Source organism: Rhodococcus opacus (genome assembly GCF_012396235.1).
Taxonomy (GTDB): domain Bacteria; phylum Actinomycetota; class Actinomycetes; order Mycobacteriales; family Mycobacteriaceae; genus Rhodococcus_F; species Rhodococcus_F opacus.
In genome coordinates, this window is sequence record NZ_JAAXPA010000003.1 from 55,283 (window position 1) to 112,388 (window position 57,106).

A 57,106-nucleotide genomic window follows, 5' to 3' on the forward strand; every position below is an offset into this window, starting at 1 on the left:
GGTGTTCCAACCCCAGGTGGGGGAGACCGGGGAGCAGGACGCAGCCCGACGCGGCGCCCGCGCACTCCGGCAGCGACGGGGTCGTCTCGGACGGCGGGTGCAGCATCATCAGCGCCGGCGGCTGATGATCCGCGAAGCGACCGGGAGCGAGCGCGAACTCCCCGAGAACTGTGCCCTCGGCCACCACGAGGCCGACGGTCTCGGGCTCGGGCTCCTCGGGCAGGTCCTCGTGCGCGCCGAAGACGGTCGTGGTGTGGAGCAGCCCCGGAACGCACGCCACCCGCACGGCGAGCGCGAGCAACTGGGCCCATTCCTTGGTGGTGTCGGGCCAGCGCCCGGAAATGACGAATCCCCGCAAGGTACCCGCGGCCTGGAAGGGCGAGATGCCGATGTAGCCGTCCCTGTTCATCTCTGCCTCCTCGGTGTGATGACACGCTGCGAACACGACTGGTTCTGCACACCTCGTTGGGTACTTGAAGAATGCGCCCGACAGTGCCTGGCACACAAGAGCAGGGGAGTGCTAACTGCCGCAGGTGAACACAGGTGTCGGTGCGGATGAACGGCATCTGACGGTCCGCCGTACAGAAAACTGCCAGCTTTACTGCAGGTTTACTCGAGGTGCGGCGGCTGAGGTGGGAGAGCCCACCGACGAAAGGCTGAAAAGTATGGGATCGTCCGCGCCCGAACCGGAAGCGTCCGGATACCTGAAGACCGCCAGCGCGCTGCACGCGTTCAACAGATACGAGATCAAGTACCTCGCCCACGAGTCGGACGTTCCACGCCTTCGCGAAGCGCTCTCGGGGCACATGGCGTCCGACGAATTCTCGCCGGTGGGCGGATACCCTGTGACCAGCCTGTACTACGACACCCAGAATCTGCGCTTCTACTGGGAGAAGATCGAGGGCCTGAAGTTTCGCCGCAAACTGCGGGTGCGGCTGTACGGGCCTCCCGCGGAGGCCACCGGGGTGACCCCCGTCTACGTGGAGATCAAGCAGCGCGTCAATCGGGTCACCCAGAAACGCCGGATCCAGCTGCCGTACTCGCATGCCATGCGGTTGTGCGACGCACGACAGCCGATCGACCACGACGTCTCGGCCGGGCCGTTCGTGAACGAGGTGACGACGCTCGTCGGCAACCTCGACCTGTGCCCGACCGTCACCACCGGGTACCTGCGTGAAGCGTTCGTCGGTACGGGGGCCGATCTGGGCCTGCGCGTCACGATCGACCATCGGGTGCACGGTCGCGACCGCGACTTCGACTTCGCGGCGCCGGCGGAGAACCGCTTCATCATTCCGCCGCACCTGTGCATCGTCGAGATCAAGGCCAACGAGCGGGTGCCCTACTGGGTCACTGATCTCACCGCGCGACTGGACATGTCGGTGGTCCGGGTTTCGAAGTACTGCCAGAGCGTGGAGGCCTTCGGGCTTGCGCCCCGATCCCGCATGCACATCCCCGACGAGCTCTTCCCGGCCCCGGCCGACCGTGGCCGCACCCTCGCGAAAACAGGAACCCTGTCATGAATTTCGATCTCCAGGATCTCAGTGGAACGTTCTCGACGTTCGACATCGTCGTCTCGCTCGCGTTGTCGTTCGTGTTGTCGGCGATCATCGGATACGTCTATCGCCTGACGCACAAGAACGTCTCCTACAGCCAGTCCTACGTGCAGACCCTCGTGATGGTCGGCATGGTGATCACCCTGATCATGCTGGTGGTGGGTTCCAACATCGCCCGCGCGTTCGCGCTCGTGGGCGCGCTGTCGGTGGTGCGATTCCGCAACGCGATCAAGGAAACTCGCGACGTCGGGTTCATCTTCCTGGTGATGGCCATCGGCATGACGACGGGCACCCGGTTCTACGTGCTGGCCGTCGCCGCCACCGTCGCGATCTGCCTCGTGCTCGTCCTGATGAGCCGGTTCAACATGTTCAAGCTGGACGTGCAGCGGCAGGTGGTGAAGGTGCAGGTTCCGCCCGAGTCGGGCTACACCGCCCTCGTGGAGGACGTGCTGATCGACTACACGAAGGAGTTCGAGTTGGTGAGCACGGAGTCGGTGCGGTCGGGTGCGCTCACCGAGCTGTACTACACGGCGCAGCTGAAGTCGGGCCGGAAACCGGCGGAACTCATCTCGGCGCTCAGTGGGGTCAACACCGGCCAGCGGGTCACCGTTCTCACCGGTTACGACCAAACCGACATCTGATGCGCCGCAGACTCGTTCACCGGCTGCCGATCCCGGTCCGCCGGCACTGGAAGATCCTCGCCGCCTTCCTCGCGTTGGTGGCGGTGACGGTCGGCGTGTTCGGTCAGGCCCGGGTGCGTCCGTACATCACCGGTGACACGACGGTGATCGCCTCCCGCATCACCGAGAACGTTGCCGGGTCGGTCGATTTCTTCGACGCGGGGACGGCACACGACGTGAGTATCGAGTTCTCGCAGTCCGATTACGACGACATGATCGCCGCCTACCGGGACGAGGGCGAGAAGAAGTGGATCACCGCCGACATCACGATCGACGGCACCCTCGTCACGGACGTCGGGGTGCGGCTGAAGGGCAACTCGACCCTGATGGGGCTCCGCGGCACCGGCGGTCCCGGCGGCGGGAAACGCGGTATCCCGGAAGGGATGGAACCTCCGGTGGGAACGGCGATGCCGGAGGGCAGGGGCGAAGGCGGGCCGGGCGGCATGGTCACGCTGTCGGCCGAGGACCCGGCGTCGCTGCCGCTGCTGATCAACTTCGACAAGTACGTGGCGGGGCGGGCGTACCAGGGGATGACACAGCTGTCGGTCCGGCCGGGTTCGCCCGTGCTGAACGAGGCGGTGTCACTGTCGTCGACCGCCGAATCCGGCCAGCCCACCCAGCGATACGCCTACACCACGTACTCCGTGAACGGGTCGCCGACGCAGACCCGGCTCGTTCTCGAGCACCCGGACGAGGGGTATGCGAACTCGTTGTTCGACAGCGACGGCGTCCTCTACAAGGCCGACGCCAACTCGAGTTTCACGTATCAGGGCGACGATCAGACCACCTACGCGGAGCAGTTCGACCAGATCAACGCGGAAGGCTCGCAGGATCTGCAGCCGATCATCTCGTTACTGAAATGGCTGGACGGTGCGTCCGACGAGCAGTTCGACGCCGAACTCGCCGACCGGGTGGACGTCGAATCCTTCGCCCGGTACGTCGCGACCCAGAATCTGCTGGTCAACAGCGACGACATGGCGGGCCCGGGCAAGAACTACTACCTCTGGTACGACCTCGAGACGAAGAAGATCTCCGTCGTGTCCTGGGATCTCAACCTCGCGCTGAGCGGCAACAGTGATGCGGGCCCGCACGACTCGATCGGGATGGGCGGCGGAGCAAGGCCGGGCGGTGCAGATCCAGGCGCCGCCGGGCCCGGTGGTGGCATGCCCGGCGGAGGTGGCGGGAACGCGCTGAAGGAGCGGTTCCTGGCCTCGGAGGCGTTCACGAGCGTCTACGAGGACGCGTACCGCGATCTCTACCGGCAACTGTTCGGCAGTGGCCGGGCGGTCGAGATCCTCGACGAGATCGCGCGGGCCGTACCGCTGTCCGACGGGCTCGGCGCCGAGAAACTCACATCGGAAGTCGAGATCCTGCGTGCGCGGTTGCAGGCCCGCGCGGACGCGCTGGCCGCGAACGAGGTGATCGTCGCCGGGTAGAGGTCTCAGAGAATCCTCAGAATCGTCACAATCTGCCGCTACGAATGCCACCTATCCTCACCGGAATGACCTCTGAGCGCGCACGGAACTCCGCGAATCACGCCCGAACCGAGTCGACGCGAAAGGTCCTCACTTCGCGGCGCGTCGCCGCGGCCGCCCTTGCCGGCTCGGTTTTGGCGTCCGCGGGGGGACTCGGTTACCTGTTCCTCGGTGACAGCGCGGCAGGCAGCCGGACCGTGGCGATCGTCAACACCGACGCCGGCGCGACCGTGGACGGAAAACCGGTGCGTGCGAGCGACACCCTGATCGACAAGCTCGAGGCGAACGAGGCCTTCGACTGGCAGGTGGTCGACGCGGACGCGGCGGCGGGCGGCGACTGGTTCGCCACGGTGACCGTGCCCGAGGACTTCAGCGAGGCGGTGTCCTCGGTGTGGGGCGCGAAGCCGCGGCAGGCGACCCTCGACCTCGACGTCGCAGGTTCCGACACCGGTGCGTCCGAGGAACTCTCCGGAGTGGTGTCCTCCCAGATCGGCGCGGACGGCATCACGGATCTGCTGGCGGACATGTCCTCGTCGCGGTCGCGGTTCCAGCAGGCGGGAATGACGGCCGGGTTCCTCGCGGCCGGGACGGCCGCGGCGGACGATGCGGCGCAACAGCTCACGGAGGGCGCCGACACTCTGCTCCCGTATCTCGAGACGGCGCGTTCCGGCTCGGTGCAACTGCTGGGCGTCGCCGACCAGGTGGCGGGCGTGGTCGACCAGACGTCGGGGACGGCCAACGATCTCGCGGACCGGTTGAGCGCGCTGGGACTGACGCTGGGCGAGGCGAACGACAGCGCCACCCGGATGCGTACCAGAATCGACGAGGCGATCCGCGTTCTCGACGCCACTCCCGTTGCATCGGACGTGGTCCCGTCGCTCCGTCAGGTCAGTGCCGACCTCGGTCTGTTCTCCTCGCAGCTGGGTTCGGTGCCCGGTCTGCTGGGCGGAGGCGTCGGCCCCGACACGGATCTGGGCGAACTCGTCCGTGTCGCGATGGGTCAGCTGACCGACGCCAGCAATCAGCTGAGCAGCGGGGCGCAGCAACTGAACGACGGCATCGTCCCGATCGCCGATCAGGCACCGGAGATGCTCGAAGGCGCCACCTCGCAGATCGTCGACGGGTTCGCAAAGCTGAAGATGTTATCCGGACAGCTGTCCACCGACCTCAACAACGGTGTCGCGGCGATGCCGGTGCGCACGGCGGCTCAGCAGAACCAGTTGGCGACGGTGCTCGCCGAACCGGTCGCGGTGACCCGCACACTGTCCGCGCCGTCGCCGATCCTCACCGCCGAGCACCTCGCCGTCGGGTTCGGGATCACGACCGTGCTGCTGGCGGGCGCCATCGTGTGGATGGGTTTGCGGCGCAGGGCCTGACCGTCAGCGGGCGTCCTGGATACGACGCCACGGCGTGGCCTGCTCGAGCTCGAACGCCAGCTCGAGCAGAGTCCGCTCGTCGCCGTGGTCGGCGGAGAAGTGCGACGCCAGCGGCAGGCCGCGGGACGTCTCGTGCATCGGCAGCGAGATGGCCGGTCCGCCCGACGCGTTGTTCAACGGCGTGAACGCCGTGTAGGCGATCAACTTGTCGAACAACTCCTCGAAACTCTGTGTCGGCGAAAGATATCCGAGCTCCGGCGTCGTGTGGGCCAGGGTGGGCGACAGGATCACGTCGTACTTCTGGAAGATCTGCGCGTACTCACGGTACGTGCGCCGCAACCGGTAGAGCACCCGGGGAGTCTTCGCGATGTTCTTGCGGTACATCGCGGCGAGTCCGCGCGTCAGATTGTCCGTGGCGTCGCGGTCGAAGTCCGGTCCGAGCATCCGCTTGCCGTTGCTGGAGATGACGAACGACAGGAACCCCCAGTAGATGCAGAAGTCCTCGACGAACGAGGAGTTCACCGGCATCGGGCACTCCTCGACGTGATGCCCGAGGTCCGCCAGCAGATCGGCGGTCGCGTGGACCGACTTGCGGGTCTCGTCGCCCGTGCGGGACACGGTGACCGAGTCGACCACCACCCCGACCTTCAGCCGGGTGCTGCTCGGCCCCTCGACCAACCGGATGGGTGGCAGTGCCGGATTGCGGTAGTAGCGTTCGGCGGCCGCCATCCACCGTGCGGTGTCCCGCACCGAGCGGGTGACGGCGCCCTGCGCGATGATCCGGATCGGCAGCGTCTTGTCCATGGCGTCGGGGACCGTCCGCCCGCGGGACGGTTTCAGGCCGACGAGCCCACACGCGGCCGCGGGTATGCGGATGGATCCGCCACCGTCGTTGGCGTGCGCGATCGGCACGACACCCGAAGCGACGAGTGCGGCCGAACCACCCGAGGACGCGCCCGGCGAGAACGCGAGATTCCACGGATTGTGCACGGCCGCGGCGTCCATGAACTCGGTGGACGCGCTGAACCCGAACTCGGGGAGCCGGCTCTTCCCCAGCGAGAGAACACCTGTGGACAGGTACTGCGTGACGAAGTCGCTGTCGACCCGGGCGGGCTGCGCGGCGAAGGCGACGCTGCCGTGCTGCGTGGGCAGGCCGGCGACGTCGACGTTGTCCTTGACGACGGTCGGCACTCCCGCGAAGACACCCTCGTGCGGGCGGTCCGCCTCCGTCAGCGCACGGTCGAAGTCGGCGAACGCCAGGGCGTTCAGTGCGGGCCCGACCGACTCGGCGCGTGCGATCGCCGCCTCTGTTACCTCGCGGACCGACACCTCCCCGGCAGCGATCCGTGCCGCGAGGCCGGTGGCGTCGAGGTCGCCGAGCGCGTCGTCACGGAAGGCGTGGACGACGGTGTCGTCCCGGGCGGGATTGCTGAACTCGGTCACTTCCGAAGCCTATTGGACGCTCGGCCTGCTCGGAAGGAATTCCGGACCCGAAACGAGCACGAGCGCACAGAAGCGCCGATGACGGCGTTCTGTGCGCTCGGGAACGAGGAGTGTGACTAGCCGATGAGGCCGGCACCCTGGGTGCGGGCACGGTCGAAGCGCTCCTGTGCGTCCGCCCAGTTCACGATGTTCCACCAAGCCTTGACGTAGTCCGGCTTCACGTTCTGGTAGTCGAGGTAGAAGGCGTGCTCCCACATGTCGAGCATGACGACGGGAATGATCGCGGCGGTGATGTTGCCGTGCTGGTCCGTCATCTGCTCGATCACCAGGCGCTGGCCGATGGTGTCGTAGCCGAGCAGAGCCCATCCGGAGCCCTGGATGGTGGTAGCGACACCGGTGAAGTGGGCCTGGAACTTGTCGAAGGACCCGAACTGGTCGTCGATGGCGGCAGCCAGGTCGCCGGTGGGCTTGTCGCCGCCGTTCGGGGACAGGTTCTTCCAGAAGATGGAGTGGTTGGTGTGGCCACCGAGGTTGAAGGCGAGGTTGCGGGAGAGAAGGAGCGCCTTGTCGGCGATCGTGCCGTCCTCACGGGCCTCGGCCATCTTCTCGAGGGCGGTGTTGGCGGCCTTCACGTAGGTCGCGTGGTGCTTGTCGTGGTGCAGTTCCATGATCTTGCCGGAGATGTGCGGCTCGAGAGCTGCGTAGTCGTAGGGGAGTTCCGGCAGCGTGTATTCAGACACGAGGGTCCCTTCTTTGTGGGCGTGCGAGCCCTGATTCTTCCGGGTGCAGACTTCGTGTGATCACGCGTCACACACCCGCCTTCTCTAAACCGTTCTCGGGTATATACCCAATCTCATTGGTACACCCTCCGCAACACCGGGTCTCCCGGGGGCAATTCCCGCACAGGAAAGTTCGGGCACCCGAAAAAAGGCTGTCGCGGTGACACTGGATGTCGTGAGAATTCGTCCGAGCGGTGAACGGAACCTTAAGCTGACGCGATGCCTTCGCTGATACCTGTTGCAGATTCGCACGCGGCCGCGCCGCGTGTGGAGCTCACGGGCGCGAACCTGCTCCGCTTTTTCGCAGTTCTGGCCGTGATCTACTCGCACATTTCGTTCTATCTGATCGACGACCTCGGAACCGGATGGTGGTTCATCGACGTCGTCTACCAAATCCTCGTCGAGCGGGGCGGTCTCAACCAGCATCTGTCCTTTCTCGGGGTCGCCGTCTTCATGATGCTGACCGGGGTGTTGATCACCCGTTCGGCCATTCGTCACGAGCCCGGACAATTTCTGGTCAACCGGCTCGGACGAATCCTGCCCGCATTCTGGGTGGCCGTTCTCGCCGCGATCGTGCTGGTCCGCCTCGGCATCAACGGCATGTTCAGCGGCCAGGACGGGGTGTCGAATGTCGACGCCGCCCTGAGTTTCGTGCTCGGCGGTTTCTTCCTCAAACCCGAGGTGGCGGTTCTCGGGGTCACGTGGACCCTCGCCGTGCAGATCTTCTTCTACTTCGCCTGCGTGGCCGCGCGCCCCGTTCTGCGCACCCTGCCCATCGCGATGCCGATGGCCGGTGCCGCGCTCTGCGCGCTGATCCTGCTCTACAACCTGTACGCGCCGCAGCCGTACACGGTCCCGATGCTCTCCAAGATCGCCGCGACGCTGCCCGCCGTGTTCCTCGGGCAGATCATCTACCTCGGCTGGGCGCGGCTCGCGGACTGCCGGTGGGTCGTCGTCGCCGGTCTGGCCCAGGTCGAGGTCATCCGCCTCGCCACCGACTTCCGCGTGTACTGGGCGGGCGATCACTACCTCTGGACGTTCGCCGTCGTCACCGCGTGCGTCGTGCTGGTGGGCCGATACGACGGTCCCGCGGCGCACTGGGCCGTCGTGCGCTGGACCGCGACGCGCAGTTACGCGATCTACCTCGTCCACACGCTGATCCTCTACCGCGTGTACGAGCACACGGTCGGCTCGTTCGGCGAGACCGGGGCGGTGATCGCATTCCTCGTGGTGACGGCGCTGGTGTCGGAGGCGCTGTACCGGTGGGTGGAGGTCCCCGCCACGGGGTGGGTGACCGCGCGCGTCGAGCGGATGCGGGCGCACTCGGCGCTCGCCCAGGAGACCACTCCGGCACCGCGCGTAGCATCGAATCATGTCTTGGTACGACGAGCTTCTGGGTCGAGCAGCCGCTAAATCCGTGATGGTCACCGCTGAGGATGCCCTCCCCGGTCGCAGTCAGCCGATTCCCGTTCCGGCGACGCACTTCGTCAACGGTCGCCCCCTGCAACCCCCGTTCCCCGAGGGCATGCAGACGGCGGTGCTGGGCATGGGATGTTTCTGGGGCGCGGAGAAGGAGTTCTGGCAACTCGACGGCGTCTACACCACCGCGGTGGGATACGCCGGCGGCTACACGCCCAACCCCACCTACGAGGAGACGTGCTCCGGTCGCACCGGACACACCGAGGTCGTGCTCGTGGTCTTCGATCCGAAGGTGATCTCGTACGCCGAGATCCTCAAGGAGTTCTGGGAGAACCACGACCCCACGCAGGGCATGCGGCAGGGCAACGACCAGGGAACGCAGTACCGTTCGGCCATCTACACGATCGACGAACAGCAGGTGGAGATCGCCGAGGCCACCGGTGAGGCGTTCGAGAAGAGGCTCGCCGAAGCCGGATACGGGGCGATCACCACGGAGATCGCCCCGCTCACGCAGTTCTACTACGCCGAGGACTACCACCAGCAGTACCTCGCGAAGAACCCCGGCGGTTACTGCCCCGTGCACGCCACCGGCGTCAGCTGCCCGGTCGGGCTGCTGAAGCAGGACGAGGTGCCGGCGCAGACCGACATCCTGCCGCCCTCGTAGCCCCCGGTCTCAACCGCGGGTCGCGGACCACGTGAGCACCGCGGACGCCGCGATGGCGCTGACGGTGCGCACGTGGTTCCACCCGGTCCATCCCGACACGTAGTCGCGCCAGTACGCCGCCGAATCGGCCGCGGTGGGATCGATCGCGTCCAGCGCGTTGTTGTGCGGCACGTGGTAGACGACGGTCAGGGCGATTCCCACGAGATACAGCACGCAGGCGATTACCGCGTAGACGGCCGAACCGTCGTGCCGCACCACGCTGACGACCGCGAGCACGATCGATGTCAGTGCGGTGCCGAACAACGCGGTCATGAACCAGAAGTTCGGCGCCTCGCGGTTGATCGCCTGCATCGCCGCGATGCCCTGGGCCGGCTCCAGCCGACCGAGTCCGGTCATGATGAACGTGGAGAACGCGAACATCACGCCGCCCACCACGCCGGCGCCCACCGCCGTGACGATCGTCAGATAGCGCTCCACGGTCAGACCCTCCAGACACCGGCCGCTGCTGCGGCGCGGACATAGTCGGCGAAGTCGCGGGGTGCGCGCCCCAGAGCGCGTTCCACCCCGTCGGTGAGTGATGCGTTGCGCCCGTCCAGCACTTCGTCGAACAGGTAGGTGAGCAGGCCGATCGCGTCGGACGGTACCCCCTGCCCAGCCAGGGCCGTCGAATACTCTTCCGAAGTGACTGGGGTGTACCGGATTTCGCGACCCGTTGCCTCCGCGATCTCGGCGACGGCGTCACCGAACGACAACAACCGCGGTCCGGTCAGTTCGTAGAGTTCGCCGGCGTGGCGGTCCCCGGTCAGTGCGGCGACGGCGATCTCGGCGAGATCGTCGGCGTCGACGAAGGGTTCGAGCACGTGCCCATCGACGGGCAGTGCGAGGTCGCCGGCGAGCAGTGAGTCGAGCATGAAGCTCTCGCTGAAATTCTGGCTGAACCAACTGGACCGCAGGATCGTCCACTCGGCTCCCGCCTTGCGGATCGCGAGTTCGCTGCGCTCGGCCTCGGTTTCGCCGCGACCGGAGAGCAGGACGAGTCGCCGGGCGCCGTTCGCGACGGCCAGGCCCGCGAACTCCTCGACGACCTCCGCCGCTCCCGGCACCGCGAGATCCGGGTAGTAGGCGATGTACACCGAGGTGATTCCGTCCAGTGCGGGCCGCCACGTGTCCCTGTTCTCCCAGTCGAACGGGGGACGGCCGGAGCGGGAGCCGCCCCGGGTAGGTACTTCCGCGGCGGCGAGCCGGGCGAGGACGCGGCTACCGACCTTGCCGGTGCCGGTGAGGACGAGTGTGTGCGGTGTCGTTGTCATGTCTTTCAGTCAAGTCGGCGACGTCGAGACTTTCCATGGTTGAAACGCGCCGATCCATACGCGAGCGTCTACGCTGGATGTGTGGATCCCCTCGCCGGTCTCATCAGTGGTCCCCGTGCCGCAGGCGCGTTCGTGCTCCGCTCGATCATGGAACCGCCGTGGTCGCTGCAGATCGACGACCACGCGCCGCTCAGCCTCGTCGCGATGGGCCGGGGCGAAGCGTGGATCCTCCCGCACACCGGCGAGCCGGTGCAGCTCACCGAGGGTGACGTCGCGATCGTCCGCGGACCCGAGCGCTACGTCGTCGCCGACCATCCGGACACCCCGCCGAACGTGATCATCAACCCCGACCAGAGCTGCACGACGCTCCGCGGGGAACCGCTCGCCGAGGCGATGGACCTCGGGGTGCGCACCTGGGGAAACAGTGCGGGCGGCCGCACGGTCTTGCTGACCGGGACGTACCAGACCCCGGGCGAGATCAGCATGCGACTGCTGGCCGCGCTCCCGGAACTCGTCGTGCAGCGCCGCGCCGACTGGGACTCGCGGCTGGTCACCCTCATGCACGACGAAGTGGTGCGGGACGAACCCGGACAGGAAGCGGTGCTCGACCGTTTGCTCGACCTGCTGCTGATCGCGGTGCTGCGCGCCTGGTTCGCGCGGCCGGCGGCCGAGGCACCGTCGTGGGTGCGGGCGCAGAGCGACCCGGTGGTCGGCAAGGCAATGCGCATCCTGCAGAACAACCCCTCCCGCCAGTGGACCGTGGAGTCGCTCGCCGCGGAAACCGGCCTGTCGCGGGCTGCCCTCGCGCGACGGTTCACGGACCTCGTCGGCGAACCGCCCATGACTTTCCTCGCCGGCTGGCGGCTGTCCCTGGCCGCGGATCTGCTCCGCGAACCCGATGCCACGGTCGCGTCCGTGGCCCAGCGCGTCGGGTACGGGAGCGGATTCGCGCTGAGTGCGGCGTTCAAACGCGTGCGCGGAGTGAGCCCCAAGGAGCATCGTGAGATGGCGGGGAGCAGATGAGTGTATTACGGCACAGTGCCCAAAGACACACCGGATCGACTTGATCTTGTTTGCCTTGCGTACGACCCTGGATGGTAGGGAATTGTCGGCGAGAGGACCGGATCCGGAATGTGGAACAACTCTCCAGCACGGGGGCTGCGTCAGCGGTCGGCCCGTCAGCGGCACAACCCGCTACTCCGGCGCTCGGACCGGATCGAGAACATGCTCACCCTCGCGGTCGTGGTGCTCGCGTTCGCGATGCTGCCCCTGGCCATCCTCGTGGGCGCCCGGACCATCGACAGTCAGCTGACGCTGGCGGAGAAGCAAGTCGCGGACTACCGCACCGTCTCCGCCACCACGCTCGCCGACTCCACCGGCGTGTCCGTCACCTCCGACGTCGCACCGTCGGGCGTCGACACCGCCCCCGCCAAGTGGACGTGGGGTAACGAAACCCGCCACGCCGACATCACCGTCGACCCCGCCACGCCTTCGGGAACGAAGGAAGACATCTGGGTCAACGCCGACGGCAACCTCACCACCGAACCGATGTCGCCGTCCGCGGCACGAGTGGCCGGCGTGATCGCCGGGATGTTCACCTGGTTCGCGGTGATGATGATCGCGCTGTCCGGCTTCCTCATCTGCCGCGCCTCCCTGAACCGCGGCCGCGACGCGCAGTGGGACCGCGACCTCCGCCAGTTCCTGGATTCGACCACCCGGCACTGAGCCCGCTCAGCTGATCGAGCCCCTGAACTCGACCGCCTGCTGCGCAGCCTGCGTCGTGACAGCGATGTCGGCGACAGGGTAGACGTGGAACTCGAAGAAAGGTCCGAATTTCGTCGGACCGTCCAAGATGTCGTTCGGGTCATCCGCCTCGACGAAGGCGAATCCCCCGGTTCCGTCCAGGCGACCGAGGAAATGATGGAAGGTCGCCCCTTCCGCCGGCGTCCATCTCGCGAACACTTCCAGGCTCCGCCGCGCAGCTGCCTCGTTCTCGGCGGCGGACCCACCGTCACGCAGCGTCCAGGTAATCACGTACTTCATTGCACCCTCCCGAGGGCGTGCCGGGATCAGCTCGCAGGGACCGCGCCGAGCTGCTGAAGGAATCCGAGTGTGTCCCACACCTGCCAGGTCTCGGCGATCTTGCCGTCGGCCAGACGATGGATCGAGATCGCATCCACTCGGATCTTGTTTCCGGTCGGCGGAATCCCGTTCATCTCACCGACGTGTGTTCCCGTTCCCGTCCAGCGCACGACGACGCGGTCGCCGGCCGAGAACATCTCCTCGACGGTCCAGTGCCCGTCCACCCCGTTCTGATAGGCCGAGATCGCCGCCGCCATTCCCGCGGGACCCGGCCCACCCGGGACCTGGGGATCGTGCATCTCGTGGTCGCTGCTGAACAGCTCCTCCGCTATCTCGTTCTTCCGATCGTTGTTCATCTCCTCGTAGAATCGACGCACTACCGCTTCTTCCGCAGAACCCATGACAACCTCCGGCGCACTCGAGTGACACGGCCGTTCCGGTCGTACTTCGAGCTTTCCACCGGTGGAAAGGGAACGGAATGTTGCTGAGCACGCCGAATGACCCGGGCAGTCGTCGAGCGGAGGGGTGATGGGCGCGGAGTCCCGACTACGTGATCTGGGGCTGGTGCTGCCCCGCGCCGTCCAGCTGCCGCCGGGGGTGGAGTTGCCGTTCAGCTGGGTACGCGTGCACGGCCGCAGAGTGCTGGTGTCCGGTCACGGGCCGCTCGCCGAGGACGGCACACCCGCCGGACCGTTCGGCTCCGTTCCCGCCGACGTGTCGGCCGCCGATGCCACGCACTCAGCCCGGCTCACCGCCCTCGCGGTGCTGGCAGGGGTTCGCCGCGCGGTGGGCGATCTCGACCGCATCGGTGCGTGGCTCACCGTCACGGGATTCGTCAACGCCGAACCGGGCTACGAGCAGACCACCGCGGTGCTCAACGGGTTCTCCGAGGTGGTGCTCGACGTGTTCGGCCCGGACATCGGCGGCCACGCCCGGACGGCGATCGGGGTGGCCGCGCTGCCCCTCGATCTTCCGGTCGTCGTGGCCGCCGAACTCGAGCTTGCCTAGCTCAGTTGCGGAACGACCTCACTGGCGACCAGTTCCAGGTGGTCGAGGTCGCTCAGATCGAGGGTCTGCAGGTAGATCCGCTGCGACCCCGCCTCGGCGTAGCGGCCGATCTTGTCGACGAGCTCGGCGGGCGACCCGGCGAGTCCGTTCTCCCGCAGCTCGCTCACCTCGCGTCCGATGCTGGTGGCGCGTTTCGCGATCTCCTCCTCGGTGCGCCCGCAGCACAGGACGAGCGCGTTGGAGTACACCAACTCGGTGGGGTCGCGATCGATCGCCTTGCACGCGAGCCGGACCCGTTCGATCACGTCCCGCGTCTCGTCGACGGACTGGAACGGGACGTTGAACTCGTCCGCGTACTTCGCGGCCAGCGCGGGAGTCTTCCTCTTGCCGGTGCCGCCGATCAGGACGGGCGGACCCTGCGGCTGCCGCGGCTTCGGAAGTGCGGGCGAATCCTTGACCGTCACGTGCGTCCCGTCGTAGGAGAACGTCTCACCGAGCGGAGTGCGCCACAGCCCCGTGATCACGGCGAGGGACTCCTCGAGCCGCTCGAACCGCTCCTTCAACGGCGGGAACGGAATGCCGTACGCCTGGTGCTCCTCCTCGTACCAGCCGGCGCCGATGCCGAGGTCGACGCGGCCACCGCTCATCTGATCGACCTGCGCCACCGAGATCGCCAGCGGTCCGGGATAGCGGAACGTCGCGGACGTGACGAGGGTGCCGAGACGGATCGTGGACGTCTCGCGGGCGAGACCCGCCAGCGTGATCCACGCATCGGTCGGTCCGGGAAGCCCCTCGGTGTTCATGGCGAGGTAGTGATCCGACCGGAAGAACGCGCCGTAGCCGAAACGTTCGGCGGCCTGCGCCACCGCCAGAAGATCGTCGTAGGTGGCACCCTGCTGGGGTTCGGTAAAGATTCGCAACTCCATGTGAACCACTCTGCCCGATCCGTGATCGGTACGCTGATTTCATGGCCAAGATCCCACTGAACCTGCCGAAACCGCTGGCCGACAAGCTGCCCGACGCGTTCGGAGGCTCCGGCGCCGGCGTGGTGCCGGTGGTGCGACTGCAGGGGATGATCGCGTCCGGCGGAGCGGGGTTCGGGCGGGCGCTGAGCGCGGAATCCGTCGAGGAACCGTTGCGACGCGCGTTCACCACGCACGGTGCCAAAGCGGTGGCGCTGTTGATCAACAGCCCCGGCGGGTCGCCGACGCAGAGTGAATACATCGCCGCCCGCATCCGTCAGCTCGCCACCGAACACGAACTGCCCGTGCTCGCGTTCTGCGAGGACGTCGTCGCGTCCGGCGGCTACTGGCTGGCCTGCGCGGCCGACGAGATCTACGCGACCGCCACGTCGGTGGTCGGCTCCGTCGGTGTCATCTCGGCGGGCTTCGGGTTCTCCGAACTGATCGACCGGCTGGGCATCGAACGGCGGCTGCACTCGGCCGGCGAGGCGAAGGCCCGCCTCGACCCGTTCTTCGCCGAGAAGTCCGAGGACGTGCAGTGGCTCGAACAGATCCAGGAAGGCATCCACGACGAGTTCCGCGACTGGGTGGTCGGCCGCCGGGGGGACAAGCTGAAGGCGGACGGGGCCGAGTTGTTCAACGGCGACGTCTGGCTGGGACGCCGCGCCGTCGAACTCGGCATCGTGGACGGGATCGGAACACTGCGCGAGGTGGTGGAGAAGCGGTTCCCCGACGCCACCCTCGAGATGACCGGGCCGCGCCGCTCCCTCTTCGCGAAGCTCGGGCTGCCCGCTGCGAGCTGGGACGACGTGGCCGCCGCGATCGTCGGCGCGGCCGGTGCCCGCGTCGCCTGGTCGCGGTACGGGCGGTAACTACTTCGGCACGACGACCCCGACCGGGCCCGCGCCGATACACAGCGACAGGTCCGGGGTCAGGGTGCTCACCCGCACGCTCTGCCCGCCGCCGGTGAGTCGCACGAACACCGAATTCGGGCCGCGGTGCACCGGCACCCGCACCGGGCTGCCGACCTCCATGGCGACGGCGATCTCACCGTCCGCGGTGGCCATGTAGTTCAGCTGCGCAGTCCACTCCCAGCCGGTCAGCGGTCCGTCCAGGGGAAGCGGGACGAAACTGCGCTGGTCGACCAGGTGCCCGCAGTCCGGAACCGGTCCGGGATCGATCGCGCGCACCCACGTGACCTGGGCGTCGACCACCGAACCCGCGTCGTCGATCATCCGGAGGTCGGGGGTGCTGTCGGAGAACTCGGGGCGGTCGCGCAGCGGGGCGAAGACCCGGCTCACCAGGTTGTTCGGGTACGCCACCGGCAACAGCACCCAGATGGACGCAGGCTGCTGGAGGATCGGCGCGTCATCCCGTTCGGCGAGCGACGCACGCGCGGTCGCGAGGTACGCGGTGGTCGGGTTCTCCTCCCAACTGCGGGTGAACGTGTACGTCGACCACAGGCTGCTCGCGACGAACGCGACCACGGCGGCGACGGACACCAGCGGCCGCACCCGGACCGGGTCGGCGCGTCGGCGGGGTGCACGGGCGATCACGGCGACGGCGATCGCGAGGATCACCGCGGTGTCCGTGTAGTAGCGCAGCGTCTGCGCGAGTTCGTAGGTGGTGTCCGCGCCCCAGCGGGTGACGACCATCGCGGTCACCGACAGCAGGAAATACGCGGCCGTGAGGACCCACACCCAGCCGATGCGGCGCTTCAACCGGACCGTCGCGACGACCGCCGCGACGAGGACCACCCAGCCGACCACCTCCAGCGCCGTCGACGGGGAGGCCCACGGGGGACTCGGAATCCACCGATCCCACGTCCACGGCCCACCCACGAACGTGGGCAGCAGTCCGAGCGACGTGCCGTGGTGGAACAGTTCGAACGCGCGCGACGCACCCGCCCATTCCCACTGTGAGGCGACGGTGGAGAAGTAGAACGCCGCCCACACCGCGAGCACCGCCGCCGACGGGAGCCAGAGGGCCGCGCCTCGCCGCAGCGTCGACCGCACCGGCCGCTCCCGCTCGCCGACGTGCGCGAGCAGAGCCACGGTCGCGAACGCCGCGAACGGGACCACGACGGACTTCTCGAAGAACAGCAGCGACGCGATCAGCACGAGCGTGCCCGACACCGCGTACCGCCGCCGCCCGGTGCGGCACAGTTCGAGGGCGTCGCGCGCCACCCAGGCCAGCGCGATCTGCAGGGGCAGTGCGTTGAGTGCCGCCGCCCACCAGGCGAATGCCGGCACGGTCAGCGGGGAGAACAGATAGATCGCCAGCGGAACGAGAAGGACGGGTCGTGGACCGAGGATCGTGCGAAGTAACCGGAAGACCGCATACGACGCGACCGCCTGCAACGCGATCATCGTCAGCATCGGCAGGATCCACTGATACGGCGCCACCCGCGTCGCGATACCCGCCACCAGGAAGGCCCCGGGCATGAGATGACCGTCGTGGTCGTAGAGCAGCAGGTCGGCGGAGAGCAGCGGGAGGCTTCCACCGCGTCCGGCAAGGATCAGATCGTCCCAGTAGAAGTCGCTGCGGGCGGCCACCCACGTCCGCACGAGAAGTTGCACCACGACGAGGGCGGCGGCCACCTGGAGGACACGGGCGGGCCCGAGGAGCCACCGCGATCCGACGTCGTCCGTCATCGTTTTCCGAGATTACAGATCGGGTGGAACCAAACCGCGCCGGGCCGCGTCAGATCAAGTGTCGGGACGTTTTCGCCCGGCACAGGTGGGGGAGACGACGGCCGGTCCGGAGTTCTCGGGTCGCTTCGCGGGCGATCCGAACTGGAGGGGTAATTCCGGGCCGAGCCGTCGGTCACCGAGTCCGATTGTTCACCGAGCTGCGATGTCAAGTTCATCCACCGTTGTGGACCGTTCATCCGAAGCTGTCAACAATCGCGGATTCGCATGCGCTCTGACCTGTGTATGAGCACTACTCACACTGTCCATAACTGTGTATGAACCTGTGGAAACTGTGGATAACTCGGCATTTCGCGTGGTGCAGCTCACACATTCTCCCCAAAAAGGACGATTCGGTCGTGGGCTGCCCGCATTCGCGGGTCGTGACAGAATCGGCAATGTGAAGTGGGTGCGGAGGGCATGAGCGTCGTCGTTCAGGTGTGTGCGCGATGCGCGGCTCGGTGGCCGGTCCTCGGCTCCCCGGCGCAGTGGTGCCCGCGTTGCCACGGTGTGCTGCTCGCCCCCGTCCGCACCGACCAGCACCAGCCACCCGCGAGCCGGGGGTTCCGCTGGATCGCGCGATCCCCGCTGCGGAGGAGCGGTCTCGCGGCCGAGGCGCCGACGGCCGGCCCCACCCCGCACTACACCGAGATCCCCCGCTGGGGACTCCACGATCACGTCGCATCACCCTCCGCGCGGCGCGACTGGCCGGAACTGCTCGCCGGCAAGGCGGCCACCTTCCTCACCCTCACCGCCGGTCTGTACGCGTTCGCCGTGATCGCCGAATTGGGCCGATACGCCGTTCTCCTCCGCAACCGGACCCGGCTGATCGATCCCACCCTGCTCGCCGTGTCCGACATCGCGGTGTTCCTCGGCCAGGCCGGCGGGATGCTCCTCGCACTGCTGTCGGGCATCGGCGGAGTGTGCTGGTTGCTGCGGATGCGTCGCCGCACGTTCGCCCGGGCCAAGACGTCCGACCCGCGGACCCCCACCGAGGTGATCGTCGGCTGCGCGGTGCCGGGCCTGAACCTGGTGATGCCGGGTGTGTACCTGCTCGAGGTGATCCGCCGCGACCCCCGCGCGGTCCTGCTGGTCCGTGCCTGGTGGAGCCTGTGGGTCTTCGGCGCGGTGCTCGTCGTCTTCAATTGGTTCTGGCGGTCCAGGCCGGGACTGCAGGCCATGGCAGACGGTGTCCTGCTGGCCGCCTTCACGGCGCTGGTCGCCTCCGCGACCGCCGTACTCGCACTGATGGTGCTCCGACGGCTCGAGGGCCGGACGCTGAAGGGGGCGAAGGAACCCGTCACCCGCTGGGTGATCGCCACCGGTCCGCCGCCGCAGACGGACGCGGAGAAGGCTGCGGAGAAGACATCCGAGGCCAGCGACCGGGAAGCCGTCGCGTCGTGAGCCCCGACCGGCGCGGCCCCCTGGTGGTGGCGCACCGCGGTGCATCCGCGGCCATGCCGGAACACACGCTCGCCGCGTACGAGCTGGCGCTGGAAGAGGGCGCGGACGGGCTCGAATGCGACGTGCGGCTCACCCGCGACGGCCACCTCGTGTGCGTGCACGACCGCACCGTCGACCGGACGTCCACCGGAACCGGCGTCGTCAGCGAGATGACCCTCGAGGAGCTGGCGGAGTTCAACTACGGCACGGAAGACGAACCCGCCGAACTCCTCGAACTGAGCGCGCTGATCGCGCTCACCCTGGACTGGTCGGCGCGCCCGGTGAAACTCTTCATCGAAACCAAGCATCCCGTGCGGTTCGGTGGCCTGGTCGAGAGCAAGGTGCTCGCCGAACTTCAACGCTTCGGCATCGCCGCACCGCCGTCCGCCGACCACTCCCGCGCCGTCGTGATGTCGTTCTCCGCCGGAGCGGTGTGGCGGATCCGCCGGTCGGCGCCGATGCTCCCGACCGTGCTGCTCGGCGAATCCGCCCGGTACCTCGGCGGGGGAGCCGCGACCACCGTTGGCGCCACCGCGGTCGGTCCGTCGGTGAAGACGCTGCACGAACACCCGGACATGGTCGACAAGGCCGCTGCCGCGGGGCGCGCGACGTACTGCTGGACCGTCGACAACCGCAGCGACGTCGAACTGTGCCGCGAACTCGGGGTCAGCTGGGTGGCCACCAACCACCCCGGCCGCACCAAGAAGTGGCTGGCGTCCTGACCGGACCGGCGTCGGCGTGTAGGTTTTGGCGTCGTGGCAAAGAAGAGCAAGAGAAACAGTGGTCCAAAGCCCGGTAGTGCCCGCGCCGAGAAGCTCGCGCAGCGGCAGGCGGAACGGGAGAGCGCCGCAGCGGCCGTGACCCGGCCGTTCGAAGGCCTCGCCGCCGAATGCGATCTGGTGGCGCTGCGCGAGTTCGTCCCGTCGGCGACCGCCCCGCTGCCCGTCAAAGAATCGTCCCGTCCGGTGACGCTCGCGACCGTGCTGCCCGGTGCCGTCGCGGCGCTGGTGCGCGACGAGGGTGACAGTGCCACCGGGTTCGTCGGTGTGCAGGTCCAGGCGCATTCCGCGGATCTCGGCGCCGATCTGGCCGCGTCCGTCGCCTGGGTCCGTGACGCCGCAGCCGGCGAATCGCTGGCCTCCGCCAACCCTGGATCCGACACCCCGGCACTGGCCGACGTGATCGACGCGGACGCACCTCTCGACATCACCGTGCACCAGGATTTCAACTGGTGGATCCCCGAAGGAGTGGAGCCGGCCCCCGAGGTCGCGACCACCGTGCAGCACGCGAATGCGGCGATCATGCCGTCCGCGCGAGTCGAGGCCGAAGGCGTCGTCGCGGCGTGGTGGGTCGATGCGGGCGAGAAGGCGCACATCCGCTGGGTGCGCCCGGAGAACGAGGACGATCTGATGCTGGCCCTGGCGCGCGTGCACGCGACCGGCGGCCTGCACCTCGGTGAGGGCTCGCGCTACGCCGGGTCGTTCCGGACGCACGGTCTGCTGGTCCCGGTGTTCGACCTGGACCGCGAAAAGCACGCGAACGAGTGGGCCGCCGCCACCGTCGAACTCGGTCAGCGACTGGCCGAAGCACTCGCCGTCGACGCGCCGCTCACCACCGAGGAGCGACGCGCCCGCGACGGACTGCGTGGCCGTCAGGTCACGTTGCGTTAGGCCCTTCGGGCTCGTGGGTGGTTGAGGAGTACAGAGACTCGTCAACCACTCACGGGCGGCGGAGCCGCCTAGATGGAACCGCCCGCTGCGTGCGGTGCCCCGGACGTGTCTGCGGGGCCGCTCATCTCGCGTGCGACGAACTCCTCCAGGTCGAACAGGTTGCTGCCCGCGCGGTCGGCGATGGTCAGCAGCGTCGTCATGCTGGCGACCTCTTCGACCTGCTCCTTGAGGAACCATTGCATGAACTGCTCGCCGAGGTAGTCGCCCTCTTCGCGGGCGGTGCTCGCCAATTGCACGATCTGCTCGGTAACCGTCTGCTCCTGCGTCAGGGCGAGGGCGATCGGCTCGCGTGCGTTCTCGAACTGGCCCTTCGCCGCGTCGACACCCGACAGTTCCACGGAGATGTCGCGGTCGAGGAAGTACTGGACGATCATCATGGCGTGGTTGCGCTCTTCGACGGCCTGCTTGTAAAAGTGCTTGGCCAACTGCGGCAGGTCCGCATTGTCGAAATAGATGGCAGTCGCGATGTACTGGTGTGACGCGTTGAATTCGTTGCGAATCTGATCGTGGAGCAGAGCGTGGAATTTCGTCTTGTGCGCGTCAGTGGAAGTCATGAAATGGATAATATCGCTGGTCAGAGCGGGTGTCATCCAAGTTGGACCTAATTTTGGAAAGCTTGCCCAAACTAAAGTCAACCTAATTTCGGCACCATTCTGATGTCATTTTCCTAACCTGAGCTGGCGGCGGATCCTCGACGGGAACGCGGCAAACCACGTCGGCGGGGCCTCGCCCGTGTATAAAATTCACAGCGTTCCGACGGTGCGGAGGGGCAGGCACATGTTGAGACGATCCGGTGCGTGGCTAGCGTTGATTCTCGGTGCCCTTTTCCTGGGGGCGGCGATTCCGGCCCCGGCGCAGGCCGAACCGTTGTATCCGTGGCCGGATCCCGACCCCTTCTACCTCGCTCCGGCCGACCTCGGGGTCCTTCGTCCAGGCGACGTCGTGCGGACGCGCCGGATCGACACCTGGATGTACGCGAACTCGGACGGGTGGCAGATCGCGTTCCGGTCGACGAATTCGACGGGACATCCGATCCTGGCCGTCACCACGGTTCTGCTTCCCCGCGGTGTCGCGAATCCTCCGCTCGTGTCGTATCAGGCCATCGTGAATTCGCTCGGAACCAAGTGCGCCCCGTCGCGGTCGTTGTTCAATCTGGAACTGCAGGAGTCGCCGGGCCTGTATCTGGGTCTGCAACGCGGCTGGGCGGTCTCGGTGCCCGACCATCTCGGCCCGACCGGCGCCTACGGTGCCGCGAAACTCGGCGGCATGATCACCCTCGACAGTGTCCGGGCGGTGCAGCGGGTGGCCGAACTGGGGTTGTCGCACAGCCCCATAGCGCTGGCCGGGTATTCGGGTGGGGGAATGGCCAGCGCGTGGGCCGCGGCGCTGGCCCCGAGTTATGCGCCGGAGTTGAAACTCGACGCGGTGGTGGCGGGTGGGATTCCCGCGGACCTCGAGCAGATGGCCCAGGGCCTGGGATTCAATCCGCACCCGGGGTTCGGGCTCGCTTTCGCTGCCGCGATCGGCTTGGAACGGGAATACCCGGAACAGCTACCGATTTCGTCGCAGCTGAACGCGACCGGACTGTGGCTGCGCGAGTGGATGTCGAACGAATGCCGCCGGTTCCTCCTGTTTCACGGCGCCTTTCGCAGCGCCGGACAGCTGGCCGCGTCGACCAGCCTCATGGCGAGTTCGGGCGCGCATCAGGTGTTGCGCGACAACAGTCTGCGGTACTTCGACGGTGTCCCGACCGCGCCCCTCTACCTGTGGCACGGCACCCTCGACGGGCTGACACCGTTCGATTCGGTTGCCGAGACCGCGCACCGCTATTGCGCTGCCGGCGCCAGACTGACGTTCGTCCCGTACGAGATATCCGAGCACATGACGACGGCAGTGGTGGGCTTTCCGGACGCGTACGAATACGTGGCCGCGCGGTTCCGCGGCGAACCGGCGCCCACCCGCTGCTGACCCGGAAGGGTCAGACCCCGCCGCCCGCCCTCTTCGGCGCACCCGGCCGGACCGGCGAGTTCCCGCTCATCTCGCGGGCGATGAAATCTTCGATGTCGAACAGGTTGTCGCCGGCGCGTTCGACGATCGTGAGCAGGGTGTGCATGCTCGCGACCTCCTCGACCTGTTCCTCCAGGAACCACTGGATGAACCGCTCGCCGAGGTAGTCGCCGGTGTCGCGGGCCGTTCGGGCGAGCTTGGTGATCTGTTCCGTGACGACGCGTTCCCGTTCCACCGCCAGGGCGACGGGGGCGCGCACCGAATCGAAATCGGTGACTACGTCGTCGATGCCGGGGACGGTCACGTGGAGGTTGTTGTCGATCAGGTACTGGATCATCATCAGCGCGTGGCCACGCTCCTCGGCGGCCTGCGAATAGAACCGGCGAGCCAGTTGCGGGAGATCGTGCGAGTCGAAATAGACGGCTACCGCGATGTACTGCTGGGACGCGGTGAACTCGTTGCGGATCTGCTGCAGCAGGAGGGCGTGGAACTCGGTGGGGGTCTTCGTCGCCGATTGAGACATGGGTGTCAGTTTACGGGCGTCGGTCACGGTCCGGTGGTGACCAGTTCGGCCGGGACCTGACGGTCGTTCGCCAGCGCATCGAAGAACTGCGACGCCCGGTCGTGATCCCAGAGCAGCACGTTCCCGGCGCCGTCGACGTCCTCGAAACCGCCCACGGGGACGGTGGTGGTGATCATGTCGCCGCGCACCGCCCACGCGAGTGCGGCGAGGTGCCAGATGTGGTCGCTCTCGTCGACACGCAGCGATGCGGCGGTGTCGGTGACGAGCGGCCAGACGCGGAACGGGTTGAGCCACGTCGCGGGACTGGTGGCCTTCGACATCAACGCCGCCATGAACATCCGCTGATGGTTCATCCGGTCGATGTCGGCGAGCGCGGTCGCACGGCTGCGGACGAAGCCGAGGGCCTGCGCCCCCGTCAGTTCCTGGCAGCCGGGCGCGAGGTTGATCCCCGCGAGCGGATCGTCGATGGCGGTGTCCAGGCACATGTCGACGCCGCCGATCGCGTCGACGATGCCGGCGAAACCACCGAACCCGATCTCGGCGTAGTGGTCGATGTGCAGACCGGAGGCCTCCTCGACCGTCTGGGTCAGCAGTTGCGGACCACCGAACGCGAACGATGCGTTGATCTTGTCCTCGCCGTAGCCGGGGATCGACACGTACGAGTCGCGCGGAATGCTCACCATCGTCGCCGGGCCGCCGCCGCTGGGGACGTGCACCACGATGATGGTGTCGGTGCGGTCGGGGCCGCTGTTGCCGCCGGTCGACAGCTGCTGTTCCTGCTCGGGGGTGAGCCCGGTGCGGCTGTCCGATCCGACGAGCAGCCAGTTCGTGCCGGGGGTGTCGTCGATCCGGCCGGGGTAGTCGGCCAGCGCGTCGATCCGGTTCAGCGAACTGTCGAGGTAGTACGTCATGCCCGCGAGCGCCAGGACCAGCACCAGGAACAGGATGCCGATGCGCCGGCCCCAGTTCCGCTTGCGCTTGGGGCGTCGCTGCCCCCGGGGCTCCGGGGTCCGCGGCGGTGCGAGCGGCGGGGGTGGTGGTGGCGTGCGAGGGGGACGCCGGTCGGGCACCCGAGGCGGCGGTGGCGGCGCGTCACGGTAGGGCTGCGGCGTCTGGGTGGGCGCGTAGCCGCGCGGTCCCTGCGGCGGCGCCGACCGGGACAACTGCGGTTCGGGGGCCTGCGACCACGCCTGCTGAGGCGGCGGGGCGCCGCGTCCGTCGCGGCGGATCACCTGGGTGCCCTCCGGCGGCGGCGCGGGGGGACCCTGCCGGGGAGCGGGATGTCGCGGGCGGGGCGCAGGAGGTCCCTGTTGCGGGGGACCCTGCGGTGGCACCCGCCGCGTCTGCGGAGGAACTCGCTGGTCAGGTGGTGGCATTCGGCGGTTCGGGGGCGGCGGCACCTGCTGCCCGCCCTGCGTCCGCCGGGGCGGACGGGGCGGCAGCGGAGGATAGGGGGCGTCGCCGGTCACCCGCACGACTTTACTGGTCCGGCCGGATTACGGAATCCAGCCGACGTGCCCGCGCAGGGCGGCGTAGCCGACGAACGCGACCGAATCGATGGTGGCGTGGGCGATCACGAGAGGCCACAACCGTCCAGTCTTCTGCCAGTACCGGCCGAACACCAGACCCATGGCGACGTTGCCCAGTCCGCCCCCGAAACCCTGGTAGAGGTGGTATGTCCCGCGGAGCACCGCCGACGCGAGCAGTGACGAATTCTCGCCCCACCCGAGTTGCCGCAGCCGGGTGATCAGATATGCGACGACGAGCACTTCCTCCGCGCCGGAGTTCGCGATCGCCCACAGGATCAGAGCAGGCAGCCGCCACCAGTGATCCCCGATGGTGCTGGGCACGACGGTGAGGTTGGCGCCGACCGTGCGGGCCAGCAGGTAGAAGCCGAGCCCGGGCAGACCGATCAGCGCGGCGAGCCCGACACCCTGCGTCGCGTCGGGACGCCACCGGGGTCGGCCGAGCCCGACGGCGCGCGGGCCGAGGCCGCTGCGCCACAGGAGGTACAGACCCAGCGCAGCCCACGCGAGAAGTTTCACGACGCCGAGCAATTGCCGGGCGACGTCGATGATCTGGTTCTCCGCGCGGGAGACATTGAGGGCGACGGCCTGATCGGCGAGGTTTCCGGGGGTCAGCAGCGATTCGGACAGTGACAGCAGTCCCGACAGTCCGCTCGTCCCGAACGTGACGAGCAGGACGATCGTGATCTCGATCCACAGGGCCCGCCGCTCGCTCCCGGTGGCCGGCGGAGCCGCCGGTTCGGGTGGGGCAGGCCGTATCCAGGAGGCGAGCGTTGCACGCGAGATCACGCGGCACACGCTAGCGTGCGCCGAACCGGAATACCGATCAGCCGCGCGCGCGGAGTCCGTTCACGAACGGGCATCCCACCATCAGTCGGATCGCCCTGCTCAGCGCGACGGCGTCGTCGACCGGCGCCGAGAACGGCATCCAGATGTCGCGATCGCCGTGATCGTTCTCGACGCGCAGTCGCAGCCCGTACCGGTCGATGCCCAGGGGGCGGACACGTCCGCATCGCATGTGGGGCGGCAGTTTGCGGGACAGCATGTCGATGAGGTCGCGATGGTCCTCGTCGAGATGCTGAAGCCAGGCGGTCTCCATTTCCCAGAACGGGTCGGGCCGGGCGGCGAGCAGGTCGTCGAGGGCGACGGGTTCGGCGCCACTGGAATCGGCGACCACCGCCGATTCGAGGCGGAGCTGCAGCAGCGTCGCATCGTGCCCGACGTCGAGAAGTCCGGGGTGCGGGTATTCGGACGCCACCTCGTCGGCCAGCGTCCGGGTGTGTGCCTCGCAGAGGGCGTGGAGGGTGCCGCGCAGCCAGACGAGCGACCGCACGGGCTCACGCAGCGCGAGCGGTGAGTTGTCGGTCAGCTCCAGCACGGCGGGGATTCCGCCGCCACCGGCGAGCCAGGACAACGTGGCGGCCGCCGATTCGGTGGGCACCGCGACGACGACGTCGCCGCTGGACCGCAGGTGGTGTACCGACGTGACGGTCGGTGCGCTGCCTTCGACGGCGAGTACCGCGTCCTGGGTCCGTGCGCACGAGCTACGCACACGCTCGGCGGTGGACGGACCGGTGGTCGTGACGGGCATGGAGCCTCCTTCAGGGTTCCGCGATACTGAGGTAACCCTAACCTAATGTGGCCGAGTCGGCGATGGCAAGACCCCGAGACGATTCCGGTCCACGAGGTGGGCATTACGGTGGGGAGGTGGCTATACCTCTCACCCTCGGTGTCCCGCGATCCCGCGGACCGCAGTCGTTGCTCGCGGAACTTCTCAGCGGATCCCGGGACACGAGCCCGGCCGTCGGCGGCGCACTCGGACCGCGGGTGGTCCCGGCGTCCGCACTGCTCGACGCCGTCGGGACCGACGCCGGCCGCGTCATCGTGGGTCTCGACGTCGATCCCGCCGTTCTCCGCACCAGCGAGCAGGCCTCCTACGAGGCGGTCCGCTTCCACCTCGACTGCCCCGCGGACCAGCTCGGCGACGCGGTCGCTCTACGGCTGCCGTCTCCGCTCGCGGTGTTCGTCACGGTCGACGGCAGCGACGACCTCGGTCTGGCCGAGTCGGCGCAGCAACTCGCGGACGCCGGCCGCATCCCGGGCCTCGCGAACGGGCACGCCATCGGCGAGGTCGCCGACTTCCTGGCCGTCCTCGCGCACGCGGACGTCGGGTACGTGGCGAGGGCCCGGGACACGGCGGAGGTGCTCGCGCTGCTGTCCGGGACGGTCGCGTCCCTTCGCGGCGACGACGTGCGGGCGGCGCTCGCGGCACCGGATCCGACGAGACTCACCTCGCTGATCCCCGAGGCCGCGGAGGCCGTCCGCGAGGTCCTGCTGGGGGTCGAGGTGCACGACCCGGCACTCGTGGCCCGTGAGCTGGCGGACGCGGGTCTGCGGTAAACATTCACCGTCAATGCGCCGGTCCGTCAACGCTCGGTGCGTAATCTCGTAGGCGTGCCAAAGATCGCGTATTTCGGACCCTCGGGAACCTTCACGGAGATGGCGCTCGCCCAGCTCGAGGCCGCGGGTGCCTTCGACGGCCCGGTCGAGCGGGTAGCTGCGACGAGTCCGCCCGCCAGCCTGGCCAAGGTACGCGACGGCGTCGTCGACGGTGCTGTCGTTCCCATCGAGAGCTCCGTCGAGGGGGCCGTGGTGCCCACCCTCGACTCGCTCGCGCTGGGCGACCGCCTGCAGATCGTGGCCGAGACCGAGCTCGACGTGGCGTTCACGATCCTCGGCGGGGCAGGCATCGAGCGGCTCGATCAGGTGCGCACCGTGCGGGCGTACCCGGTGGCGGCCGGTCAGGTGCGAATCTGGCTGGAGGAGAACTGCCCCGGCGCCGAACTCCAGACGGCGTCCTCCAACGCAGGCGCCGCCGAGGACGTGGCGAACGGCCTCGCCGACGCCGCCGTGTCCACCGCGCTCGCGGGCGAACGGCTCGGGCTGCGCAGCCTGGCCGACGGGGTGGCGGACGAGAAGAGCGCCCGCACCAGGTTCGTTCTCGTTACCGCGCCGACCCGGGTGCCCGCCCGCACCGGCGGTGACCGCACCTCGGCCGTGCTCGAACCCCACAACACCCCCGGCTCCCTCGTCGATGTGCTCTCCGAGTTCGCGACCCGCGGAATCGATCTCATCCGGATCGAATCGCGCCCGGTCCGCACCACCCCCGGCTTGTACCGCTTCTTCGTCGACTGCATCGGGCACATCGACGACCCGCTCGTCGCCGAGGCGTTCCGTGCGCTGCACCGCAAGTCGCACGTGCGGTTCCTCGGGTCCTGGCCCGCGGCGAACCCCAGCGGCCCGCCGCCGCCGTCCGACGGAGACGCAGCGGACTGGATCGAACGAATCCGTCAGGGAGAGAGGGAATCGTGAGCGGCAAGCTGATCCTGGTCCGGCACGGGCAGACCGAGGCCAACGTCGAGCGCAGGCTCGACACCCGGCTGCCCGGTGCCCGGCTGACACCCGAAGGGCTCTCCCAGGCCGAACGACTGGGCACCGACCTCGCCGCCAAGGCGACGACGGCCGCCCTCGTGTCCTCGCAGGCACTGCGCGCCCGGCAGACGGCGCGCTTCGTCGAACTCGCGTCGGGCATCGCCGTCCAGGTGCGGGAAGGCCTGCACGAGGCCCAGGCCGGTGAACTCGAGGACCGCAGCGACGAGGAGTCGCACAAGCTGTTCATGAAGACGTTCCACCTGTGGCACACCGGCGAGTTGGACGCCCGGGTTCCCGGCGGGGAATCCGCCCACGACATCCTCGAACGGTATGTGCCGGTCGTGGACGCCCTGCGTGAGCAATACCTCGACGACACGGCGGAATCGGGTGACGTCGTGCTGGTCAGCCACGGCGCCGCCATCCGGCTCGTGGCGGCGCAACTCGCCGGGGTGCCCGGGCTGTTCGCCGCCAACAATCATCTGGCCAACACCCAGTCGGTGGAGCTGACACCGCTCGCGGGCGGCGGCTGGGAGTGCGTGCGCTGGGGAACCGTCGAGCCACCGTTCGAGCACCGGGTGATCCCCGGCGCGGACGACCCGATGGGGTGACGTCGTTGCGCGCACTGTGGGGTTGCGCGACGATAGAGGAAACCGTCCTCGAGGAGTGACGGCGGTGGATTGGTTCGTTGGCGATGACTATTCACTCGGTCGGCTGCTCGTCACCGAGGGGCTCGCCGCGATCTATCTCGTCGCGTTCGTGGCCGCGAGAAACCAGTTCAGGCCGCTGGTCGGCAGCAACGGGATGCTGCCCGTCCCGAACTTTCTCCGCGCGGTCTCGTTCGGACGTTCACCGAGCATCTTCCATTTCCACTACTCGGACCGATTCTTCGAGGCGGTCTGCTGGACCGGCACCGCACTGTCTCTCGCCGCGCTGCTCGGTCTGACGCAGGTCGTCCCGCTCGCGGCGTGCATGCTCGTGTGGTTCGCCCTGTGGGTGCTGTACCTCTCGATCGTCAACGTCTCCCAGATCTGGTACAGCTTCGGCTGGGAGTCGTTGCTGCTCGAGGCGGGTTTCCTCGCGATCTTCCTGGGCAACGCCTCGGTCGGTCCGCCGATACTCGTGCTGCTCGTGCTGAGGTGGTTGCTGTTCCGTCTCGAATTCGGGGCCGGGCTGATCAAGATGCGCGGCGACCGATGCTGGAAGGACCTCACCTGCCTGTACTACCACCACGAAACCCAGCCGATGCCCGGACCGTTCAGCTGGTACTTCCACCGGCTGCCGAAGCCGCTGCACAAGGTGGAGGTGCTCGGCAACCACTTCGCTCAGCTGGTGGTGCCGTTCGGGCTGTTCGCGCCGCAGCCGGTCGCCGCCGTCGCCGCGACGATCATGATCGTCACCCAACTGTGGCTGGTGGCGAGCGGTAACTTTTCGTGGCTGAACTGGACGACCATCGTGCTGGGGCTGTCCGTCATCCCGGACAACGTGTACGAGAAGGTGCTGCCGTTCGACGTCCCGGCCGCCAGTGACTCGGCGCCGATGCCCTTCGTCGTGCTGGTGATCGCGGTGACGGCGCTCGTCGTCGTGTTGAGCTACTGGCCGATTCGCAACATGATCTCCCACGGGCAACGCATGAATGCGTCGTTCAACAAGTGGCACTTCGTCAACACGTACGGCGCGTTCGGGAGCATCACCCGGGTGCGTTACGAGGTGATCGTGGAGGGCACGTCGGACGCGCACTCCAGTGTGCACTCCGTGTGGAAGGAGTACGGCTTCAAGGGAAAACCGGGTGACGTCAACCGGCGACCGCGCCAGTTCGCGCCGTATCACCTGCGGCTCGATTGGTTGTTCTGGTTCACGGCGATCTCGCCCGGCTACGCCGAACCGTGGTTCCGGGGTTTCGTCGAGAGGCTGCTGCGCAACGATCGGGACACGCTGAAGTTGTTGCAGTACAACCCGTTCCCGGAGGAGCCGCCGAAACACGTGCGTGCGCGGATGTACCGGTACGAATTCACCACCTGGAAGGAGCGCCGCGAGACCGGCGCCTGGTGGAAGCGGCAACCGGTGTAGGTCAGCGGAGCCGGTCGGCCAGCGACTCCAGCGCCTGCCGCAGGCGCTGCGGGGTGCCGGGACTGAGCGACGACCACCCCGCCCCGTGCGCGGAGACACTGGACGTGCCGACGATGCGTCCCGCCGACGTGTCGAAGACTGTGACAGGCCCGCCCACGGGGTCGTATCGTCCGTCGCCGTAGACGATTCCGACGATCTCGGCGTAGGTGGTGCAGCCGGCCATCGCGTTGCCGAGGACGGTCGCGTCGACCGCGCTCACCCCGAGTGCGGTGAGGGTGGCGGCGAGCGTCTTGCCGTCCCCGCCCTGATCGAAGGCTTCGCCGAGCTGGACCGTGGGTGCGTTGACGACGCCGACGTTCATCGGCTCTGCGGCCCCCAGCGCTCCGATCACGGGGGCGAAGATGTCGGCGCCCGCATCCTGGACGACGTACGTGTCGCCGGCGCGCAGGGCCAGCACCGAGAGGGCATCGCCCTGGGAGATGCACAGTCTGGAGATGCTGCCGTCGACGTACCAGCGCAGGGCGATCTCCCACAGAGGCCGGGCGAGAACCCGTAGCCGGTCGGCGAGTTCGGGGTGAACCCCACCGCCCGGGAGCAGGTCCCGGGCGGTGAGGGTGTCGACGGCGCCGCGGAACGCTGCGTCCCTGGCGTCGTACGTGTCGTACCGCGGGGTGGCGTCGAGCACCACCGGCAGCACGTCGAGTGCGAGCGTGTCGACGAGATAATCCATTTCGTCGAGGCTCAGGGTCACCGCCGGGAGGGTCGGTACGCCCGGCTGGGTGCCCAGGTCGATCACCGTCCGGACTCCCGGTGGTCGGGGTTCGCGCCGATGACCGACGGAATGACGGTGCGTCCGTCGGAGAAGTGCTCGAAGTTCTTCAGGTAGTCGGGGGTCTCCCGTTCGTCCTCGTCCTGTGAACCCGCCCCGGCGGCGCCCGCTCCACGTCCGACCGTCATCGGTCCGCTGCCGGTGGCGCCGCGCGCCGCCGCAGCCGGGTTCACGTCGGCGCGAACGTCTCCGATCACCCCGCCGGGTGCGGTTGCCGGTGCGCCGGGCCGTGCGCCCTGGCCGCCGTCCGTCTTGCCCCAGCCCTCGGGCAGGGTCGCCCCGCCTGCGGTGCCCGCACCGATCGCACCGACCGAGGTGCGGGCTGCCGCCGCGCTGGTCGAGGCAGAGCCGCCGCCGTACGCGCCGCCGGACATCATCGGCGCACCGCCCACCATCGGGGTGACGCCGCCACCGGTGACCGCGGACAATGCCGCGCCACCGATGTTGCTCGCGGCCGACGTGGCGGTCGAGACGGTGGTGCCCGCGATGCTCCCGACCTGCGACGCGGCCGTGGTGACGGCCGGGTTCTGGCCGGCGGCCATCAGTGCGGCAGCGGCGGCACGCGTCGGATCGAATTCACCGTCGGACGGGATTTCGTCGAAGGTCCCGACCTCCTTCGAATCGGCCTTCGTGACGATACGAGGGGGCTGCCTGTACGTGCGTTTGAGTGCCAGGATGTTCGACGCGGCCTCGTATCCCTCCATCACGAGCCCGGCGCGAATGTCCATCGCGCGGTCCGCGGCTTCGGCGGCCGCGGCGGTGCCGTTGAGCGCCCCACCCGTCGTGTACGCGGTGGCCTTCGCGGTTTTCACTGCGACGATCTCGGGGATGCTGGGCATGATGAGCGCGGCGGTGGTGTAGGCGCCCGCTTCGAGCCCGGCCTTCGCTGCGGTGTCCGCGGCGAGTTCGGCACATTCCGCCGTCCACACCGTGAACGGCGTGATCTTGGCGAGCGCCGCGACCGCGGACACTCCCTGCCAGCCGGCCGCGAGTTCGGCCATCACGCGGACGAGTGTGAGGTTGGCGTCGACGAAGCTCGTGGACAGCGCCGTCCACGCCGCGCTCGCCACGCTGAGCGGCACCGGACCCGCGCCGGCGGCGAGGGTGGTCGAGTTGACGGTTGCCCCTCGGGGCAACCAGATGACACCTGTCAGTCCCATGGTCATATCTGATCTCCTGGTGGTCTCGAGGCGCCGGCCGTCACATGCCCGCAGCGAGCGACGCGCCGAGCGCGAGGTCCTCGGCGACATACAACGCGGCCTGGGTGCGGAGTGTGTTCGCGGTCTCGCGCATCTCGAGAATGCCCTGGGCGACAGCAGGAGTGAACGTGTTGGCGACGGTATTGAAGTAACCAGCCGCGTGCAGCGAGACCTCTTCGCTCCCGGAGGGAAGCACGCGGATGGCCGCGGAGTTGAGAGCGACCGCGGTCTCGAGACGCGCGGCGAGCGCGTCGAGTTCCAGGGCGGCGGCGACAAGAGCTTCAGGTGCGACGTGCAGAGCTGGCATTGCGTCGAACTCCTTCTTGACCTAGGCAGGCGGAAGGCAGTTGCCCCCCGGCAAACGAACTGCATGTGCAGCTGTCCCTACACACTTGGACGCTGCAACGCGCTCTTCGGTTCCCCCCGATCCCGAGAAATTTCTTCTCGGGAAAACCGTTCATCCCCAGCCGAGCTCGTGCAAGCGATCTTCTTCTATCCCGAAGTAGTGCGCAACCTCGTGTATCACGGTGACGGCCACCTCGTGGACGACTTCCTCCTCCGAACTGCAAATTTCGAGGAGGGCGTCGCGGTAGACGGTAATCGTATCGGGCAGCGATCCGCCGTAATGGCTGTCCCGTTCCGTCAACGCGATCCCGTGGTAGAGGCCCAGAAGATACGGGTCCTCGTCGTTGCGGTCGTCGACGAGGACGACGACGTTGTCGATCGCGGACGCGAGCTGGGGTGGGATCAGATCGAGTGCGTCGCCCACCAATTCCTCGAATCGGTCGGGCGTCATGCTCACCGCCACATCAGTTCCCGGGGACCGGCGCTGCGCCGGGAAGCGGTGTCGGAATCGACCTACCCTCCGGGACCGGCGGCGGCGGTACGGGCGCCGCGCCGTTGATGAGGATCTCGCCCTTCGCCGAACCGGTGATGGTCGAGAAGCCGCCGGCGTCGGTCTCCTTGCCCACCGAGCAGTTCACCCGCCTGCTGCCCGCGAGCCAACTGTCGAGTTCCAGGTTGTCCCAGAACAGCGTGAGCGTCTTGTTGCGCAGCGCGTCGGCGGAACCGAGGTACTCGTTGGCGGCCTGCGTGCACACGCCTTCGAGATACTTGTCCTGGTCTTCGACGGCCGGCATCGAGGAAGGGAACTGGGTGGCCAGGTCGACGACGGAGATCACTTCGAAGGCGTGGGGTTGCGCGCAGTCGACGGGATCGGTGGGCACGTTCTGGTTGATGCCGATGCAGGTGCCCGGATCCCAGATGTTGGATTGGTCCTGCTCGGCCACCTTGCCGGTGAACGGCAGCAACGTCCCTGCGGTGCTGGAGAATTGAAGGCCGCACCGCAGAGTGCGCTCGCCCGCCGCCCAACCGGACTCGCTGGGGAACATGAGACCCACGCTGAACTTGCCGTACGGATCGAACTTCGCGCCGAGGTAGGAGTCGACGGCGGGCACACAGTGTTCGTCGCGCAGCGCGGCGAACCGCAGCGCACCCGGGTAACGCGAACCCGGACCGAACTCGGCACCCGGATACACGCTGAGGTCCAGCGGTGCCGCCACCTCGAACCGGTGTTCCTCCGAGCAGTCGACCTTCGCGACGTCCTTCCGGTCTTCCTGCGGATCGTTCGACGGCGTCCAGTCGAGGCAGTCGCCTGCCGCCGCCGAAGCGAACGCGTCGCCGTCCACCGAACCCGTCGCCTGCGGTCCGGAACCGGCGGAGTGCGCGGGGAGGTTCTCGCTGCGGTTGAAACCGCCTGCGATCGCGAACGTGGCGATCGCCGCCACCACGGCACCTGCCGCGACGGCCGCGAGCGCGCGACGCGTCGTGGTCGCGGACATGCTGCGGGGAGCCTTCTCCGGTTGCCCGGCATTCTTCGGCTGGGGGTCGGCGCCGTTCGACTGATCTGAGGACATCGATTTCCATAATGCCTGTTCCACTCGTGGAAGCAGAACAACTCCCGCAATCGGCTGGAACCTGGCGTAACTTCGACGACCATGAGTGACGATCCTCAGCACTCCGCCGAGCCGGTGGATCCTGAACTGCAAGAGCTCGCCGGGCGTGTGTTCGACACGGCACGATCCGGCGACGCCGTGTCCTTGGCCACGTACCTCGATGCGGGCGTCCCGGTGAACCTGGCCAATCAGAACGGCGACACTCTGGTGATGCTGGCCGCCTACCACGGTCACGCCGTGGCCGTTCAGGTCCTGATCGACCGCGGCGCCGACGTCGACCGGCTCAACGACAAGGGACAGTCCCCGCTGGCAGGGGCGCTGTTCAAGGGTGAGGACGCCGTGGTGCGGACCCTCGTCGCCGGTGGTGCCGACGCCACGGCCGGCCACCCGACCGCCGTCGACGCTGCCCGCATGTTCGGCCGCGAGGACCTTCTGAGCCTGCTGGAACCGAAACCGGAGTGAGCCGCTCCGCGGCGCCCGGTAGGGTTTGAAGCCGTGATTGACCTGAAGTTCCTCCGCGAGAACCCCGACGCCGTCCGCGAGTCGCAGCGCACCCGTGGCGAAGATCCCGCCCTGGTCGACGCGTTGCTCGAGGCCGACGCGTCCCGGCGCGCCGCCGTTCTCGCCGGCGACAATCTGCGTGCCGAGCAGAAAGCGTTCGGCAAGAAGGTCGGGCAGGCGTCCCCGGAGGAGCGTCCGGCGTTGCTCGAGGGCTCCAAGGAACTCGCGGCCAAGGTCAAGCAGGCCGAGGCCGAGCAGCACGAGGCGCAGGCCGCGCTCGACGCCGCGCACCGGGCGATCTCCAACGTCGTCCAGGAGGGCGCCCCCGCGGGCGGCGAGGACGACTTCGTCACCCTCGAGACGGTCGGCGAGATTCCCACGTTCGACTTCGAACCCAAGGACCACCTCGAGCTGGGTGAGTCGCTGGGGCTGATCGACATGGAGCGCGGCGCGAAGGTCTCCGGTGCCCGCTTCTACTTCCTCACCGGCTTCGGCGCGATGCTGCAGCTGGGAATGCTGCAGCTGGCCGCGCAGAAAGCGATGGCCAACGGCTTCCAGATGATGATCCCGCCGGTGCTGGTGCGACCGGAGATCATGGCGGGAACCGGGTTCCTCGGCGCCCACGCGGACGAGATCTATCACCTCGCCGACGACGACCTGTACCTCGTCGGCACGTCCGAGGTCCCGTTGGCCGGGTACCACTCGGGCGAGATCCTCGACCTCGCCGACGGCCCCAAGCGGTACGCCGGCTGGTCGACGTGCTTCCGCCGCGAGGCCGGCAGCTACGGCAAGGACACCCGCGGCATCATCCGGGTCCACCAGTTCGACAAGGTGGAGATGTTCACCTACTGCAAGCCCGAGGACGCCGACGCGGAGCACCAGCGCCTGCTCGGGTGGGAGCGCGACATGCTCGCCGCCATCGACGTGCCCTACCGCGTGATCGACGTGGCCGGTGGCGACCTGGGGTCGTCGGCCGCCCGCAAGTTCGACTGCGAGGCCTGGGTGCCCACGCAGCAGGCATATCGCGAGCTCACCTCGACGTCCAACTGCACGACGTTCCAGGCGCGTCGTCTCGGTGTCCGGTACCGCGACGAGAACGGGAAGCCGCAGACGGCCGCGACCCTCAACGGCACCCTCGCCACCACCCGGTGGATCGTCGCCATCCTGGAGAACCACCAGCAGTCCGACGGCACGGTGCGGGTGCCCGAGGCGCTCGTGCCGTTTGTCGGGACGGATGTCCTGAAGCCATGAACGCAGGCGCAGGGCTTTTGGGAAGGCTACCCTTGCGCGAACGCCGAAATGATGTAACCCTTACCTAATCGAGTTGGTAAGGAGCTCCACATGTTCGTGTGCATCTGCAAGGCAGTGACGGAAGACGAAGTGCATGAGCACTGTGCTGCCGGAGCTGACAGTGCGGATGCCATCGGTGAGCGTTGCGGCGCCGGATGGGGATGCGGAACCTGCGTCGATCGGTTGAAGGAGATTCTGGAGCGGTCGGCCGCCGACAGCGTGGCCGCGTAACGAAACCGCAGCACAACTGAATCCCGCGATTCTCTACATCGCGGGATATTGCCGGTGGTACGTTCGCCTCAACCGGGGCGAACGGAGAAGTCATGCGCGGCGACGACGAAGTAATTGCTCTTCTCAACGAACAGTTGACCAGTGAGCTGACTGCGATCAACCAGTACTTTCTGCACTCCAAGATGCAAGCCAATTGGGGCTTCACCAAACTGGCGGACAAGACTCGGGCGGAGTCCATCGAGGAGATGAATCACGCCGAGATCCTCACCGACCGGATCCTGTTCCTCGAGGCGCTTCCGAACTATCAGAAGCTGCTGCCGCTGCGCATCGGACAGGACCTACGCGAGCAGTTCCATTCCGACCTCTCCATCGAAGTCGAGGTCGTCGAGCGCCTGCGTCCGGGAATCCAGATGTGCCGCGACAAGGGCGATGCCACGTCGGCGAAACTGCTCGAGACGATCCTCGAGGAAGAAGAGGATCACATCGACTATCTGGAGACGCAGATCGAACTGATGGACAAGATGGGCGACCAGCTCTACATGGCCCAGCTCGTCGATCAGCCGCCGACCGTCGGATAGTCGAAAACGGGGTGACACCCCCGGCGGGGAGTGCGAAACTGGGCGCGTGAGATATCCCGCCGACCAGCCTTGACCCAGTTCGCAGCGTTCTCTCGCCGTCCGCGTGGTCGGCTACGTGTCCACGCGCGACCCCATCCCGCTCTACGGTCTGTACGACCTGCTGTTCGCCGACCACGGACTGAGCGTCGGTCAGATCTCGTCCCTGTTCGTCATCTGGTCGGTCGTGTCCTTCGTCGCCGAGGTGCCGTCCGGCGCGTGGGCCGACACCGTGTCTCGACGTGGCCTCCTGGTGTTCGCGTCCGTGCTGTACACGGCCGGATTCAGCGGGTGGATCCTCGTGCCGTCGTACGCGGGATTCGCGGCCGGATTCGTGTTGTGGGGCATCAGCGGCGCCATCCAGTCGGGCACGTTCGAGGCGTTGCTGTACGACGAACTCGTGGCGCGAGGCGCCGCCGGTGACTTCGCGAGGTTGCTCGGCTTCGCCAACTCCGGCGCCATGGTGTGCAACCTTCTCGCGACCCTGACGGCGGCGCCGCTCTACGTCCTCGGCGGATATCCGTTGGTCGGATGGGTCAGCGTCGGTGCGACCGTGGTCCACGGGGGCTTCGCCCTGTTGCTGCCCGCGGCACCCAAGGTCGAGGAGGCCGACGAGACCCTCGACGTCGCGGACGAACGCCGGGGACTCGCGGCCCGGTACGCCGCGATGCTGCGTGCCGGCCTCGGCGAGGTGACGCGGGAGGCGGTGGTCCGGCGCGGAGTGCTGCTCTCGGCGGTGCTGATCGCGTTCCTGGCGTTCGACGAGTACTTCGGGCTCCTCGCCCGCGACGGTGGCACAGCGACGGCGTCCGTACCGCTGCTCGTCGCGATCACGGTGAGCGGTCAGGTGGTCGGCACAGCCCTCGCCGGACGCACGGCGTCGATGCGTGCCGTGACGATGGGGCGGGCCGTTGCCGTCGCCGCGATCCTGCTCGGCGGGGGAGCGCTGCTCGGCGGTGTCCCCGGATTCCTCGCGCTCGGCGTCGGCTACGGCATCCTCGGCAACGCGATGATCGTGTCGGAAGCGCGCGTACAGGATGCGATCACCGGTCCCGCACGCGCCACCGTCACGTCGGTGGCGGGACTGTTCGGTGGGTTGGCCGCGGTGCTGATCTACGCGGGCGTGGCCGTCGGGTCCCTGTGGCTGTCGGTCACGACGCTCGTCGCGGCACTGGCCGTTCCCGTGCTGCTGTCGGCGGTCCTGGTGCGTCGGTGGCTGCCGCCGGTCCGCACCGACGCCCCCACTGCCGGGTGAACGCACCCTTCGACGCCTCAGATGCGCCGAAGGGTACGTTCGCCCGCCGGGGTCAGAGCTTGGTGGACCGCAGTTCGTGTCCCTTGGACGTCTTGCAGCGGCCCGACTCGAGGTCCCACTGCCAACCGTGCAGGTTGCAGGTGAGGTTGGTGCCGTCGACGACGCCGAACTTCGACAGGTCGGCCTTCAGGTGCGGGCACCGACGCTGGATCTCGTACCCGCCGAGTTCGATCGACGCGGAGTCGTCATGGGCCTCGGCGAACCAGCCGTCGGCGTACGCGATGCGCTCGTCGGTGAGGCACTTGAAGAACGTGTAGAGGAATTCGTTGTATCCGCCGACGCGCCACGCCTCGAAGCGGGTGGACAGGAAGATGGTGTTCACCCAGTCGGGCTCGTCGTCGCGCAGCACCGTGCGCACCAATTCGGGGGCGATGCGGAAGCCGTAGCGGTATTTGCCGTCCTTCTCGCCGCGCGGACGGACGGTGCGCTGAGGGAAGTCGAGGACGACGGTCTCGTCGCCCATCACCAGGCCGACGGGGTAGCCGATGCCGTCGCAGATCAGGTCGGACTGCTTCATGATCGGCTCGAACTTCGCCTTGAGCGCCTCCAGCAGCGGCTCGCCCTCGGCGGGGGCCCACGTGGCCTTCTCGGCGGCGAGGACCGGCGCCATGCGCTTCGCCATGTCCTCGATGTAGGCGGCCTTGTCGGAGAAGATCTTGTCGACCTCGGCGTCCGGGATCGGGTGCGTAAGCGTCAGCTCGCCGCCCTTCAGATCCGCGGTGGACCCCGGGATCATCAGGATGCCGCCGTCGTTGCCGTGGATCCGCATCTGCTCGAGGAACGTGATCTGGTCGGGGAAGATGTTGCCCTCGTCACCCCGGTCGTCGTTCAGGTAGCGCAGGGCGTCGTCGAGGAACACCGGCGGTCCGGCGGACGGCACCACCCACGTGGCCGCGACCTGCTCGATGTAGCTGCGGCAGCGGTCCATGCCGCGCTGACGCTTCTGCTTGCCGAAGTTGGCCTTCGTCTTGGTGGGGATGTCGTAGACCATCGGGTACCAGATGGCGCCCGAGTACTGCAGCAGATGGATGTCGATCTTGCCGAACTCGTCGTGCAGGACGTCCATGTCGACGGGTCGTGCGTCGTTCATGTTGAAACACGTGGTCTCGCCGTCGGACACCACGAGACCCGAGTCGCCGATCGGACCGTCCGCGGGGGCGCGCAGCGCGATGATCATGACGTCGAGGTCGCCCTTGGGGCCGGTGACCTTGTGCTTGACGGAATCCTCGGTCTCGAAGAACTTGTGGAAGCCCAGCGCCTCGAGTTCACGCTTGAGGTCCGGCACCGGGTAGTCGGGGAGCAGCACCGTCGCGTCCTTGTTGACGTGCTTGCTCAGGTTCTCCGGGTCGAAATGATCCTTGTGCAGGTGCGACACGTACAGGTAGTCGCAGTTGCCCAGGGCGTCCCAGTCGAGCTGGGTGTTGTCCGGGAACGGGAACCAGGACCCGAAGTACGCGGGGTTCACCCAGGGGTCGCACAGGATCGAGCCTGCCTCGGTCTGGATGTGGAATCCGGCGTGTCCGACGCTGGTGACCTGCACTGGTATGCCTCCTGGGAGCTGAGCGACTGTTCCAGAGTAGGCGGTCCCCCCAGGTGAGTGGCAATGCGCGCTCCAGCACACCATGCCACTCACGTGCGGTCAGGTCACTTCGCCCAGGCAGTAGCCGTCGGGGCCGATGGACAGCGTGAGCTGCCTGGTGTTCGTCACACCGGACACGTCGGTAACGGGAACGGACACTTCCAGGTAGTCGCCGCGGACCGGCGTGGCGGTCATCGCGTCGGCGGCGAACGCCGTCGTCCCGGCGAGGACGTCGGGGTCGAGCTGGAGCGGCGGCCTGCCACCGGTGCCCGTGCCGGACGGGTCCCAGGGGCTGAAGCCGGGGCAGATCAGCGGGTAGGCGGTCTCGGTGTCTGCCCTGTTCACCGGCGCGCCCGACTCCCGAGACAGGAATCGGGTGACGGCGTACTCGGCGTCGGCGGGGGTGTAGAAGTCGACGGTCCCGGCGGGGTGGACGTGTGGGCAGGCGTAGCCGGACGCGATCTCGCTGCGTTTGACGGACACCGTGGTGCCGCCGCCGGTCCACGACACCGCGAACTGTCCGTCGACGCCGGGTTGCGCGAGGGCCCCGAGGATCGCGGACGTGTCGGCGTACTGGTCGGCGGCCTGGGCGGGCGGCAGCGTCCAGCATTTCGCGGGGACGGTGTCGGGTCGGGTGACCAGGTCGGTGGCCCAGGCGCGGACGGCGTCGACCGCTGCGGGGTTGCCGGGTACGTCGCCGACGATCACCTGCGGCACCGGGGCAGGCGGCGTGGTGGTCGTGGGCCCGGCGGCGGATGTGGGCGCGGAAACGGTATCGGCGGGCGGTTCCTCCGTCGGGATGCCGGACTGCGAATCGCACGCCACCCCCGCGCCGAGGATCACCGCGACGACCGGCGCGATGAGCGCCCTCCTGCCCCTGCCAGCCATCTCCAGCGCGCCCTTTCTCTCGACTCCCCACCGAAAGTCCGTCCCCGACGGGGGGCCAGATCGCGGATACCCGGCTACGCTAGCCGATTGTGGAACCCGTCTACCGAACCGTCATCGGCATCGCCCGCACCGTATTCGCCCTCGAGGGCCTGAAGTTCACGGTCAAGGGCGATCAGCACATTCCGTCGACGGGTGGGGCGGTGATCGCGATCAATCACACCGGCTACATGGACTTCACCTACGCCGGACTTCCGGCCCGCCGGGTGAAGCGGTACGTCCGCTTCATGGCGAAGAAGGAAGTGTTCGACAACAAGATCTCGGGCCCGATCATGCGCGCGCTCAAGCACATTCCGGTCGACCGGGCCGCCGGCGCGGATTCGTACAAGGCGGCCGTCGACTTCCTGCGCCGCGGCGAATTGGTGGGTGTGTACCCGGAGGCCACCATCAGCCGGAGCTTCGAGATCAAGGACTTCAAGTCGGGTGCCGCGCGCATGGCGATCGAGGCGAATGTGCCGATCATCCCGGTGGTCATCTGGGGCGCGCAGCGGGTGTGGACCAAGGGGTTCCCGAAGCGGCTGGGCCGCACGAACACTCCCATCTCGATCGCCGTCGGCGAGCCGATCCAGCCGTTCGAGCCCGCATCCGAGCTGACCGCAAAGCTGCACGCCACGATGACGACGATGCTCGCCGACCTCCAGCAGGGCTACGACCACCCGGCGGGCGAGTACTGGGTGCCCGCGCGCCTCGGGGGCAGTGCTCCGACGCTCGACGAAGCGAACAAGATGGACGCCGCCGACGCCGAGGCGAAGGCGCAGTCCCGTCGGGCCCGGGAGACCGGTAGCTAGAGGGTGGCGGTGGAGCCGGTCTATACGGCTGTCGAGTCGACGGCCAAGGCGTTGTCCCTGTTCCAGGGATTGAGGATGACGCGAGTCGGCCTGGACAACATCCCCACCGAGGGTGGTGCGGTGCTCGCGGTCAATCACACCGGCTACCTGGACTTCGTCCAGCTGGCACTGGCGGTCGGTGCGGTGGACCGCAAACTGCGGCTCATGGCCAAGGCCGAACTCGCGAACAACACGGTGATGGCGTTCCTGATGCGCGGGTGCGGGGTCATCCCGGTCGACCGGACCGCAGGCGCGGGCGCGTACCTCGCTGCGGTGGACCGGCTGCGCGAGGGCGAATTGGTGGGTGTGTACCCGGAGGCGACCATCAGCCGGAGCTTCGAGATCAAGGAACTGAAGTCGGGTGCGGCGCGCATGGCGATCGACGCCCGGGTGCCGCTCGTGCCCGTCATCGTGTGGGGCGCTCATCGGATCGCCACCAAAGGGCAGCCGAGACAACTTGGGCGGCATCGGTTCCCGGTGACCGTCGAGGTCGGCAGGCCGATCGAGCCGCGAGAACCGGCGGAGGCCCTCACCGCGACCCTGCACACGGAGATGGACACCATCCTGCGCCGGGTGCAGGACGGATTCGACCATCCGGCGGGAGCGTACTGGGTGCCCCGGCGACTCGGCGGCAGCGCGCCGACCATCGAGGAGGCCACCGAGATGGACCGCCGCGAAGCCGAGGAACGGCGGGCCCGGTAACGGCCGCCCGGCGGCGCCGCGGACTCGGCAGGCAGAATAGCTGGGTGAGCCCAGACCGACCCAGCCTTGTAGCGTCCGATGTCGACGGCACCCTGATCGGGGAGGACGAGCGCATCAGTGCCCGCACCCGCGACGCCGTCGCGTCGGTGGTCGCGTCGGGAACCCCTTTCGTGCTGGCCACCGGCCGGCCCCCGCGCTGGATCCATCCCGTGGTCGAGGGCCTCGGCTACGCGCCGCTCGCCGTCTGCGCGAACGGCGCCGTCATCTACGACAGCGACAGCGACCGCGTGCTCAGCTCCGCGACCCTCGACGTCGACACCCTCACGTGGCTGTCGGAGATCGCGCTCCGCGTGCTGCCCGGCGCCGGGCTCGCGGCGGAGCGTGTCGGGGTGAGCGCCCACGACGCCGCGACACCGCAGTTCGTGAGTTCACCCGGCTACCAGCACGCCTGGCTCAACCCCGACAACACCGAGATGTCCGAGAACGAGGTCGTCGCGGCCCCCGCGGTGAAGCTGCTGATCCGGGTGCCGGAAATGTCCAGTCAGGCGATGGTCGACGCGCTGGCGCCGCACATCGGTCGCCGGGCCGATGTCACGTTCTCCACCGACAACGGGCTGATCGAACTGTCGGCGTCGGGAATCACGAAGGCGTCGGGTCTCGCGCTGGTGGCGGAACGACTCGGCGTGACGGCGTCGCACATCGTGGCCTTCGGTGACATGCCCAACGACATTCCGATGCTGAACCTCGCGGGCCGGGGTGTCGCCGTCGAGAACGCGCACCCCGACGCCAAGGCCGCCGCCGACGAGGTGACGGCCACCAACTGGGACGACGGGGTCGCGAAAGTACTCGAGCGCTGGTGGTCCTGAGACCACCAGCGCCCGGGAGGGTGAAACCCGATCAGCCGGCCGGAACCGGTGCCGGTTCGACGGGAGCGGGCGCGGGAGCCGGTTCGGGTGCGGGAGCCGGTTCGGGTGCCGGAGCCGGAGCGGGCTCGGCCGGAGCGGGCGGAACCTGAGCCGGGTCCGCGGGCGGTGCGACGGGGGCCGCGGCATCGACCTGGGCACCGTTCTTGTAGGCCTCCGCGTAGGTGTCGTTGTAGGTCTTCAACACCTTGGTGACTATGCCGGTGATCTCGTTGAAGATCAGCGAACCGTTCTCGAAGTCGGTGCGCAGACCGCCCGGGATCGGGTACTCGTCACTGGTCGGCAGGCCCAGTTCGCCGTTGTCGGCTCCGAGGTTCTGCCACGTCTTGAAGATCTGTCCGAGGACCGCCCACACACCGCCGTTGGGCGAGGTGAAGATGGCGCCGTTGGCAAACTGTGCGCCCGAGTTACCGGCCTTGGCCTGCAGCAGTCCGGTGATGGCCTGGCCGAGCCGGCCGGTGTCGCCGCCTTCCGCCACCCACTTCTGGGCGACCGGCGACGGGTCGGTGAGCCGCAGCAGTTCGTTGACCAGGGCGGGGATTCCGGCGCCGAGGCTGGCGCTGGCGTCCGTGCCGGGACCGCCGGACGGCGCCGGAGCCTCACCCGAGGGTGCGTCCGAAGCCAGCGACGCGTTGCCGCCGCCGAGGTTGGCCGCCGCGATCTGCCGGATCTCGTCCATGTGTGAGTACGCCGCGTCTCCGGGGCAGGACGTGTTGCCGACGTCGCGGTGCGCGAAGATCACCGGGAGATCGACGGCCTCACCCTCCGCGTAGGGCGTGAATTCGGTGCCCTCGGAGTACATCGTCGTCTCACCGAGTGGGTCGAGTCCGGCCTTGCCGAGCTTCCAGCCCAGGAACTTGCCGACGGCGTCGAGGGTGACCTGCGGCGGATCCTCGGACGAGAAGTCGCCCATCATCGCGACTCCGGTGGTGTTCTCGTTGAACCCGCCGGCGTGCGCGCCCTGGACCGGACGGTCGAGACCGCCTGCGCGACCCTCGAAGATCTGGCCGTATTTGTCGACCAGTGCGTTGTATCCGATGTCGCACCAGCCGAGCGTCTGCGCGTGGTACGCGTAGATCGCCCGGACGATCTCGGCCGATTCGGCCTTCGAGTAGTCGTTGGCTCCCGCGGTGTGGTGCACGGTGGCGCCGCCGATGAAGTCGTCGTAATCGGGGTCCTGGCACCGGATGGACTCGTCGGCGCCCCACTGCTGGCGGCTGATGACCTTGGGACCGCCGCTGTCGAGGGGGCTCGCGATGTCGCCGAGCGTCGCGTCGCCGGGACCACTGCCCGGTTCGATGAGCACGGCCGTGACGTCGTCGGCGCCCGCGCGTGCCGGCTGCTGCCGCAACGGCGTGTTGACGGCGGCAGGGGTGTAACCGAGCGGTGCGGCCCCGTCCGCGGCGGGAGCAGGGGCTGCGGGTGCCGGGGCGGGAGCGGGCACCGCGTCGGGCGCGGGTGCGCCTGCCGGTGCAGGGATCGAGGTGGGGGTCAGGATCTGGATCGCCTTCGTCAGCCCGACGTAGACGGGTTCGGTGGCGACCTTGCCGTCCGACGCCGTCTTGTCCGTGCGACGCGTGTCGATCATGTCGGGGGAGACCCACTGTCCCCACGTTCCGTCGGCCTGCAGCGCCCGGACCTTCGACTCCGCGGACGCGAGGGTCTCGGAGGTGAGCGCCACCATGCTGAACGGGGTGTCGCGGGACAGTTCCTTGACGATCGTGCCGGGCTGCTGATCGGCCGGGGGCAGGATCGCGGGGTCGGAGACGTCGCCCGGGGCGGGGAGCTTCAGCGGGATCTGCAGGTTCGGGATCTGGATTCCGCCCGGGAGCTGCACGTTGCTGGGGATGTGGAGGTACGGCGGGATCTTCAGGTTCCGGAGGTCGCCGATGTTGACGTCCGGCAGGTTCAGCCCGGTCAGTTCCTTCAGCGGAATCACGATGTCGGGAATCTGCGACAGCACGACCTGCGCGATCTCGGTGGACACTGCCGAGTTGGAGGTTTCGTTCGTGGATTTGACGTCGGAGGGTGCGCTACTGATGCCGTAGACCGCAACGGGACTTGCGACAGCCAGAGCGGCGACAGCCCCGAGGACAATCGAGGGCTTCGGTCGACGGTGCGGCAAGGGGGACTCTCCTCAGTTGTAGTTTCCTGCGAGCGACCTCGCGTGTCTGCAACTCGTGATGCTCATGTGACTGAAGAGACTGTTGTTGCTAACTCCAACCACTCTTGCCACACTAGTCACACAGGTCCATAACGCTCAACCTTACATTGAGACTTTATCCCGAATTTCTCGGACCCGCTGAGACGAGGTGCACGCCCCGTCTCAGCGCTCGTTGTTCAGCGATGAGGAGTGCAGTGATGGCGAAGACCGAATTCGGGGTTCGTGCAGGTAGACCTGCCTGGACCCGCAGGAGGCGGTACATCGCGGGCCCTCCCGCCCCGCGCGGATTCACGGCCAGACTTCTGCGCGCGTCGGCGCTCGGCATCGCACCCGTCCTCGTCGTCGGCGCCGTCACCGGCGTCGTCGTGCACGTGCGCTCCTCCGGCCAGGACGTCCGGGAAACCGTCGCCTCCGACACGCCGTACACGCTCTCCGGGCACGGCAACGGCCACGGCCGCGGGATGGGCCAGTGGGGCGCCTACGGATACGCGAAAGATCAGGGATGGGCGGCCGAGCGCATCCTCGGCCACTACTACGGCGGCACCACACTCGGCACCCTCGCCGACGCACAGATCAGCGTCCGGCTGCAGGCGCGTGACGATCAGCCGCTCGACGTCTACTCCGACGCCGGCGCCGTCGTCGCCGGCAAGCCCGTCGGACCGGGAGAGGCCGTCCACCTCACGCCGACCGCCGACGGCGGCGCCAACGTCGTGGTGACGCGCGGATGTGCCGGCGAGGTCCTGTGGCAGGACGCCACCGACCATCCGTGGGTGGACCCGGTCGACCTGACCCCGGACCGTCCCGCGAACGAGCACTTGAAGCTGTGCGCCGGTGACACCCCCTACCGCGGCGCGCTCGGGGTCGCGCTCGACGGCGCCGCCGTCCGCACCGTCAACGTCCTCGACATGGACGACTACCTCCTGGGCGTCGTGCCCGCCGAGGCGAAAGCCGGCTGGGCCGACACCGGTGGGGCCGAGGCGCTTCGGGCGCAGGCCGTCGCGGCCCGCTCCTACGCTGCCGCCGAGAACCGGGAAGAGTACGCGAAGACCTGCGACACCCAGAGCTGCCAGGTGTACGGGGGTTCCGCGAAGGAAGACCCGCGGACCACCGACGCCGTCCGTTCTACCAAGGGCACCATCCTGACGAAGGACAACAAGCCCGTCGCCGCCGAATTCTCCTCGTCCACAGGCGGATACACCGCGGGCGGCGAGTTCCCGGCCGTCGAGGACCAGGGCGACACCGTGTCACCGAACCACGACTGGACGGTGACCCTCACCGCGGGCGACATCGCGTCCGCGTTCAACGTCGGAGACCTCGAATCGTTCGAGGTGGTCACCCGCAACAACTTCGGAGTCGACGGCGGACGCGTCACCGGTGTGAAGGTGGTCGGATCGTCGGGCACCGCCGAGGCGACGGGCGCCGAGGCGCGGTCGAAGCTGAAACTCAAGTCCGACTGGTTCACGGTCGGTGACGGGCTCGGCGTCCCCGCACCGCCTTCCGCCCCCGAACCCGAGTCCACCCTCGCGTCCGCGGGTGAGGACGAGGACACCGTCGGCACCACCGAGGGTTCGCCGATCGCCGAGAAGTACAAGGAACTCGGCGGCGTCAACAGCACGCTGGGAGCGCCGATCGGTCCCGAGATGATGCTGCCGTCGGAGGCGGGGAAGTTCCGGATGTACACCAACGGAACCATCATCTGGACCAAGAAGCTGGGCGCGCAGGTGATCGACGCCAGCGTGCTGCGCGAGTGGTTACCGACGGGCGGCAGTTAGGCCGGGCAGAGCGGACCGGTTCCCTCGAGCACGGCGAGCATCCCGTCGACGGACTCGCCCCAGCCGAAGTCCTCGGCCCGCCGTCGGGCCGACGCCCGGCGCGTGCGTGAGGGGATCGCGAGTATGCCGCTCACCGCTTCGGCGAACGCGGGACCCCGGTCCCGGGCCAGGGCGCCGCAGCCGGGTGTGATGATCTCGGCGAGCGCCGACGACTGTGACGCGACCACCGGGGTGCCCGCCGCGAGCGACTCGAGCGCCGACAGGCAGAACGTCTCGTGCGGTCCGGGCGCCAGCGACACGTCCGCCGACGCGAACAGCGACGCCAGGCGGCCCTTGTCGCTGATGAAACCGGTGAAGTGCACGGGGAGCCCGCGGGCCCGGTACTGCAGCGCCTCACGCCGCGGGCCGTCCCCGGCGATGACCAGCCGGGCGTCGTGGCCCTGCCGCCGCAGCAGCCGGACGGCGTCGATGCTCCGTTCCACCTGTTTCTCCACCGACAGCCGGCCGCAGTGCAGAAGGAAACGTTGCGCCGGGTCGGCGAACGAGTCGCGCATCACCTGGTCGTGTTTGCCGGGATGGAACATCGTGAGGTCCACACCGAGCGGGACCCGGTGCAGATTGGGGGCCCCGATCCGGGTGAACTCCTCGCTCGCGAAGTCCGTCGTGCAGACGACGGCGTCGTAATTGCGGGCCATCCGGCGGTTCGCGATATCGGCCCAGCCGCGGGCCACTCGACGCGGAGCGAGTTGGCCGAGCAGCCGGTCGAGGCGTTCGTGTGACACGACCACACTGCGCACCCCACGGGTGCGGGCCCAGCCCCCGAAACCGCGCAGAGTGAGCCGGTCGGACACCTCCAGGACGTCGGGTCGCAGACCGCTGACGACGTCGGCCACCCGCCGCGGATTGACCACGCGATAACCCCCGGTCGCGGGGATGGTGGGAGCAGACCGCGTGATCCGCAGGACCCCACTCGGCAGCAGCTCCTCGCAGTCGCGCTGACCTGGGACGACGAGGACCACCTCGTGCCCGCGTTCGACGTACCCCTGACCCCAGTTGTGGAGGGCGGTGCGAAGCCCACCCGACCGCGGTCCGTAGAAGTTCGCCAGCTGGACGATGCGCACCCGCTCATGAAGCGCGATCGCCGCGTCGGCGGGAACAACGAGGTCTGCAGAACCGGTGAATACAGGGAGAACTCCTCGTGCGTGCCGAGGGGGTCCTTGCCCCCCTTGGCCGCGCACGGGCGGCGGAGTCGCTTACCCTGGTTCATCGTGACCGCTGCAACCCCAGAGACAACCGCCCCTGGCCGGTACGACCTCATCGTCGTCGGCTCCGGATTTTTCGGACTGACCGTCGCCGAGCGTGCAGCAACACAGCTGGGTAAGCGTGTGCTGGTGCTCGACCGTCGTCATCACCTGGGCGGAAACGCCTATTCGGAGGCCGAGCCCGAGACCGGCATCGAGATCCACAAGTACGGAGCGCACCTGTTCCACACCTCGAACAAGAGGGTGTGGGACTACGTCACCCAGTTCACCGAATTCACGAACTACCAGCACCGCGTGTTCGCGCTGCACAAGGGGCAGGCGTACCAGTTCCCGATGGGGCTGGGCCTGGTGTCGCAGTTCTTCGGGCGCTACTTCACCCCGGACGAGGCGCGGAAGCTGATCGCCGAGCAGTCCAGCGAGATCGACTCGGCGTCCGCGTCCAACTTGGAGGAGAAGGCGATCTCCCTGATCGGGCGGCCGCTGTACGAGGCGTTCGTGCGCGACTACACCGCCAAGCAGTGGCAGACGGACCCCAAGAACCTGCCCGCGGGCAACATCACCCGCCTGCCGGTGCGGTACACGTTCGACAACCGCTACTTCAACGACACGTACGAGGGCCTGCCCGTCGACGGCTACACCGCGTGGCTCGAGAACATGGCGAAGGACCCGAAGATCGAGGTCCGGCTCGAGACCGACTGGTTCGACGTCCGCGACGACCTGCGCGCCGAGAGCCCCGACGCCCCCGTCGTCTACACCGGCCCCCTCGACCGCTACTTCGACTACTCCGAGGGCGAGCTGGGCTGGCGCACCCTCGACTTCGAGACCGAGGTGCTCGAGACCGGCGACTTCCAGGGAACCCCGGTCATGAACTACAACGACGCCGACGTGCCCTTCACCCGGATCCACGAGTTCCGCCACTTCCACCCGGAGCGGGACTACCCGAAGGACAAGACGGTCATCATGCGGGAGTTCTCGCGGTTCGCGGAGAGCAAGGACGAGCCGTACTACCCGATCAACACTCCCGACGACCGCGCGATGCTCGCCGCCTACCGCGACCGCGCGAAGGAGGAGATGGCGTCGAACCAGGTTCTGTTCGGCGGCCGTCTCGGCACCTACCAGTACCTGGACATGCACATGGCGATCGCCAGCGCGCTGTCGATGTTCGACAACTCCCTGCGTCCGCACTTCGAATCCGGTGCGGCCCTGGTGGGGGATGCCGAATGAGCGCCCGACATCTGCTCGAATCCGAGAAGGTCACCGAGGACGCCCCGTTACTGGGCAAGTCGCTGCTGCAGCGGGTGATCCTGCCGCGTGCCGGCGAGCCGCTCGACGTCCGCACCCTCTACCTGGAGGAGGCGAAGACCAACAGTCGTCGCGCGCATTCGCTCTCGCGCACCTCGCTGTCGGTCGGCGCCGAGGCGGAGGCGTCGTTCTGCACCTACTTCAACGCGTTCCCGGCCAGCTACTGGCGCCGGTGGAGCACCCTGAACTCCGTGGTGCTGCGTCTCGAGCTGTCGGGGCACTGCCGCATCGACGTGTACCGCTCGAAGGCCGACTCGTCGCGCATCCACGTCGAAGGCCGCGAGTTCCAGGACGGTGACGCCGCGCTGGAGTTCGAGATCGAACTCGCCCCGTTCGAGGACGGCGGCTGGATCTGGTTCGACATCACCACCGACACCGAGGTCGTGCTGGAGAGCGCCGGCTGGTACGCGCCGGTCGACGCCCCCGGTGAGGCCACCGTCGCCGTCGGCATCCCCACGTTCAACCGGCCCACCGACTGCGTCAAGGCGCTGACGGCGCTGGCGTCCGACGAACTCGTCATGGACGTGGTCAAGGCCGTCATCATTCCGGACCAGGGCACCCGCAAGGTCAAGGACGAGCCCGGCTTCACGGAGGCGGCCGAAGCGCTCGGCGACCGGCTGGCCATCCACGACCAGGCGAACCTCGGCGGGTCCGGCGGCTACAGCCGGATCATGTACGAGGCGCTGAAGACCACCGACTGCCAGCACATCCTGTTCATGGACGACGACATCGAGATCGAACCCGACTCGATCCTGCGCGCGCTGGCGATGTCGCGGTTCGCGAAGTCGCCGATGCTCGTCGGCGGGCAGATGCTGAACCTCCAGGAGCGCAGTCACCTGCACTCGATGGGCGAGGTCGTCGACCGCAGCATCTTCATGTGGACGGCCGCCCCGAACGTCGAGTACGACCACGACTTCTCCCGCTACCCGCTCAGTGACCGCGAGAACTCCCGGCTGCTGCACCGCCGGATCGACGTCGACTACAACGGCTGGTGGATGTGCATGATCCCGCGGCAGGCCGCCGAGGAACTCGGTCAGCCGCTGCCGCTGTTCATCAAATGGGACGACGCCGAATACGGCCTGCGTGCCCGGGATGCCGGCTACCCGACCGTGACCATGCCCGGTGCCGCGATCTGGCACATGGCGTGGAGCGACAAGGACGACGCCATCGACTGGCAGGCGTACTTCCACCTCCGTAACCGGCTCGTCGTCGCGGCCCTGCACATGCCGGGCAACGGCCGCGGACTCGTGATCAACACCGTCAAGGCCACGATCAAGCACCTGCTGTGCCTCGAGTACTCGACCGTCGCGATCCAGAACCAGGCCATCGCCGACTTCCTGCAGGGCCCCGAGCACATCTTCGAACTGCTCCCGACCGCGCTCGGTAACGTCCACGCGATGCGCAAGGAGTACCCGGACGCCGTCGTGCTGCCGTCGTCGACGAGCCTGCCGCTGCCCTCCGGTGAGGAAGTCGGCGCGGTCGGCCTGCCGACGAACCCGCTCGCGAAGATCGTGCGTCTCGGCAAGGGCCTGGTCCACAACGTGAAGCCCGCGCACGAGCAGCACCACGAGCGTCCCCAGCTCAACGTGCCCACCATCGACGCGCGGTGGTTCCTGCTGTCCCAGGTGGACGGCGTCACCGTCACCACCGCGGACGGGCGAGGAGTCGTCTACCGCAAGCGCAACCCCAAGCTGGCGCTCGCGCTGCTGAAGGAAGCGATCCGGTTGCGCCGTGAACTGGCCCAGCGGTTCCCCGAGCTCAAGCGCGAGTACCAGGACGCCGTTCCTGCCCTGACCAGCAAGGAGAGGTGGGAACGTGTCTTCGGCATCCAGTGAGATTCACATCCTGCACACCGTCCAGTCGACGATCGCGAGCCGTCCCGGCGTCGTCTCGACCGCCCGGGGTATGTCGCACTTCGGTGAGCACGCCCTCGGGTGGGTGGCCGTCGCCGGCATCGGCGCGGCACTCGACAAGCCTCGTCGCCGGCAGTGGGCGGGAGTTGCGGTGGGTGCCGTCGGCGCCCACGCGGCCTCGATCGTGATCAAACGCATCGTCCGCCGCCCCCGGCCGAACGACCCGTCGATCCAGGTCAACGTGTCGACGCCCAGCAAATTGAGCTTCCCGTCGTCGCACGCAACGTCCACGACAGCGGCTGCCGTGCTGCTCGGCCGTCTCACCGGGCTACCCTTGCCTGCGTTGTTGGTACCGCCGATGCTGCTCTCCCGGCTCGTTCTGGGAGTGCACTACCCGACCGATGTGCTCGCCGGATCTGCCCTGGGGGCCGCCTCTGCGGTCGCGGTGCTGAAGGCCGAGCAGAAGTTTGGAGAGAAATGAGCGAGGAACCGGCCGTCGTCACCGGACCCCCGACATCCCTGGCGGCAGGCATCGTCAAGGCCGTCCGCCCGCGTCAGTGGGTCAAGAACGTCCTGGTCCTCGCAGCTCCCGTCGCCGCGGGCACGGCGACGGAATCCGACGTCCTGCTTCCCGTCGCACTCGCCTTCGTGGTGTTCTGCATGGCAGCGTCCGGCATCTACCTCGTCAACGACGCGATGGACGTCGAGGCGGACCGCGCGCACCCCACCAAGCGATTCCGCCCCATCGCGGCCGGTGTGCTGCCCGTCAACCTGGCGTTCGGCATGGCGGTCGTGCTGCTCGGCGGGTCCATCGCCCTGTCGTTCCTCGCCAACTGGCAGCTGGCGGTCGTGATGGCCGTCTACATCGGCATCCAGCTGGCCTACTGCTTCGGTCTCAAACACCAGGCCGTCCTCGACATCTGCATCGTCTCGTCCGGGTTCCTGCTGCGCGCCATCGCAGGCGGTGTGGCCGCCGAGATCGCGCTGTCGCAGTGGTTCCTGCTGGTCATGGCTTTCGGTTCGCTGTTCATGGCGGCCGGTAAGCGATACGCCGAACTGCAGCTCGCCGAGCGCACCGGCGCGAAGATCCGCAAGTCCCTGGAGAACTACACCACGACGTACCTGCGTTTCGTGTGGACGCTCAGCGCCACCGCGGTCGTGCTCTGCTACGGACTGTGGGCGTTCCAGCAGGACGACCTGAAGGCCACCAACTGGTACGCCATCTCCATGGTGCCGTTCACCATCGCGATCCTGCGTTACGCCGTGGACGTCGACGGCGGCGAGGCGGGGGAGCCCGAGGAGATCGCGCTGGGCGACCGCGTGCTCCAACTCCTCGCGATTGCCTGGATCGGAGTGGTGGGTGTCGCTGTCTACCTCGTCTGACTTGGTAGGAGGCGCCGAGGACTCGGACGCCGCCGCGGAGCGGACCACCGAACGCCACCGGAAGGCCATCCTCTCGAGGGTGGTCTTCCTCGGGGGTGTGGCCATCTCGGCTCTCCTGATGTTCTGGGGTGCCTGGGAACGGCGATGGATTGCCGACGACGGTCTGATCGTGCTGCGCACGGTCCGCAACCTCCTCGCAGGCAACGGTCCGGTCTTCAACTCGGGTGAGCGTGTCGAGGCCAACACCAGCACCGCGTGGACATACATCGTCTACGCGTTCAGCTGGCTCTCCCAGGCCCGGCTCGAATACGTCGTCCTGACGATCGCGCTGATCCTGTCCACGGCGGCGATCGTGCTCGCCATGTTCGGCACCGCGCGCCTGTACCGCGGTGGGTCCTTCGCCGGCGGCGGCACGCTGTTGCTGATGCCCGCCGGTGTGCTCGTGTACATCGCGGTGCCCCCGGCCCGCGACTTCGCGACGTCGGGTCTCGAAAGCTGCCTGGTCATCTTCTGGATCGCGCTGCTCTGGCTGCTGCTGGTCCGATGGAGTCAGGCCACCGCTCCGTCCACCACCTCGGTGCTCGTTCTCTCGTTCATCGCGGGCATGGGGCCCCTCGTGCGCCCCGAGCTGGCGATCCTGGGTGTGCTGTCGCTGGCCATGATCTTCCTCGCTCCCGGTCTCACCTGGGTGGTGCGGGTGGCGATGGTGTTCGTCGCCGGCATCGTCCCGGTGGGCTACCAGATCTGGCGAATGGGCTATTACGCCCTCCCGTACCCCAACACCGCGGTGTCGAAGGACGCCGGCGGCGCCAAGTGGTCGCAGGGTTTCGCCTACCTCTGGAATCTGCTCGGCCCGTACCTGCTGTGGCTACCGCTGGTCTTCCTTTTCGCCGGCGCCGTGATCGCCTGGCGCGGCCGGGACAAGTCCATCGAAGATGGTGTTCGTCACACCGAAGGAAATCGGCTGACGCGCCTGCGCGGATGGCTGCGGACGCAGAACGCCGTCGTCGTGTTCATTCTCGCGAGCGGGCTGATCCTCGGTCTGTACTCGTTGCGCGTCGGCGGCGACTTCATGCACGGCCGCGTTCTTCTCCCCGTTCTGTTCTGTTTCATCGTTCCCGTCGCCGTAATTCCGGTGCGAATTCCGGACCGGGCGGCGTGGGGGCGTAATGGGGAATCGTCGATTTTCCTCGCAATGGCTTTCCTGTGGGCCGGCACCGTCGTGTGGGCGTTTTTCGCGTCGAACACGACGGGAATGCCGGAAGGTGTCGTTATCGGACGTTCCGGAATTGTCGACGAACGCGCCTTCTACGTTCTCAACACCGGTCATGCGCACCCGATTCGCGCGGACGATTATCTGGACTACCCGCGGATGCGCGCCATGGTGCAGACCATCTCGGACACCCCGGACGGCGGCCTGCTCATCCCGTCCGCCGATTACACGTACTGGTTCGTCGTTCCTCCGCCCCTTCCGATCCCGGACGGCGGCGCAGGTCACACGGTGTACTTCCTGAACCTCGGCATGACGAGCATGAACGTCGGTCTCGACGTGCGTGTGCTGGACCAGATGGGTCTCGCCTACCCGCTCGCGGCGCACACCGAGCGGTTGGACGACGGCCGTATCGGGCACGACAAGAACCTGTACCCCGACTGGGTCGTGGTGGACACGGGAATGATCGACAAGCACCCGTGGATGCCCGGATTCCTCGATGAGGAATGGGTGACCGAGGCGCGGGTCGCGCTCACGTGCCCCGAGACGCAGGACCTGCTGACGTCGTATCGGTCGGAACTGACGTGGCCGCGATTCAAGCAGAATTTCAAGGATGCGCTGCATTTCGCGAGTTATCGATTCGAACGAGTGCCCGCATATGAAATTCAGCGGTGCAATCTCGAGCCGCCGTTCCCGGAACCAGCCAAATAGGGCGAACCGGGCGGGGCGTGGGTCACCAGGGCGTCCCGGGTAGATCTCGATGTCGGAACATCAGATCTCGTTTGTGTAACGCAGGAACTGTCGGCGACGATGTACGTCGATGATGAGTCATCGTGACGGTGGTCTGGGAAGTTCCCTGGAAAGCGCTCCGTGAGCGTTTGTCAGAGAAGTTCGTGTGACATACAGTCCACCGAGCGCAGTGTGACTTGGAAGAGGTCCGCTGCCGACCCGGCTTCATGCCCGGGCCGGCAGGTCGCCTGTTCCCCGACGGAATCCGCCGGAGCCGCCCAGTGGCGGAGTCCGCAGACGAAGAGAGTGAGCAGTATTCATGCGTTTTGCCAGACCGAGGTTGTCTCAGCGCCTCAAGCAGCGTGCGATGGCCATCGGAGCCGTCGCACTGGTACTGCCTATGGGCGCAGGAATCGCTGGTGGAGCCGTCGCCGCAGCAGCACCGACGCACGCGGGTCCCGCCAAGACCGCGCCGGCCGGTGGCTACGAGGAACTGTGGGTTCCCTCTTCCATGGGACCGATCAAGGTCCAGGTCCAGTGGGCAGCCCGCGGCGGTAGCGCCGCCCTGTACCTGCTCGACGGACTGCGCGCCCGCAACGACCGCAACGCGTGGAGTTTCGAGACCAACGCGTTCGACCAGTACCGCAACGACAACGTGACCCTGGTCATGCCCGTCGGTGGCGAGTCCAGCTTCTACTCCGACTGGTACTCGGCGAGCAACTTCAACGGTCAGCCCGTCACGTACAAGTGGGAGACGTTCCTGACGCAGGAACTGCCCGACTTCCTGGCCAACTACGGCGTCTCGCGCACCAACAACGCCGTCCTCGGCCTGTCGATGGGTGGCAGCGCCGCTCTGACTCTCGCCGCGTACCACCGCGACCAGTTCAAGTTCGCCGGTTCGCTGTCCGGCTACCTGAACATCTCGGCTCCCGGCATGCGTGAGGCGATCCGCGTCGCGATGCTCGACGCCGGCCGCTTCAACGTCGACTCGATGTGGGGTCCGCCGTGGAACCCGGCGTGGCTGCGTAACGACCCGTTCGTGTTCGCGCCGCGTCTGCAGGGCCTGTCGATGTTCATCTCGGCTGCCAGCGGTCTGCCCGGTGAGTTCGACCACCCGCGCGCTCCGATCGACTACTACAACACCGCCAACGGCATGGGCCTCGAGGCTCTCGCCCTGGCCAACACCCGCGCCTTCCAGGTGCGTCTGGCCACCCTCGGTGTGCCGGCCACCTTCGACTTCCCCGCCAATGGCACGCACTCGTGGCCGTACTGGGGCTCGGAGTTGTTCAAGGCGCGCGGCCAGATCCTGGACACACTGGGCGCCTGGTGATCTGACACCACCCTCGTGGCGAATGCCGCCCCGCCGATCCGGCGGGGCGGCACTCGTGCGCTCCGGGGTGCCCGCGCCACGGCCGGGGCGTGAGGGAAAACCCAGGATTCCCTTCCCCCGAGAGTGCACAACGGAACGTTTTGTCAGTAAGGTGATCCCGTCGAGACGCCACCCGCGCAGCGAGCGCTGCGCGGGTGGCGTCTGTACGTGAGATTTTCACGAGAGTTATCGAGAGGTTGCCGCGGCCGCGGCGCGAGACGGATCAAGCGGAGGGAAGACGAGTTCATGCGTGTTGGGGGTTCGACGAGAACAAGCGGATGGGCCAGGCGTACTGCCGCCGCAATTGCTCTGGCGGTCGCACTGCCGCTGGGCGTGACCATGGTGGGCGGCGGCGCAACCGCATCCGCCGCCTTCGACCCCGCCGCGCAGGACTTCTGGGTCGATTCCGCCATGGGCCCGATCAAGAGCCGCATCTGGCGGGCCGCCGACGGCAACACCAACCGGGTGGTCTACCTGCTCGACGGTCTGCGCGCGCAGGACGACCTGAGCGGCTGGGAGGTCAACACCGACGCGGGCCCGTTCCTCGCCTCGCAGAACATCAACGTCGTCCAGCCGGTCGGCGGGCAGTCCAGCTTCTACTCCGACTGGATTTCGAACTCGAACCTCAACGGCCAGAAGACCCCGTACAAGTGGGAGACGTTCCTCACGGAGGAACTTCGCGACGCACTGGCGAACCGCCTCGGGTTCCAGTCCACCCGTAACGGCGTCATCGGCCTGTCGATGGGTGGCAGTGCCGCCCTGACCCTCGCCGCCTACCACCCCGATCAGTTCAACTACGCGGGCTCGCTGTCCGGGTACCTGAACATCTCGGCTCCCGGCATGCGTGAGGCCATCCGCATCGCGATGCTCGACGCCGGCCGCTACAACGTCGACGCGATGTGGGGCCCGCCGTGGAACCCGGCGTGGCTGCGCAACGACCCGTTCGTGTTCGCGAACAAGCTTCGCGACAACAACACCCGCCT

General features: G+C 67.9%; 57 protein-coding genes (2 of these 57 cut by a window edge). 34 read left to right on the forward strand and 23 right to left on the reverse strand.

The annotated features are described in order from the left end of the window. Positions 1-409: the 5' portion of a hypothetical protein gene (locus tag HGB39_RS04310; protein ID WP_005248897.1), read on the reverse strand. It extends 119 nt beyond the left edge of the window; 409 of the gene's 528 nt are visible here — the first part of the coding sequence; its start codon is at positions 407-409; its stop codon lies beyond the left edge, outside the window. 256 nt (positions 410-665) lie between these two features. Here HGB39_RS04310 and HGB39_RS04315 point away from each other — a divergent pair, with 256 nt between their 5' ends. The 4 genes from HGB39_RS04315 (at position 666) to HGB39_RS04330 (ending at position 5,084) form a co-directional block, all read left to right on the forward strand. After that, the gene (locus HGB39_RS04315; RefSeq protein ID WP_005562573.1) at positions 666-1,520 is read left to right on the forward strand and encodes a polyphosphate polymerase domain-containing protein; all 855 of its coding nucleotides are present in this window, start codon (positions 666-668) and stop codon (positions 1,518-1,520) included. After that, on the forward strand, positions 1,517-2,194 hold the full coding sequence (locus HGB39_RS04320; protein WP_005562572.1) for a DUF4956 domain-containing protein: 678 nt from the start codon (positions 1,517-1,519) through the stop codon (positions 2,192-2,194). Before HGB39_RS04315 ends, HGB39_RS04320 begins: the two co-directional genes overlap by 4 nt. Then, the gene (locus HGB39_RS04325; RefSeq protein WP_005562570.1) at positions 2,194-3,669 is read left to right on the forward strand and encodes a CotH kinase family protein; all 1,476 of its coding nucleotides are present in this window, start codon (positions 2,194-2,196) and stop codon (positions 3,667-3,669) included. Before HGB39_RS04320 ends, HGB39_RS04325 begins: the two co-directional genes overlap by 1 nt. A gap of 65 nt (positions 3,670-3,734) precedes the next feature. Further along, the gene (locus HGB39_RS04330; RefSeq protein ID WP_005562568.1) at positions 3,735-5,084 is read left to right on the forward strand and encodes a YhgE/Pip domain-containing protein; all 1,350 of its coding nucleotides are present in this window, start codon (positions 3,735-3,737) and stop codon (positions 5,082-5,084) included. Between the two features lie 3 nt (positions 5,085-5,087). On the opposite strand, the gene HGB39_RS04335 is transcribed toward HGB39_RS04330, so the two are convergent. Together HGB39_RS04335 and HGB39_RS04340 are read right to left on the reverse strand one after the other, a co-directional pair. After that, positions 5,088-6,527 carry an amidase gene (locus HGB39_RS04335; RefSeq protein WP_005562566.1) on the reverse strand — a complete coding sequence of 480 codons (1,440 nt, stop codon included), beginning with the start codon at positions 6,525-6,527 and terminating at the stop codon, positions 5,088-5,090. 116 nt (positions 6,528-6,643) lie between these two features. After that, positions 6,644-7,267, reverse strand: a complete 624-nt coding sequence (locus HGB39_RS04340) for a superoxide dismutase (RefSeq protein ID WP_005260485.1) — start codon at positions 7,265-7,267, stop codon at positions 6,644-6,646. Between the two features lie 258 nt (positions 7,268-7,525). Between HGB39_RS04340 and HGB39_RS04345 the strand changes: the two genes are divergently transcribed. After that, positions 7,526-8,719, forward strand: a complete 1,194-nt coding sequence (locus HGB39_RS04345) for an acyltransferase family protein (protein WP_051055367.1) — start codon at positions 7,526-7,528, stop codon at positions 8,717-8,719. Next, positions 8,679-9,389 (forward strand): peptide-methionine (S)-S-oxide reductase MsrA, encoded by a 711-nt coding sequence (gene msrA, locus HGB39_RS04350; protein ID WP_043787771.1) that lies wholly within the window; start codon positions 8,679-8,681, stop codon positions 9,387-9,389. Before HGB39_RS04345 ends, msrA begins: the two co-directional genes overlap by 41 nt. Positions 9,390-9,398: 9 nt before the next feature. Here the strand turns inward: msrA and HGB39_RS04355 are convergent, their stop codons facing one another. Both HGB39_RS04355 and HGB39_RS04360 read right to left on the reverse strand, forming a co-directional pair. Then, entirely contained in the window at positions 9,399-9,866 is a 468-nt protein-coding gene (locus tag HGB39_RS04355) for an anthrone oxygenase family protein (protein WP_005260482.1), read from the reverse strand. A 2-nt stretch (positions 9,867-9,868) separates the two neighbouring features. Then, entirely contained in the window at positions 9,869-10,699 is an 831-nt protein-coding gene (locus HGB39_RS04360) for a Rossmann-fold NAD(P)-binding domain-containing protein (protein ID WP_005562561.1), read from the reverse strand. An 81-nt stretch (positions 10,700-10,780) separates the two neighbouring features. On the opposite strand from HGB39_RS04360, the gene HGB39_RS04365 reads away from it, so the two are divergent. Together HGB39_RS04365 and HGB39_RS04370 are read left to right on the forward strand one after the other, a co-directional pair. Further along, the gene (locus tag HGB39_RS04365; protein ID WP_005562559.1) at positions 10,781-11,722 is read left to right on the forward strand and encodes an AraC family transcriptional regulator; all 942 of its coding nucleotides are present in this window, start codon (positions 10,781-10,783) and stop codon (positions 11,720-11,722) included. Between the two features lie 108 nt (positions 11,723-11,830). Further along, entirely contained in the window at positions 11,831-12,424 is a 594-nt protein-coding gene (locus tag HGB39_RS04370; protein WP_043787769.1) for an Rv1733c family protein, read from the forward strand. A gap of 6 nt (positions 12,425-12,430) precedes the next feature. Here the strand turns inward: HGB39_RS04370 and HGB39_RS04375 are convergent, their stop codons facing one another. Both HGB39_RS04375 and HGB39_RS04380 read right to left on the reverse strand, forming a co-directional pair. Next, positions 12,431-12,742, reverse strand: coding sequence for a DUF3303 domain-containing protein (locus HGB39_RS04375; protein ID WP_005562556.1), 312 nt, complete (start codon positions 12,740-12,742; stop codon positions 12,431-12,433). A gap of 26 nt (positions 12,743-12,768) precedes the next feature. Further along, positions 12,769-13,182 carry an ester cyclase gene (locus tag HGB39_RS04380; protein WP_005562554.1) on the reverse strand — a complete coding sequence of 138 codons (414 nt, stop codon included), beginning with the start codon at positions 13,180-13,182 and terminating at the stop codon, positions 12,769-12,771. Between the two features lie 127 nt (positions 13,183-13,309). Between HGB39_RS04380 and HGB39_RS04385 the strand changes: the two genes are divergently transcribed. Beyond that, entirely contained in the window at positions 13,310-13,789 is a 480-nt protein-coding gene (locus HGB39_RS04385) for a RidA family protein (protein WP_005562552.1), read from the forward strand. Here the strand turns inward: HGB39_RS04385 and HGB39_RS04390 are convergent. Then, positions 13,786-14,715 (reverse strand): LLM class F420-dependent oxidoreductase, encoded by a 930-nt coding sequence (locus HGB39_RS04390; protein WP_005562550.1) that lies wholly within the window; start codon positions 14,713-14,715, stop codon positions 13,786-13,788. The two genes, HGB39_RS04385 and HGB39_RS04390, sit on opposite strands and share 4 nt — an antisense overlap. Positions 14,716-14,756: 41 nt before the next feature. Between HGB39_RS04390 and HGB39_RS04395 the strand changes: the two genes are divergently transcribed. After that, on the forward strand, positions 14,757-15,623 hold the full coding sequence (locus HGB39_RS04395; protein WP_005248879.1) for a S49 family peptidase: 867 nt from the start codon (positions 14,757-14,759) through the stop codon (positions 15,621-15,623). Here the strand turns inward: HGB39_RS04395 and HGB39_RS04400 are convergent, their stop codons facing one another. Continuing rightward, positions 15,624-17,405 (reverse strand): hypothetical protein, encoded by a 1,782-nt coding sequence (locus HGB39_RS04400; RefSeq protein WP_005562546.1) that lies wholly within the window; start codon positions 17,403-17,405, stop codon positions 15,624-15,626. A 456-nt stretch (positions 17,406-17,861) separates the two neighbouring features. Between HGB39_RS04400 and HGB39_RS04405 the strand changes: the two genes are divergently transcribed. The 3 genes from HGB39_RS04405 to HGB39_RS04415 are packed head-to-tail and all read left to right on the forward strand — an operon-like array spanning position 17,862 to position 20,554. Further along, the gene (locus HGB39_RS04405; RefSeq protein WP_043787766.1) at positions 17,862-18,845 is read left to right on the forward strand and encodes a DUF4328 domain-containing protein; all 984 of its coding nucleotides are present in this window, start codon (positions 17,862-17,864) and stop codon (positions 18,843-18,845) included. Continuing rightward, positions 18,842-19,606 (forward strand): glycerophosphodiester phosphodiesterase, encoded by a 765-nt coding sequence (locus HGB39_RS04410; RefSeq protein ID WP_005248875.1) that lies wholly within the window; start codon positions 18,842-18,844, stop codon positions 19,604-19,606. The genes HGB39_RS04405 and HGB39_RS04410 overlap by 4 nt, the downstream gene beginning before the upstream one ends. Before the next feature lie 33 nt (positions 19,607-19,639). Beyond that, positions 19,640-20,554, forward strand: a complete 915-nt coding sequence (locus HGB39_RS04415) for a DUF5926 family protein (RefSeq protein ID WP_005562543.1) — start codon at positions 19,640-19,642, stop codon at positions 20,552-20,554. Between the two features lie 68 nt (positions 20,555-20,622). On the opposite strand, the gene HGB39_RS04420 is transcribed toward HGB39_RS04415, so the two are convergent. After that, positions 20,623-21,168 (reverse strand): ferritin, encoded by a 546-nt coding sequence (locus HGB39_RS04420; protein WP_005260470.1) that lies wholly within the window; start codon positions 21,166-21,168, stop codon positions 20,623-20,625. Positions 21,169-21,391: 223 nt separating this feature from the next. Between HGB39_RS04420 and HGB39_RS04425 the strand changes: the two genes are divergently transcribed. Next, on the forward strand, positions 21,392-22,582 hold the full coding sequence (locus tag HGB39_RS04425) for a lipase family protein (RefSeq protein ID WP_064080276.1): 1,191 nt from the start codon (positions 21,392-21,394) through the stop codon (positions 22,580-22,582). 10 nt (positions 22,583-22,592) lie between these two features. Here HGB39_RS04425 and HGB39_RS04430 read toward each other — a convergent pair whose 3' ends face one another. The 4 genes from HGB39_RS04430 to HGB39_RS04445 form a co-directional block, all read right to left on the reverse strand. Then, the gene (locus HGB39_RS04430; protein WP_037204959.1) at positions 22,593-23,144 is read right to left on the reverse strand and encodes a ferritin; all 552 of its coding nucleotides are present in this window, start codon (positions 23,142-23,144) and stop codon (positions 22,593-22,595) included. 23 nt (positions 23,145-23,167) lie between these two features. Then, entirely contained in the window at positions 23,168-24,376 is a 1,209-nt protein-coding gene (locus HGB39_RS04435; protein ID WP_231137786.1) for an LCP family protein, read from the reverse strand. 264 nt (positions 24,377-24,640) lie between these two features. Continuing rightward, entirely contained in the window at positions 24,641-25,459 is an 819-nt protein-coding gene (locus HGB39_RS04440) for a CPBP family intramembrane glutamic endopeptidase (RefSeq protein ID WP_005573461.1), read from the reverse strand. 37 nt (positions 25,460-25,496) lie between these two features. Next, positions 25,497-26,261 (reverse strand): DUF2470 domain-containing protein, encoded by a 765-nt coding sequence (locus HGB39_RS04445; protein WP_005573463.1) that lies wholly within the window; start codon positions 26,259-26,261, stop codon positions 25,497-25,499. A 116-nt stretch (positions 26,262-26,377) separates the two neighbouring features. On the opposite strand from HGB39_RS04445, the gene HGB39_RS04450 reads away from it, so the two are divergent. Genes HGB39_RS04450 through HGB39_RS04465 form a run of 4 tightly spaced genes read left to right on the forward strand, consistent with a single transcriptional unit; the run spans position 26,378 to position 30,169 of the window. Beyond that, a complete protein-coding gene (locus tag HGB39_RS04450; protein WP_005573464.1) occupies positions 26,378-27,070 on the forward strand; it encodes a hypothetical protein in 693 nt (230 codons plus the stop codon). A gap of 54 nt (positions 27,071-27,124) precedes the next feature. Next, complete coding sequence (pheA, locus tag HGB39_RS04455) at positions 27,125-28,042, forward strand: prephenate dehydratase (RefSeq protein ID WP_005573465.1); 918 nt, start codon at positions 27,125-27,127, stop codon at positions 28,040-28,042. Beyond that, positions 28,039-28,710: a histidine phosphatase family protein gene (locus HGB39_RS04460; RefSeq protein ID WP_005260462.1), complete on the forward strand. Its 672-nt coding sequence runs from the start codon at positions 28,039-28,041 to the stop codon at positions 28,708-28,710. Before pheA ends, HGB39_RS04460 begins: the two co-directional genes overlap by 4 nt. A 55-nt stretch (positions 28,711-28,765) precedes the next feature. After that, on the forward strand, positions 28,766-30,169 hold the full coding sequence (locus tag HGB39_RS04465; RefSeq protein ID WP_005260461.1) for a lipase maturation factor family protein: 1,404 nt from the start codon (positions 28,766-28,768) through the stop codon (positions 30,167-30,169). Between the two features lies 1 nt (position 30,170). On the opposite strand, the gene HGB39_RS04470 is transcribed toward HGB39_RS04465, so the two are convergent. The 5 genes from HGB39_RS04470 to HGB39_RS04490 all read right to left on the reverse strand — a co-directional run bounded on the left by HGB39_RS04470 (position 30,171) and on the right by HGB39_RS04490 (position 34,113). Continuing rightward, positions 30,171-30,965, reverse strand: coding sequence for an ESX secretion-associated protein EspG (locus HGB39_RS04470; protein WP_054248859.1), 795 nt, complete (start codon positions 30,963-30,965; stop codon positions 30,171-30,173). Next, positions 30,962-32,164, reverse strand: a complete 1,203-nt coding sequence (locus HGB39_RS04475; RefSeq protein ID WP_064080277.1) for a PPE family protein — start codon at positions 32,162-32,164, stop codon at positions 30,962-30,964. The genes HGB39_RS04470 and HGB39_RS04475 overlap by 4 nt, the downstream gene beginning before the upstream one ends. A gap of 34 nt (positions 32,165-32,198) precedes the next feature. Continuing rightward, positions 32,199-32,504 (reverse strand): PE domain-containing protein, encoded by a 306-nt coding sequence (locus HGB39_RS04480; protein WP_005568845.1) that lies wholly within the window; start codon positions 32,502-32,504, stop codon positions 32,199-32,201. 150 nt (positions 32,505-32,654) lie between these two features. Continuing rightward, positions 32,655-33,005 (reverse strand): metallopeptidase family protein, encoded by a 351-nt coding sequence (locus HGB39_RS04485; protein ID WP_005260457.1) that lies wholly within the window; start codon positions 33,003-33,005, stop codon positions 32,655-32,657. Position 33,006: 1 nt separating this feature from the next. Then, positions 33,007-34,113, reverse strand: coding sequence for a septum formation family protein (locus tag HGB39_RS04490; RefSeq protein ID WP_005260456.1), 1,107 nt, complete (start codon positions 34,111-34,113; stop codon positions 33,007-33,009). A gap of 81 nt (positions 34,114-34,194) precedes the next feature. Here HGB39_RS04490 and HGB39_RS04495 point away from each other — a divergent pair, with 81 nt between their 5' ends. From HGB39_RS04495 to HGB39_RS04515, 5 genes are all read left to right on the forward strand, one after another. Then, positions 34,195-34,614: an ankyrin repeat domain-containing protein gene (locus tag HGB39_RS04495; protein ID WP_005248859.1), complete on the forward strand. Its 420-nt coding sequence runs from the start codon at positions 34,195-34,197 to the stop codon at positions 34,612-34,614. Positions 34,615-34,647: 33 nt separating this feature from the next. After that, positions 34,648-35,904: a serine--tRNA ligase gene (gene serS / locus HGB39_RS04500; RefSeq protein ID WP_005260454.1), complete on the forward strand. Its 1,257-nt coding sequence runs from the start codon at positions 34,648-34,650 to the stop codon at positions 35,902-35,904. 90 nt (positions 35,905-35,994) lie between these two features. Continuing rightward, the gene (locus tag HGB39_RS04505) at positions 35,995-36,174 is read left to right on the forward strand and encodes a (2Fe-2S)-binding protein (protein WP_005248857.1); all 180 of its coding nucleotides are present in this window, start codon (positions 35,995-35,997) and stop codon (positions 36,172-36,174) included. A 92-nt stretch (positions 36,175-36,266) separates the two neighbouring features. Beyond that, positions 36,267-36,752 carry a bacterioferritin gene (gene bfr / locus HGB39_RS04510; RefSeq protein ID WP_005248856.1) on the forward strand — a complete coding sequence of 162 codons (486 nt, stop codon included), beginning with the start codon at positions 36,267-36,269 and terminating at the stop codon, positions 36,750-36,752. Between the two features lie 103 nt (positions 36,753-36,855). Further along, positions 36,856-38,043: an MFS transporter gene (locus HGB39_RS04515; protein ID WP_005568844.1), complete on the forward strand. Its 1,188-nt coding sequence runs from the start codon at positions 36,856-36,858 to the stop codon at positions 38,041-38,043. A 52-nt stretch (positions 38,044-38,095) separates the two neighbouring features. Here HGB39_RS04515 and HGB39_RS04520 read toward each other — a convergent pair whose 3' ends face one another. Continuing rightward, a complete protein-coding gene (locus HGB39_RS04520; protein WP_005568843.1) occupies positions 38,096-39,643 on the reverse strand; it encodes a Rieske 2Fe-2S domain-containing protein in 1,548 nt (515 codons plus the stop codon). A 99-nt stretch (positions 39,644-39,742) separates the two neighbouring features. Beyond that, positions 39,743-40,570: a hypothetical protein gene (locus HGB39_RS04525; protein WP_054248586.1), complete on the reverse strand. Its 828-nt coding sequence runs from the start codon at positions 40,568-40,570 to the stop codon at positions 39,743-39,745. Between the two features lie 89 nt (positions 40,571-40,659). On the opposite strand from HGB39_RS04525, the gene HGB39_RS04530 reads away from it, so the two are divergent. The 3 genes from HGB39_RS04530 to HGB39_RS04540 are packed head-to-tail and all read left to right on the forward strand — an operon-like array spanning position 40,660 to position 43,022. Then, a complete protein-coding gene (locus HGB39_RS04530; RefSeq protein WP_005260449.1) occupies positions 40,660-41,415 on the forward strand; it encodes a lysophospholipid acyltransferase family protein in 756 nt (251 codons plus the stop codon). Positions 41,416-41,424: 9 nt separating this feature from the next. Then, the gene (locus HGB39_RS04535) at positions 41,425-42,156 is read left to right on the forward strand and encodes a lysophospholipid acyltransferase family protein (protein WP_005571617.1); all 732 of its coding nucleotides are present in this window, start codon (positions 41,425-41,427) and stop codon (positions 42,154-42,156) included. Positions 42,157-42,200: 44 nt separating this feature from the next. Further along, entirely contained in the window at positions 42,201-43,022 is an 822-nt protein-coding gene (locus tag HGB39_RS04540; protein WP_005571619.1) for a Cof-type HAD-IIB family hydrolase, read from the forward strand. 31 nt (positions 43,023-43,053) lie between these two features. Here HGB39_RS04540 and HGB39_RS04545 read toward each other — a convergent pair whose 3' ends face one another. Beyond that, positions 43,054-45,204, reverse strand: a complete 2,151-nt coding sequence (locus HGB39_RS04545) for an N-acetylmuramoyl-L-alanine amidase (protein ID WP_064080279.1) — start codon at positions 45,202-45,204, stop codon at positions 43,054-43,056. Positions 45,205-45,440: 236 nt separating this feature from the next. Between HGB39_RS04545 and HGB39_RS04550 the strand changes: the two genes are divergently transcribed. Next, on the forward strand, positions 45,441-47,015 hold the full coding sequence (locus HGB39_RS04550; RefSeq protein ID WP_005565891.1) for a SpoIID/LytB domain-containing protein: 1,575 nt from the start codon (positions 45,441-45,443) through the stop codon (positions 47,013-47,015). Here HGB39_RS04550 and HGB39_RS04555 read toward each other — a convergent pair. Next, positions 47,012-48,136 (reverse strand): glycosyltransferase, encoded by a 1,125-nt coding sequence (locus HGB39_RS04555; protein ID WP_005565890.1) that lies wholly within the window; start codon positions 48,134-48,136, stop codon positions 47,012-47,014. The genes HGB39_RS04550 and HGB39_RS04555 overlap by 4 nt on opposite strands. Before the next feature lie 147 nt (positions 48,137-48,283). Here HGB39_RS04555 and glf point away from each other — a divergent pair, with 147 nt between their 5' ends. The 7 genes from glf to HGB39_RS04590 form a co-directional block, all read left to right on the forward strand. Then, entirely contained in the window at positions 48,284-49,501 is a 1,218-nt protein-coding gene (gene glf / locus HGB39_RS04560; protein ID WP_005260443.1) for a UDP-galactopyranose mutase, read from the forward strand. Continuing rightward, a complete protein-coding gene (locus HGB39_RS04565) occupies positions 49,498-51,414 on the forward strand; it encodes a glycosyltransferase (RefSeq protein ID WP_005248844.1) in 1,917 nt (638 codons plus the stop codon). The genes glf and HGB39_RS04565 overlap by 4 nt, the downstream gene beginning before the upstream one ends. After that, positions 51,395-51,913 carry a phosphatase PAP2 family protein gene (locus HGB39_RS04570; RefSeq protein WP_005260442.1) on the forward strand — a complete coding sequence of 173 codons (519 nt, stop codon included), beginning with the start codon at positions 51,395-51,397 and terminating at the stop codon, positions 51,911-51,913. The genes HGB39_RS04565 and HGB39_RS04570 overlap by 20 nt, the downstream gene beginning before the upstream one ends. Further along, positions 51,910-52,815 carry a decaprenyl-phosphate phosphoribosyltransferase gene (locus tag HGB39_RS04575; protein ID WP_005248842.1) on the forward strand — a complete coding sequence of 302 codons (906 nt, stop codon included), beginning with the start codon at positions 51,910-51,912 and terminating at the stop codon, positions 52,813-52,815. Before HGB39_RS04570 ends, HGB39_RS04575 begins: the two co-directional genes overlap by 4 nt. A gap of 1 nt (position 52,816) precedes the next feature. Beyond that, entirely contained in the window at positions 52,817-54,736 is a 1,920-nt protein-coding gene (locus tag HGB39_RS04580; protein ID WP_005565887.1) for an arabinofuranosyltransferase AftB family protein, read from the forward strand. Between the two features lie 337 nt (positions 54,737-55,073). After that, a complete protein-coding gene (locus HGB39_RS04585) occupies positions 55,074-56,084 on the forward strand; it encodes an alpha/beta hydrolase (RefSeq protein ID WP_043789365.1) in 1,011 nt (336 codons plus the stop codon). 285 nt (positions 56,085-56,369) lie between these two features. Next, positions 56,370-57,106, forward strand: the 5' portion of a protein-coding gene (locus HGB39_RS04590; RefSeq protein ID WP_080606195.1) for an alpha/beta hydrolase. It continues 259 nt past the right edge of the window; the window shows 737 of its 996 coding nt (coding positions 1-737); it begins with the start codon at positions 56,370-56,372; the stop codon falls past the right edge of the window.

Bases quoted from the DNA above. Each gene is read 5' to 3' on its own strand.
- HGB39_RS04315 (WP_005562573.1), top strand. From the start codon at position 666: ATGGGATCGTCCGCGCCCGAACCGGAAGCGTCCGGATACCTGAAGACC.
- HGB39_RS04320 (WP_005562572.1), top strand. From the start codon at position 1,517: ATGAATTTCGATCTCCAGGATCTCAGTGGAACGTTCTCGACGTTCGAC.
- HGB39_RS04325 (WP_005562570.1), top strand. From the start codon at position 2,194: ATGCGCCGCAGACTCGTTCACCGGCTGCCGATCCCGGTCCGCCGGCAC.
- HGB39_RS04330 (WP_005562568.1), top strand. From the start codon at position 3,735: ATGACCTCTGAGCGCGCACGGAACTCCGCGAATCACGCCCGAACCGAG.
- HGB39_RS04345 (WP_051055367.1), top strand. From the start codon at position 7,526: ATGCCTTCGCTGATACCTGTTGCAGATTCGCACGCGGCCGCGCCGCGT.
- msrA (WP_043787771.1), top strand. From the start codon at position 8,679: ATGTCTTGGTACGACGAGCTTCTGGGTCGAGCAGCCGCTAAATCCGTG.
- HGB39_RS04360 (WP_005562561.1), bottom strand. From the start codon at position 10,699: ATGACAACGACACCGCACACACTCGTCCTCACCGGCACCGGCAAGGTC.
- HGB39_RS04370 (WP_043787769.1), top strand. From the start codon at position 11,831: ATGTGGAACAACTCTCCAGCACGGGGGCTGCGTCAGCGGTCGGCCCGT.
- HGB39_RS04375 (WP_005562556.1), bottom strand. From the start codon at position 12,742: ATGAAGTACGTGATTACCTGGACGCTGCGTGACGGTGGGTCCGCCGCC.
- HGB39_RS04380 (WP_005562554.1), bottom strand. From the start codon at position 13,182: ATGGGTTCTGCGGAAGAAGCGGTAGTGCGTCGATTCTACGAGGAGATG.
- HGB39_RS04385 (WP_005562552.1), top strand. From the start codon at position 13,310: ATGGGCGCGGAGTCCCGACTACGTGATCTGGGGCTGGTGCTGCCCCGC.
- HGB39_RS04390 (WP_005562550.1), bottom strand. From the start codon at position 14,715: ATGGAGTTGCGAATCTTTACCGAACCCCAGCAGGGTGCCACCTACGAC.
- HGB39_RS04395 (WP_005248879.1), top strand. From the start codon at position 14,757: ATGGCCAAGATCCCACTGAACCTGCCGAAACCGCTGGCCGACAAGCTG.
- HGB39_RS04400 (WP_005562546.1), bottom strand. From the start codon at position 17,405: ATGACGGACGACGTCGGATCGCGGTGGCTCCTCGGGCCCGCCCGTGTC.
- HGB39_RS04405 (WP_043787766.1), top strand. From the start codon at position 17,862: ATGAGCGTCGTCGTTCAGGTGTGTGCGCGATGCGCGGCTCGGTGGCCG.
- HGB39_RS04420 (WP_005260470.1), bottom strand. From the start codon at position 21,168: ATGACTTCCACTGACGCGCACAAGACGAAATTCCACGCTCTGCTCCAC.
- HGB39_RS04425 (WP_064080276.1), top strand. From the start codon at position 21,392: ATGTTGAGACGATCCGGTGCGTGGCTAGCGTTGATTCTCGGTGCCCTT.
- HGB39_RS04430 (WP_037204959.1), bottom strand. From the start codon at position 23,144: ATGTCTCAATCGGCGACGAAGACCCCCACCGAGTTCCACGCCCTCCTG.
- HGB39_RS04445 (WP_005573463.1), bottom strand. From the start codon at position 26,261: ATGCCCGTCACGACCACCGGTCCGTCCACCGCCGAGCGTGTGCGTAGC.
- HGB39_RS04475 (WP_064080277.1), bottom strand. From the start codon at position 32,164: ATGACCATGGGACTGACAGGTGTCATCTGGTTGCCCCGAGGGGCAACC.
- HGB39_RS04480 (WP_005568845.1), bottom strand. From the start codon at position 32,504: ATGCCAGCTCTGCACGTCGCACCTGAAGCTCTTGTCGCCGCCGCCCTG.
- HGB39_RS04490 (WP_005260456.1), bottom strand. From the start codon at position 34,113: ATGTCCTCAGATCAGTCGAACGGCGCCGACCCCCAGCCGAAGAATGCC.
- HGB39_RS04495 (WP_005248859.1), top strand. From the start codon at position 34,195: ATGAGTGACGATCCTCAGCACTCCGCCGAGCCGGTGGATCCTGAACTG.
- HGB39_RS04505 (WP_005248857.1), top strand. From the start codon at position 35,995: ATGTTCGTGTGCATCTGCAAGGCAGTGACGGAAGACGAAGTGCATGAG.
- bfr (WP_005248856.1), top strand. From the start codon at position 36,267: ATGCGCGGCGACGACGAAGTAATTGCTCTTCTCAACGAACAGTTGACC.
- HGB39_RS04525 (WP_054248586.1), bottom strand. From the start codon at position 40,570: ATGGCTGGCAGGGGCAGGAGGGCGCTCATCGCGCCGGTCGTCGCGGTG.
- HGB39_RS04550 (WP_005565891.1), top strand. From the start codon at position 45,441: ATGGCGAAGACCGAATTCGGGGTTCGTGCAGGTAGACCTGCCTGGACC.
- HGB39_RS04565 (WP_005248844.1), top strand. From the start codon at position 49,498: ATGAGCGCCCGACATCTGCTCGAATCCGAGAAGGTCACCGAGGACGCC.
- HGB39_RS04575 (WP_005248842.1), top strand. From the start codon at position 51,910: ATGAGCGAGGAACCGGCCGTCGTCACCGGACCCCCGACATCCCTGGCG.
- HGB39_RS04585 (WP_043789365.1), top strand. From the start codon at position 55,074: ATGCGTTTTGCCAGACCGAGGTTGTCTCAGCGCCTCAAGCAGCGTGCG.